The 44,178-nt window shown below is 71.0% G+C and carries 43 protein-coding genes and 1 pseudogene (1 of these 44 only partly in view); 14 read left to right on the forward strand and 30 right to left on the reverse strand.

The genetic code is table 11. The features are described 5' to 3' along the window. The 7 genes from ileS to F8568_RS25040 all read right to left on the reverse strand — a co-directional run. Positions 1–318 carry the beginning of an isoleucine--tRNA ligase gene (gene ileS / locus F8568_RS25010; RefSeq protein WP_160573747.1) on the reverse strand. 2,883 nt of this gene lie to the left of the window's left edge, so only the first 318 of its 3,201 coding nucleotides appear in the window; it begins with the start codon at positions 316–318; its stop codon lies off the left edge, out of view. Beyond that, a complete protein-coding gene (locus F8568_RS48560) occupies positions 308–766 on the reverse strand; it encodes a MarR family winged helix-turn-helix transcriptional regulator (protein WP_160573748.1) in 459 nt (152 codons plus the stop codon). Before F8568_RS48560 ends, ileS begins: the two co-directional genes overlap by 11 nt. Before the next feature lie 32 nt (positions 767–798). Next, positions 799–1,788 carry a LysR family transcriptional regulator gene (locus tag F8568_RS25020; RefSeq protein WP_151596131.1) on the reverse strand — a complete coding sequence of 330 codons (990 nt, stop codon included), beginning with the start codon at positions 1,786–1,788 and terminating at the stop codon, positions 799–801. 52 nt (positions 1,789–1,840) lie between these two features. Then, complete coding sequence (locus tag F8568_RS25025; protein ID WP_151596132.1) at positions 1,841–2,788, reverse strand: zinc-binding dehydrogenase; 948 nt, start codon at positions 2,786–2,788, stop codon at positions 1,841–1,843. Further along, positions 2,785–3,201: a cupin domain-containing protein gene (locus tag F8568_RS48565; protein WP_160573749.1), complete on the reverse strand. Its 417-nt coding sequence runs from the start codon at positions 3,199–3,201 to the stop codon at positions 2,785–2,787. The genes F8568_RS25025 and F8568_RS48565 overlap by 4 nt, the downstream gene beginning before the upstream one ends. Beyond that, on the reverse strand, positions 3,198–4,211 hold the full coding sequence (gene ilvE, locus F8568_RS25035) for a branched-chain-amino-acid transaminase (RefSeq protein ID WP_151596134.1): 1,014 nt from the start codon (positions 4,209–4,211) through the stop codon (positions 3,198–3,200). The genes F8568_RS48565 and ilvE overlap by 4 nt, the downstream gene beginning before the upstream one ends. Positions 4,212–4,517: 306 nt before the next feature. Beyond that, complete coding sequence (locus F8568_RS25040) at positions 4,518–5,222, reverse strand: TetR/AcrR family transcriptional regulator (protein WP_202125310.1); 705 nt, start codon at positions 5,220–5,222, stop codon at positions 4,518–4,520. 119 nt (positions 5,223–5,341) lie between these two features. On the opposite strand from F8568_RS25040, the gene F8568_RS25045 reads away from it, so the two are divergent. Next, positions 5,342–6,409 (forward strand): NAD(P)H-dependent amine dehydrogenase family protein, encoded by a 1,068-nt coding sequence (locus tag F8568_RS25045; protein ID WP_202125311.1) that lies wholly within the window; start codon positions 5,342–5,344, stop codon positions 6,407–6,409. 196 nt (positions 6,410–6,605) lie between these two features. Here the strand turns inward: F8568_RS25045 and F8568_RS25050 are convergent, their stop codons facing one another. Both F8568_RS25050 and F8568_RS25055 read right to left on the reverse strand, forming a co-directional pair. Further along, complete coding sequence (locus F8568_RS25050) at positions 6,606–7,334, reverse strand: nitroreductase family protein (RefSeq protein WP_151596135.1); 729 nt, start codon at positions 7,332–7,334, stop codon at positions 6,606–6,608. A 143-nt stretch (positions 7,335–7,477) separates the two neighbouring features. Then, positions 7,478–8,350, reverse strand: coding sequence for an aldo/keto reductase (locus F8568_RS25055; protein ID WP_151596136.1), 873 nt, complete (start codon positions 8,348–8,350; stop codon positions 7,478–7,480). A gap of 1,106 nt (positions 8,351–9,456) precedes the next feature. On the opposite strand from F8568_RS25055, the gene F8568_RS25060 reads away from it, so the two are divergent. Then, positions 9,457–10,269, forward strand: coding sequence for a FadR/GntR family transcriptional regulator (locus F8568_RS25060; protein ID WP_202125312.1), 813 nt, complete (start codon positions 9,457–9,459; stop codon positions 10,267–10,269). Between the two features lie 22 nt (positions 10,270–10,291). On the opposite strand, the gene F8568_RS25065 is transcribed toward F8568_RS25060, so the two are convergent. The 7 genes from F8568_RS25065 to F8568_RS25095 form a co-directional block, all read right to left on the reverse strand. Then, entirely contained in the window at positions 10,292–11,266 is a 975-nt protein-coding gene (locus F8568_RS25065) for an acyl-CoA dehydrogenase family protein (protein ID WP_151596138.1), read from the reverse strand. After that, positions 11,263–12,396, reverse strand: a complete 1,134-nt coding sequence (locus F8568_RS25070) for an acyl-CoA dehydrogenase family protein (RefSeq protein WP_151596139.1) — start codon at positions 12,394–12,396, stop codon at positions 11,263–11,265. Before F8568_RS25070 ends, F8568_RS25065 begins: the two co-directional genes overlap by 4 nt. Beyond that, complete coding sequence (locus F8568_RS25075) at positions 12,383–13,504, reverse strand: branched-chain amino acid ABC transporter permease (RefSeq protein WP_151596140.1); 1,122 nt, start codon at positions 13,502–13,504, stop codon at positions 12,383–12,385. Before F8568_RS25075 ends, F8568_RS25070 begins: the two co-directional genes overlap by 14 nt. Continuing rightward, on the reverse strand, positions 13,501–14,352 hold the full coding sequence (locus F8568_RS25080; protein ID WP_151596141.1) for a branched-chain amino acid ABC transporter permease: 852 nt from the start codon (positions 14,350–14,352) through the stop codon (positions 13,501–13,503). Before F8568_RS25080 ends, F8568_RS25075 begins: the two co-directional genes overlap by 4 nt. Before the next feature lie 63 nt (positions 14,353–14,415). Next, complete coding sequence (locus F8568_RS25085; RefSeq protein WP_160573750.1) at positions 14,416–15,654, reverse strand: ABC transporter substrate-binding protein; 1,239 nt, start codon at positions 15,652–15,654, stop codon at positions 14,416–14,418. 74 nt (positions 15,655–15,728) lie between these two features. Further along, positions 15,729–16,361 (reverse strand): ABC transporter ATP-binding protein, encoded by a 633-nt coding sequence (locus F8568_RS25090; protein WP_160573751.1) that lies wholly within the window; start codon positions 16,359–16,361, stop codon positions 15,729–15,731. Between the two features lie 43 nt (positions 16,362–16,404). Then, positions 16,405–17,145, reverse strand: coding sequence for an ABC transporter ATP-binding protein (locus tag F8568_RS25095; RefSeq protein WP_151596144.1), 741 nt, complete (start codon positions 17,143–17,145; stop codon positions 16,405–16,407). A 250-nt stretch (positions 17,146–17,395) separates the two neighbouring features. Here F8568_RS25095 and F8568_RS25100 point away from each other — a divergent pair, with 250 nt between their 5' ends. Both F8568_RS25100 and F8568_RS25105 read left to right on the forward strand, forming a co-directional pair. Continuing rightward, a complete protein-coding gene (locus F8568_RS25100) occupies positions 17,396–18,538 on the forward strand; it encodes an acyl-CoA dehydrogenase family protein (protein ID WP_151596145.1) in 1,143 nt (380 codons plus the stop codon). After that, a complete protein-coding gene (locus F8568_RS25105; protein WP_151596146.1) occupies positions 18,538–19,464 on the forward strand; it encodes an acyl-CoA dehydrogenase family protein in 927 nt (308 codons plus the stop codon). The genes F8568_RS25100 and F8568_RS25105 overlap by 1 nt, the downstream gene beginning before the upstream one ends. A gap of 106 nt (positions 19,465–19,570) precedes the next feature. Here the strand turns inward: F8568_RS25105 and F8568_RS25110 are convergent, their stop codons facing one another. From F8568_RS25110 to F8568_RS25120, 3 genes are all read right to left on the reverse strand, one after another. Further along, entirely contained in the window at positions 19,571–20,350 is a 780-nt protein-coding gene (locus F8568_RS25110) for an enoyl-CoA hydratase/isomerase family protein (protein WP_151596147.1), read from the reverse strand. An 84-nt stretch (positions 20,351–20,434) separates the two neighbouring features. Next, positions 20,435–21,922, reverse strand: a complete 1,488-nt coding sequence (locus F8568_RS25115) for a class I adenylate-forming enzyme family protein (protein WP_151596148.1) — start codon at positions 21,920–21,922, stop codon at positions 20,435–20,437. 214 nt (positions 21,923–22,136) lie between these two features. Continuing rightward, positions 22,137–23,594, reverse strand: coding sequence for an MFS transporter (locus F8568_RS25120; RefSeq protein ID WP_151596149.1), 1,458 nt, complete (start codon positions 23,592–23,594; stop codon positions 22,137–22,139). A 127-nt stretch (positions 23,595–23,721) separates the two neighbouring features. Here F8568_RS25120 and F8568_RS25125 point away from each other — a divergent pair, with 127 nt between their 5' ends. Continuing rightward, the gene (locus F8568_RS25125; RefSeq protein ID WP_236009110.1) at positions 23,722–24,249 is read left to right on the forward strand and encodes a MarR family winged helix-turn-helix transcriptional regulator; all 528 of its coding nucleotides are present in this window, start codon (positions 23,722–23,724) and stop codon (positions 24,247–24,249) included. A 92-nt stretch (positions 24,250–24,341) separates the two neighbouring features. Here the strand turns inward: F8568_RS25125 and F8568_RS25130 are convergent, their stop codons facing one another. Further along, on the reverse strand, positions 24,342–25,496 hold the full coding sequence (locus tag F8568_RS25130) for an nSTAND1 domain-containing NTPase (protein WP_151596150.1): 1,155 nt from the start codon (positions 25,494–25,496) through the stop codon (positions 24,342–24,344). On the opposite strand from F8568_RS25130, the gene F8568_RS25135 reads away from it, so the two are divergent. Then, positions 25,485–25,649 (forward strand): hypothetical protein, encoded by a 165-nt coding sequence (locus F8568_RS25135; protein ID WP_160573752.1) that lies wholly within the window; start codon positions 25,485–25,487, stop codon positions 25,647–25,649. The two genes, F8568_RS25130 and F8568_RS25135, sit on opposite strands and share 12 nt — an antisense overlap. Before the next feature lie 367 nt (positions 25,650–26,016). On the opposite strand, the gene F8568_RS25140 is transcribed toward F8568_RS25135, so the two are convergent. Genes F8568_RS25140 through F8568_RS25175 form a run of 9 tightly spaced genes read right to left on the reverse strand, consistent with a single transcriptional unit; the run spans position 26,017 to position 34,804 of the window. Beyond that, the gene (locus tag F8568_RS25140) at positions 26,017–26,925 is read right to left on the reverse strand and encodes a dihydrodipicolinate synthase family protein (protein ID WP_151596151.1); all 909 of its coding nucleotides are present in this window, start codon (positions 26,923–26,925) and stop codon (positions 26,017–26,019) included. Further along, positions 26,922–27,716 carry an ABC transporter ATP-binding protein gene (locus F8568_RS25145; RefSeq protein WP_151596152.1) on the reverse strand — a complete coding sequence of 265 codons (795 nt, stop codon included), beginning with the start codon at positions 27,714–27,716 and terminating at the stop codon, positions 26,922–26,924. Before F8568_RS25145 ends, F8568_RS25140 begins: the two co-directional genes overlap by 4 nt. Further along, positions 27,713–28,717 carry an ABC transporter ATP-binding protein gene (locus F8568_RS25150; RefSeq protein WP_202125314.1) on the reverse strand — a complete coding sequence of 335 codons (1,005 nt, stop codon included), beginning with the start codon at positions 28,715–28,717 and terminating at the stop codon, positions 27,713–27,715. Before F8568_RS25150 ends, F8568_RS25145 begins: the two co-directional genes overlap by 4 nt. After that, positions 28,714–29,037, reverse strand: a complete 324-nt coding sequence (locus F8568_RS47005) for a periplasmic substrate-binding domain-containing protein (RefSeq protein WP_202125315.1) — start codon at positions 29,035–29,037, stop codon at positions 28,714–28,716. The genes F8568_RS25150 and F8568_RS47005 overlap by 4 nt, the downstream gene beginning before the upstream one ends. After that, positions 29,034–30,221, reverse strand: a complete 1,188-nt coding sequence (locus F8568_RS25155; RefSeq protein ID WP_160573754.1) for an ABC transporter substrate-binding protein — start codon at positions 30,219–30,221, stop codon at positions 29,034–29,036. Before F8568_RS25155 ends, F8568_RS47005 begins: the two co-directional genes overlap by 4 nt. A gap of 35 nt (positions 30,222–30,256) precedes the next feature. Beyond that, positions 30,257–31,168, reverse strand: a complete 912-nt coding sequence (locus tag F8568_RS25160) for an ABC transporter permease (RefSeq protein WP_151596155.1) — start codon at positions 31,166–31,168, stop codon at positions 30,257–30,259. Next, positions 31,165–32,094, reverse strand: coding sequence for an ABC transporter permease (locus F8568_RS25165; protein WP_151596156.1), 930 nt, complete (start codon positions 32,092–32,094; stop codon positions 31,165–31,167). Before F8568_RS25165 ends, F8568_RS25160 begins: the two co-directional genes overlap by 4 nt. After that, the gene (locus F8568_RS25170; RefSeq protein ID WP_160573755.1) at positions 32,094–33,710 is read right to left on the reverse strand and encodes an FAD-dependent oxidoreductase; all 1,617 of its coding nucleotides are present in this window, start codon (positions 33,708–33,710) and stop codon (positions 32,094–32,096) included. The genes F8568_RS25165 and F8568_RS25170 overlap by 1 nt, the downstream gene beginning before the upstream one ends. After that, positions 33,707–34,804, reverse strand: coding sequence for a LacI family DNA-binding transcriptional regulator (locus F8568_RS25175; RefSeq protein WP_151596157.1), 1,098 nt, complete (start codon positions 34,802–34,804; stop codon positions 33,707–33,709). Before F8568_RS25175 ends, F8568_RS25170 begins: the two co-directional genes overlap by 4 nt. 380 nt (positions 34,805–35,184) lie before the next feature. On the opposite strand from F8568_RS25175, the gene F8568_RS25180 reads away from it, so the two are divergent. The 7 genes and pseudogenes from F8568_RS25180 (at position 35,185) to F8568_RS25205 (ending at position 42,868) form a co-directional block, all read left to right on the forward strand. Continuing rightward, positions 35,185–36,906 carry an exo-alpha-sialidase gene (locus F8568_RS25180; protein WP_151596158.1) on the forward strand — a complete coding sequence of 574 codons (1,722 nt, stop codon included), beginning with the start codon at positions 35,185–35,187 and terminating at the stop codon, positions 36,904–36,906. Positions 36,907–37,229: 323 nt separating this feature from the next. Further along, positions 37,230–38,159 carry a dihydrodipicolinate synthase family protein gene (locus tag F8568_RS25185; protein WP_151596159.1) on the forward strand — a complete coding sequence of 310 codons (930 nt, stop codon included), beginning with the start codon at positions 37,230–37,232 and terminating at the stop codon, positions 38,157–38,159. Between the two features lie 179 nt (positions 38,160–38,338). Then, positions 38,339–39,166, forward strand: coding sequence for a mycofactocin-coupled SDR family oxidoreductase (locus F8568_RS25190; protein ID WP_151596160.1), 828 nt, complete (start codon positions 38,339–38,341; stop codon positions 39,164–39,166). A gap of 91 nt (positions 39,167–39,257) precedes the next feature. Then, on the forward strand, positions 39,258–40,469 hold the full coding sequence (locus F8568_RS25195; RefSeq protein ID WP_202125316.1) for an NAD(P)/FAD-dependent oxidoreductase: 1,212 nt from the start codon (positions 39,258–39,260) through the stop codon (positions 40,467–40,469). 120 nt (positions 40,470–40,589) lie between these two features. Next, positions 40,590–40,877 (forward strand): annotated as a pseudogene (locus F8568_RS51130) (alcohol dehydrogenase catalytic domain-containing protein); the annotation flags it as partial. Positions 40,878–41,031: 154 nt separating this feature from the next. Beyond that, positions 41,032–41,622: a zinc-binding dehydrogenase gene (locus F8568_RS47015; RefSeq protein WP_202125317.1), complete on the forward strand. Its 591-nt coding sequence runs from the start codon at positions 41,032–41,034 to the stop codon at positions 41,620–41,622. 28 nt (positions 41,623–41,650) lie between these two features. Next, positions 41,651–42,868, forward strand: coding sequence for a cytochrome P450 (locus F8568_RS25205; protein WP_151596161.1), 1,218 nt, complete (start codon positions 41,651–41,653; stop codon positions 42,866–42,868). 294 nt (positions 42,869–43,162) lie between these two features. Here F8568_RS25205 and F8568_RS47020 read toward each other — a convergent pair whose 3' ends face one another. Continuing rightward, entirely contained in the window at positions 43,163–43,861 is a 699-nt protein-coding gene (locus F8568_RS47020; protein ID WP_202125318.1) for an SDR family NAD(P)-dependent oxidoreductase, read from the reverse strand. A 201-nt stretch (positions 43,862–44,062) separates the two neighbouring features. On the opposite strand from F8568_RS47020, the gene F8568_RS25215 reads away from it, so the two are divergent. Next, positions 44,063–44,178: SDR family NAD(P)-dependent oxidoreductase (locus F8568_RS25215; RefSeq protein WP_151596162.1), on the forward strand; the 116-nt coding region annotated here is incomplete at its 3' end.

Consider the following 44,178-nt stretch of genomic DNA (forward strand, 5'->3'; position numbering starts at 1 on the left):
CTTCCGGTCGATGCCGAGTCGTTGCTCGACCTCGGCCTCTATGCCGAGCCCATGGCATCCATGGCCCGTGGCGCGAAGGACGCGCGCACCCTTCATCATTCGGTGGCGCGGGAAGATGTCCCCGAACACCTGCGCCTGGACGTGCTGGAGACCGGGGCTCCCGCCGACGGTGGGGGGTCCGTCGTAGGACGTGAACGGCGGGCCGTCCGCAGTGCGCTCGATCGCCCGCCGGACCACCTGCCGGGCCCGCCAGCGTTCGAGCACGCGCTCCTCGATGGCGGGAAGGTCGGGCTGCCGCTCGACCGCTTCAAAGGGCACATCGACCTCCAAGGACACGTTCGACCGCACCGCTGATCGACGTCATCGCCTCGACGACCCGCCGCCGGTCGCTCTCCGGGAACGCGCTCAGCCGGACCCGCAGCGCCTCCGCCATCCGGTCCTCGATGACCTCGCAGGCGGCCCGGCCGCGCCGGGTCAGCCGAACCGTCTGGAAGCGACGGTTCTCGGGCGACCTGTCTCTGGTGATCAGTCGGTCGGCCTGGAACCGGGCCAGGACGCGGCTGAGGTAACCGGGATCGATGCCGATCCGCCGGCGCAGCTCCATCACCTCGGTGACGTCCCGCTGCGCCAGCTCGGCGATCACCCAGCCCTCGGTCACGGAGTACGGGGTGTCCTCCCAGCTGAGCCGCAGGCTGTCCACCAGAAACCGGTACATCCTGCCGAGCGCCCGCGCATCGCCGACGAGATCGCCGTCACGCGACCGCACGGCGGGTTCCTGCGCGATATTCATTGACCCAGTCAAACATATTCGTCTCCTCTTGTCTCCAGCCGATGGCCCATGCGCACCGCATGCCGCTCGGGCCCCGCGACGGGCCGGCAGTGCGGTCCCAGCCCGGCGGCGACCCGGCGGAGATGCTCGATCATGATCGACGAGGACGGCAGCCGGTACTCGCCGGCCGGCGTGGCCGCCGCCACCGTCCGGGTCAGGGACGGCTCGCTCAGCGGGCGCACCACCAGCCCGGACGGGGTCGCCGGCAGCGTGAGCGACGGGGCGAGGGCGACGCCCAGCCCCGCCGCGACGAGACCGCGCACCGTCATCTGGTCGTCGGTGCGGAAGGCGATCCGCGGCTCGAAACCCGCCTTCCGGCAGGCGCGCGGAAGGACGTCGATGGTCGAGCCGTGGTGCACGCCCTGGATCCAGCGGTCGTCGGCGAGGTCGGTCAGCCGGAGCCGATCGCGGTCCGCGAGCCGGTGCCCGAGCGGAAGCGCGACGTGCAGGGGATCCACGAGAAGCGGGCTGAGCTCCACGTTGGCCGGAACCTCCAGCGGCACCACGGGGAACTCGTAGACCAGGGCGAGGTCGAGCTCGTACATCGCGACCGCGGCCATCGCCTCGTCCCTGTCGATTTCCGTCAGGTCGACCTCCACATCGGGGAAACGCTGCTGGAAGGCGCTCACCGCCCGGGGCATCAGCGTGGCGTTCGCCGTGGTGAACGACCCGAGCCGCAGCCGGCCGCCGGTACCGTGCGCGACGGCGGCCAACGACGTCTCGGCCGCGCGCAGCTCAGCGAGGACCGCCTCGGCGTGCCGCACCAGCACCCGTCCCGCCTCGGTCAGCCGCGCGCCCCGGGCATGCCGCACGAGCAGTTGCGCCCCCGCTTCCCGTTCGAGCACGGCGATCTGCTGGGAAACGGCCGAAATGGTGAAGGAGAGGGCCTCCGCGGCGCGGGTCAAAGAGCCATGCCGCGCCACCTCCCGGAGCACGCGCAGCCGCGTCACGTCGAGCATGGCGCAATGCTAGGTCCGGGGTTCGGGAGAGGACTCTCGGAAACTCGGTCCATCAGCTCTGCTTTTCCTTCGTCACCAGGAGCACCGCTTTGCCCGCCAGACGCCGGTCGCGCAATCGGCACAGAACCGCCCGGGCGTCCCGCCAATCGCTCGTGGCCGCGATGTCCACCACCAGCTCGTTCGTGGCGGCCAGCCCGGCAAGATAGGCCAGGTCGGCCGCGGTACGGGGGCCGTCCAGGTCGTTCAGCACATAGAAGCCGCGCAGAGACGCCTCCTTCGGATAGAAGTCGCTCACCGAGAACGCCGTCGAAGCGCGCGAGGAATTGCCGAACGACACCACGGTGCCGCGTGGCGCGACCAGGCGGAGCGCCTCCCGCAGGGATTCGCCGCCGCCGGTCTCCAGGACGAGGTCGAATTCCGCTTCCAACCCCTCGACGCCGACGACGACCTCCGCGGCGCCGAGCGCGGCGAGCCCGTCGCCGCGGTCGGGCCGGCCGACCACCGCCGTCACCTCGGCCTTGCACCGGCGCGCCAGTTGGACGGCGAACCGCCCGACCCCGCCTGCCGCGCCCGTCACCAGGACGCCGGCCCCAGCGAGGTCACCGTGCATGCGCAACGTCCGCAGCGCGGTCAGCCCGGCGGTCGGCAGCGCCGCCGCCCGCTCGAGGGAGAGCCCGTCCGGGACGACGGCGAGCCGGGCCGCCGGGACCGCGACCCGCTCGGCCCAGCTCCCGCCGTCCGCGATGCCGAACACCCGCGTGCCCGGAGCCGGGAGGCCGGCGGCCGGTGCGTCGCCGGACGTCCCCTGATCCGCGACCACCCCCGCGAAGTCCCAGCCCGGCCGCCAGCCCGCGGCCGCCGCCGTCAGCCGGTGCAGTTCGCCCCGGTTGACCGAGACGGCCCGCACGTCCACCAGCACCTCGCCGGCGCCGGCGGACGGCTCGGGCACCCGGACCGGCTCGACCAGGCCGCCGTCGCCCGTCGCGGACAGGGCTCTCATGATCCGGCCGGCCAGCGCGGAGACGACTCGGGCGCCGGCTCCAGCCCCTCCCAGTCGCTCCGGACGGGGGAGAACGCCTCGACGACCACCGCACCGTCGGCACCTGCATGGACCTCGTGCGGCACGTCGGCGTGGATTCGCCACATGCCGCCAGGGCCGAGCTCGCCCGTCTCCGCACCGATGGTGAACCGCAGGGAGCCCGCCAGGCAGAGCCCGACCTGCTCGTTCGGGTGCCGATGAGCCGGCACCAGGCCGCCGGGCGGGATCTCCACGACCGCCAGCGTGATCAGCTCGCTCTCGATGACCCGGGCGACGACGTCCTGCCAGACGCGCAGGGGCCGGATCGAGCCGAGGTCATCCAGTGCGCTCGGCGTCGCGGACCTCGCCGGTGCCCGCCTGTGCGACTCGTTCACGTCTGCGCCTCCGTGCCGAAAACGGGAGTGGTCCACTCGTGGTGCCGGTCACCGCCGCGCCGGGCGATCGACGACAGTTCGCGCTGCAAAGCCAGCGTCGTCTCCCCCGGCCTCCCGTCGCCCACCCGCCGTCCGTCCACCTCGATGATCGGAGCGACCATGGCGGCCGTGCCGCACAGCAGCGCCTCGTCGCAGGCGTACAGCTCCGAGCGGTGGACACGGCGCTGGACGACGGTGACGCCGAAGTCCTCGGCGAGCAGCTCGGCCACCTGGCGGCGGGTGATCCCCTCGAGGATGTCGTCGGTCGCCGCCGGCGTGGCCCACTCGTCCCCGCGGCGCACCAGGACGTTCGACGTCGTCGCTTCGGCCACATGGCCGTCGGTGGTCAGCAGCAGAGCCTCGTCGAACCCGCGCCGGATCGCCTCCGTCTTGGCCAGCGCGGGGCCGACATAGCTCCCGATCACCTTGGCGCGGTTGGGCACGGCGACATCCGTGCCGCGCCGCCAGGTGCTCACCATGCACCGGATGCCCCGCGGGTCGATGTAGTCGCTCGGCATGGGCGTGGCCGGGATGCACAGCCGGCTGCCCGAGTCGTGCATCCGGACGGCGAGCTGCTCGCCGGCCAGGAACAGCAGGGGGCGGACGTAGCTGTCCGCGCGGACGCCATTGCGGCGCAGCAGTTCACAAGTCACCGCCACCAGATCCGCGGGCGGATACGGCAGCTCGAGGCCGAGGATCCGCGCGGAACGCTCCAGCCGCTCGTAGTGCGCCGGCGCCTCCAGGAGAAAGAGGTCTCCCCGCTCGTGGTTCCACGTAGCCCGGATCCCCTCGAAGGTTCCGGTTCCGTACGAAACGACGTTCGCGAGAACACTCAGTCGCGCCGCATCCGCCGAAACATATTCGCCATCGACGAACACCAGTTCATAGGGCACGCCGAAAACGGCGCGATCCCGTGTTCCGATTTCTTCCTGTACACTCAATCCACTGACCTCACCTTCACCGAGGGCCACCTGTCAGCAGGTTAAGCCGGTCGCCGCGTTAAGCACAATCGAAGGCTTCTTAAGAAAGCCTTCAGCGATCCTGTAGGCGATGCCATGACGCCCGCTCGGGCGCGGCATGAAAGTGCTATTTCGGCACCCACCCTCATAGGCACGCCGCCAGTCCTCGCTGGACACGCGGATCAGAGACGCTGAGAAGCCCAGCCGAATCGGTGGGTTGCCGGCGCCGGCCGAGCGGGCAGAATGGCCTTATCTTTTGAAAGTCCGGCGCATGCCGATGCAAAGCGCCCTCGGCCCGGTGGCCAGGGAGCCGATCGGTCAGGAGCCGGAACGGCGAACCGGTGCGGGTGCCGTTTCCCGAGTTCGGCTGTAGCCGGCGATGAAGGCGTTGATGTCGTGGCCGACGACTTCGGTGAAGCCGAGTTCGCCGTACTCGCCGGCGGCCCAGTGCCGGGTGCCGGTCTCCAGGAGCGTCTGGGCGACGCGGGCCAGGTGCAGAACGTCGAGGCCGGCCGGGAGCTTGCCGTCGGCCTGGGCGCGTTGCAGCAGGCCGAGGAAGAGGAACCTGGTCGCGTGGTGCTCGTGGGGGCGGCGCTCGGCCAGGGCTCGCTGTTCCGCGCGATAGCCCTCCAGAGTGGTGTGGATCAGTAGTTCAGGAGGGTTGCGGCGCATGGTGCGCTCCAGCACCGCCAGCACCTGGACGATCACATCTGGAAGCTCGTAGGGGCCGGCGACCAGTTCGCGCCACTTGTTGCGGGCGTCTCTGGTGGACAGGAGACCGGCCTCCAGGAGCGCGTCCTCCTTGCGGGAGAAGTAGAAGTAGAACAGCGCCTTGGAGACCCCGGCGGCCTGGCAGATGTCGGCGACCGTGGTGTCGGCGAACCCCTTGGTACGCCACAGCGCGATGGCCGCCTGCAGGAGCGCGTGCTTGGTCTCGCGTGAGCGCGCCTGCGCCAGGCTCGCCCTTCGCTGACTTTGGTCAGCATCCTTGTCCGCGCTCTTCTTCATCCGCTCCCCACTCATACTCGGCAATGCTATCGATGCCCGGCACGAGAAAAATGTTGACCACGGTCAACATCGCCGCCTAGGCTCGTCCGCGCCGGGGCTGACGGCCTCGGGTGATCCTTCGCCGGGGAGGCACCGTGGAGCCCACGTCCGAACGGCCCATCCGCGTCGTGCAGTGGACGACCGGCAACGTCGCGCGCCAGTCGCTCGCGGCCGTCGCCGAGCGCCGCGACCTGGAACTCGTCGGCGTGTACGCCCACAGCAAGGACAAGGCGGGCCGGGACGCCGGCGAGCTCGCCGGGCTCGGCCGCACGCTCGGCGTCGCCGCGACCGACGACATCGAGGAGATCATCGCCCTGGCGCCCGACTGCGTCCTGTACATGCCGCTGCACCCCGACATCGAGCATCTGGGGCGGCTGCTGCGGGCGGGCGTCAACGTGCTCACGACCGCGTCCTTCCTCACCGGCCGCGCCTACGGCGAGGCGGCTCGGGCGGCCCTGCAGGAGGCCGCACTGGCGGGGCAGGCCAGCCTGTTCGGCAGCGGCGTCAACCCCGGCTACGCCGACCAGCTGGCCGCGGTCGCCTCGGGCGTCTGCCGCAAGGTCGACCGCATCGAGGTCTTCGAGTCCTTCGACATCGGGCTCTGGGCCGGCGACGCCAACCAGGACGAACTGGGCTGGGGCCGCCCCGCCGGCGACCCCGGCCACGCCGCGGACGTCGAGAAGGCCACCGCCCCCTTCGGCGACGCCGTCGAGGCGATGGCCGAGCTGCTCGACACCGCCGTCGACGACGTCCGCTGCGAGGTCGGCTTCGCCCACGCCACCAAGGACCTGGACCTCCCCGGCCGCCCCGTCAAGGCGGGAACCGTCGCCGGACTGGACGTCAGGTGGATCGGCTCCTCCGGCGGCGCGGACGTCGTCGAGGCCCACGTGCGCTGGACCGTGACCGCCGATCTCGATCCGGCCTGGGAGATCGCCATGGCCTACCTCATCGAGGTCCGCGGCCACCCGCAGGTCAACCTCCGGGTGGAGGTCCTGCCGCAGGACATGACCTCGATGAGCCTGGAGGACATGCTCGCCATCGGCTCGGTCATCACGGCCATGCCCGTGGTCAACGCCATCCCCGCCGTCGTCGCCGCGCGCCCGGGCATCGTCACCTACGCCGACCTGCCCACCCAGGCCTCCCGCCACACCGCCCGCCTCTGACGCGGAACCCGTTCAACGGAATTAGCCGGACCGGGCCTTCGCGGCGTGTCCTCCCACTTCTCGGACGTGATCCGCGAGGAGTCCAGAGCCGAGCTGCAGCGTCACTGCGACGACGCACTGGAAGAAGGGCTCCGGTTCAGCAGGTCCTTGCCCTCACGGGTCATTCGCGGCCCGATTCCGCACGCATCGGGCGGAGTCACTGCGGACGCCGCGGGCCTGCGGCGGTGTGCCGGGCGCCCGGCGGATCCACCGCCCAGTCGGGAGACTCCCCCCACCGGTCGGTGAAGACGAGTTCCTGCAGGGGCCGCCGGCGGACGGGGCCGTGCGCACCGGCCGGACGGCCCAGCGTGATCGTCGCCGCGATCAACGTCTCGTCCGGAATCTCCAGGAGTTCCCGCAGTTCGGGCTCGACCGGCCGGTGGAAGCCGGTCATCACGCCTCCGTAACCGAGCGCCCTGGCGGCCAGGAGCAGGTTCTGGCAGGCCGGATAGACCGAGCCTCCCTCGGTCGGATGCGGCGCGCGGTAGCGGACCAAGCAGGCAAGGACCACAACAGGAACCGACTCGAATCCCTCGACGTACTCGCGCATCGCGCGCGCCATCCGGCTCTTGGGGGAGCCGGCGTCCGTGCCGCTGCCCCTGCCGTACCCGTCCTGCTGCTCCTTGGCCGCCCAGATCCGCCGCGCGCTCTCGCCGATGAGGCGCCTGGCCTCGCGGGCGCGCGGCCCGTCGACCAGCACCAGGAACCGGAACGGCTGCCGGTTGGACCCGCTCGGCGCCCGCGTCGCGGCGAACAGGATGTCCCGCAGCACCTGCGGAGGAACGGCCTCGTCACGGTAGCGCCGGATGGCCCGGGTGCTGGTCAGGCCCTCCAGCAGCCCCACCGTGTCGTCCGCGAGCGGTCGGCCTGACAGATCACTGCTCATGAACCACCTCGGCGACGCTCGCCATGGCATCCGCTACCGGGCCGGCGAGCCCGCATCACTCGTTCCTCCCGGCAGAGTAGTCCGCTCCTCCCCCGCCGCAGCGGACGGTGCCCAGGCAAGGCAGTCCGCGGGCGGCCGCCGGATCACACGGCCTTGGTCAGGGCTTCGTACTGGTCGTCGGTCAATGTGACGGTCGCCGCCTGCACGTTCTCCTCCAGATGCGCGACGCGGGACGTGCCCGGAATGGGCAGCATGACCGGGGACCGCCGCAGCAGCCACGCGAGGGCGAGCTGCGACGCGGTGGCACCGTGCTCTCGTGCGGCCGAATCCAGCGGACCCCCGGGACGTGCGAGTTCGCCGGTCGCGATCGGGAACCACGGGATGAACGCGATGTTCTCGGCCTCGGCATAGTCAAGGACGTCCTCCGCCTTGCGATTGACGAGGTTGTACAGGTTCTGCACCGAGACGATGTCGGCGATGCCGCGCGCTTCCTTCAGCTGGTCGACGGTCACCTCCGACAGCCCGATGTGGCGGATCTTGCCCTCCTTCTGCAGCGCGACCAGCTCGCCCAACTGCTCGGCGAGGGGGACCTTGGGGTCGATCCGGTGCAGCTGGTAAAGGTCGATCCGTTCCAGACCCAGGTGCCGCAGGCTCAGCTCCAACTGCTGCCGCAGGTACTCGGGCCGCCCCAGCGGACGCCAGTCGCCCGGGCCGGATCGGCTCAGCCCCGCCTTCGTGGCGACGACCACGTCATCGCGGTAAGGGTGCAGCGCCTTGCGGATCAGCTGCTCGCTCACGAACGGACCGTAGGAATCGGCCGTGTCGATGAAGGTGACACCCAGCTCAACGGCGCGACGCAGGACGCGCACCGCCTCATCGGGGTCCTTGGGGTCACCCCACACCCCCGGCCCGGTCAGCTGCATCGCCCCGTAACCCAGACGGACGACCGGCAGGTCACCGCCGATCGCGAACGAGCCTGACGCCTCGGCGGGACGGTCACTGGAAAGCGTGCTCATTGAAGCGTTCCTCTCTATCGGCCACTGAGACGGCACACGGTCGTGCACAACAGGCGATGTGCCTTACCCCTGGTGCCGGACGTCTCACACGGAGCCCGAACGCATCGGGTCCAGATGAATCCTGGCACGTCAGGCGTGGAGCGGAAGGCGCGACCTGCACCGGCTCCCTATCAGCCCGTGAAATGGCCCACGACCAGGCAGAGTGGTGAACGGCAGCGGTGCTGTGTTGCTCCGTCACCGGGCCCTCCGGCCGGATCAAGCCGATCGACACCTCCTCGCAGGTCAGAGAACGACGGCGGCGCCCACCGGTGAAACGCGCTCAGCGCAGTGACGTCGGCGCCGGTCGGTGCCCGCTCGCCCTCGACCGCCACCGCCCCGCGCAGAGCCCGATCGCGCGTGGTCACCCGCGAGTTGGCGGGAGCGGTGAGCACGAGGGCCTTGCCGGACGGCACCGGCTCGCCGCCGGCGTGATCGGTGCGCCGGCGGGCTCCACATGCTTGGCCTGCAGTACCGTCCCGATCTCCCGGGCGCACTGGCGCATCCGATCCGATCGCGCCGTGGGCCGCGTCGGCGGCGGCCGGTGAAGATGCGCGACGACAAGGCGTGAAACTCCACCGAACACCGGACCCGCTGCAGCGCCGCGGAATGCGGCGTCCGCGCCGAACTGCAGGTGCAGGCCGCTGACCGGCGGCATGCCCGACCGCTCCGGCGGGATCCACAGGACCGGCGCCGCCTGCGCGGGGCTCGCGCCCGCAAAGGTCCCCAGTCCCGCGACCGTGGCGCCCGCCGCCCCGAACAGGCCGCGCCTGCCGGCATCCGCATTGATTTTAAACTTTTAAGTTTTGTCGATACCATGGACCGGTCGGCCGCGGCGGGTTCGTCCCGACCGCACCGAGCGAGCTCCCGATCGGTGCTCGTCCGTTCGATGTCCGGCCGGGCCGCTCCTCGCCACGAGCCGGTGTGGAGGCTCCCGTGTCCGCCCGCCGGCCCGTTCCCCGAGGCTGCCGGGCCTCCCTATGCTTCTCCGGCGAGCGTACGACGCCGTTCGGCCGCATAGTCGGGCTGGATGGTGCCGTACACGTGCGGGGATCGGAAGAGGTGACGCAGTGACAGGGGCAGACGCGCCCAAGACGCAGCGCGCACAGTTCCGGCAGCCGCGCGTGGCGGAGGTCATCGCCGGGATCATCCGTGACCGCATCATCGACGGTGAGCTGGCCAACGGCGACTCGCTTCCCAAGCAGGAAGACCTGATGGCCGAGTTCGGCATCAGCCGGCCCACCCTGCGGGAGGCGCTGCGCCAGCTCGAGAACGAGGGCCTGCTCACGGTCCGGCGCGGCAGCATCGGCGGATCGATCGTCGAGGTTCCCACGGCCGAGTCGGCGGCCTACACCTTCGGGCTCGTCCTGCAGTCCCGGCGGGCCCCGATCAGCGACCTCGCCAACGCGATCGAGCAGATCGAGCCGATCGCCGCCTCCCTGTGCGCGGCCCGCGACGACCGGGACGAAGAGGTCATCCCACTCCTGCGGGCGAACATCAAGGAGGCCACGGCGGCGATCGGCGACGGCGAGCGGTTCACCACCCTGAGCCGGCGGTTCCACGAGGACCTGGTGGGCGCGTGCGGCAACGAGACGCTGAACGTGATGGTGGGCGCGCTCGAGAGCCTCTGGTCCGAGCAGGAACGGCAGTGGGCCGCCCGCGTCTCCGCCGAAGGGCGCTACCCGGACGAGGGCCGGCGCCACCGCGTCCTGGAGGCGCACTCGTCGCTGGTGGACGCCATCGCGGCCGGCGACGCGAACACGGCCCGCAAGATCGACGCCGGGCATCTCGCCCGCTCGCAGCGCTACGCCCTCGAGGACTCCGAAACACTGGTCATCCGTGCGACGTCACTGCGCAACGGCCTCCGCGACCTCGGCAGCTGACGGCGGCCCCGCCGGGCGCCGCTCACTCGAACTCGTGGCGTGAAGGCGCCATCAGCGGGCGGTGCGCCTGCCGGAGCGGGCCGAAAGCCGCCGCGAGCACGGTGGCTCGTTTCAGGTACAGGTGCGCGTCGTGCTCCCATGAGAAGCCGATGCCGCCGTGGTTCTGGATGTTGTCGGTCGCGCTGCGGACCGCGCCGCGCGCCGCGACGACGTAGGCCGCAGCGGCCTGGAACGCAGCCGCCGGCCGCCGCGCGTCCACGTACAGCGCGGCCTGACCGACCTGCCCCACCACGGCGTACGCGGAAACGGCCATGTCGGCGCAGCGGTGCTTCACGGCCTGGAAGGAGCCGATCGGTCGGCCGAACTGAGTCCGCGACCCGGCATAGGCCACGGACATGTCCCTGACCGCCTCGATGATTCCCAGTAGCTGGGCGGCGGCGAGGACGTGCCCGCGGCTCAGCAGGAGAGCGTCCTCCACGCGCAGCAGAGGCGTCGCGCGGACCAGGCTGGAGACCCGGGTCAGCGGGTCCACCGAGGCGAGCGGGGCGTCCTCGACGATCTCGTCGAGGACGGCGCCGTTCTCATCGAGCGTGAGCAGCAGGTCCCCGGCACGCCCGTCGAGGACCCGGCCGGAGAGGGAGAGGGCGACCCGGCGGCTCCCGTCGGCGATGGCCGCCGCGATGTCGGCTCTGCCGGCCGTCGCCGCGGCGCGGGCACCGAGAACGGACGCGAGGAACGGCCCCGGCGCCAGGCCGCGACCGAGCTCGCGGAACACCATGACCTCTTCCGCGGCTCCGAGTCCGAGGCCGCCGCACGCGTCGGGCAGGCCGAGCCCGAGCCAGCCGAGTTCGGCGCACCGGGTCCAGGTCCCGGCATCGGGCAGTTCCCCGTGACCGGCGGCGAGATCGCGGCTGCGCGCGACGGGCAGTTCCCTCGCGAGCCACTGGCGGGCCGCGGCGGCGAGTTCGTTCTGGAGGTCGGACGGCGCGAGGTTCATCGGGGCAGCCCCAGCACTCGCTCGCCGATGATGTTGCGCTGGATGTCGATCGTGCCGCCGGCGATCGGTTCGCTCAGGTCGAAGAGCCAGCGGCGGGTCCACGCGCTCGTCTCGACGACGTCCGGACCGAGTATCTCCAACGCCGTACGGCTGACCCGGCCGAGGAACTGGACGAAGAAGTTGCGGGCCGCCACGGTCTCGCTGCTCGACGACCCGGGATCGGAGGTCGCGGCCTGGTAGTAGGCCATCGACCGCAGCGCGGCCCCCTCCGCGCGCAGCTCGGCGAGATCGGCGTAGACCTTCTCATCGTCGAGCAGGCCGGTCGAGCGGGCATGGTCGATCATCTCGTCGACGAACAGCACGCTCGACAGCCGCGTGTCGAGGAATGCCGGGCCGCGCTCGGCGGCGAGTGTGGACATGGCGACGCTCCATCCGTTGCCGATCCCGCCGACGACGTTCCCGACCGGGACACGGGCCCCGTCGAAGAAGACCTCGCAGTTGTGCGGCCAGCCGTCGATGCTGACGATGGGCCGGATGTCGACTCCGGGGACGTGCATGTCCATGACCACCCAGCTCAGTCCGTGGTGCCGGTCACCGGCCGGGTCGGTGCGCACCAGGAGCTCGCAGTAGTCGGCGTACTCGGCGTTGGTCATCCAGATCTTGGTACCGGAGATGACCAGTTCGTCCCCGTCCAGCGTCCCGCGGCAGCGCAACGAGGCCAGGTCGGATCCTGATTCCGGCTCGGAGAAGCCCTGGCACCACGGCGTCTCGCCGCGCAGGATCCTGGGCAGGTAGAAGCTCTTCTGCCGCTCGTCACCGCGCGCGATCAGAGTCGGGCCGGCGTGCGCGAAGGCCACGTTGAAGACGCTCGTCTCCGGGGCGCCGGCCCGCACGAGCTCCTCGTACCAGATGATCTGCTGCAGCAGGGACAGCCCACGACCGCCGTATTCCGTGCTCCAGGAGATCCCCGCCCAGCCGCCGTCGTACTGGCACCGCTGCCACTCCTCGTCGAACTGGCGAAGCGCCGGCCCCGGCGTTGTCGGACGGGGTTCGTCAGGGACGTTCGCGGCCAGCCACGTACGGGCCTCTTCCCGGAATGCGGCCAGATCGTCCGCATCATTCAGATCCACGTCGCGCTCCTTCGGTGGTGGCGGCCGCCGACCGGCGATCGTCGACGACGGACTCGTCCGCAGGACCGGTCGGGTTCCGGTCCGGGGACACGTCCGGATTCTCGCCCGGGAAGCGGGCCTGAACGGCGGCCCACGCGCCGGATATCCCGCGCGGCAGGATCAGTGCCATTATCAGGAAGGCTCCGGCGAAGGTCAGCGGGCCGATGCCCGGCCGGCCGCCTGCCGCCTCGCTCAGCCGGTGTGAGATCTCGACCATCAGGACGGCGCCGACGAGCGTCCCCCACGCCCGGTCGACACCACCCACTAGGGCGACGACCAGCACCTGGAACAGCGCGGACGTGCTGAGGAACAGTTCGGTGTTGCTCAGCAGGTTGTACTGCGCGTAGACGACCCCGGGCAGGCTCGCCATCATCGCCGATACCACGAACATCGTGATCCGCACCCGAAGGACGGGAATGCCCGTCGCTCGCGCGGCGGCCTCGGAGTCGCGGATCGCCGTCGTCCATCCGCCCCACTTGCTGCGCGCGAACCACATCAGGCCGGCGATGAACACGACGTTGATGACGAGCAGGATGCGGGCGAAGGGCACGCCGGTCGCGAACTGCATGTCCCACCAGTTGTCGCCGGACTTCACCGGGATGTAGAGGCCGATCGTCCCGCCCAGCGGCTTCACCGCCGAGATGATCGGCGGTGCGGCCTGGGAAAGGATCAGGGTCACCAGGGCGGTCACGATCGTTCCCGAGCGCCGCATGGCGATGAAGCCGATCGGGAGGGCGAGCGCTCCCGCGACGACCATCGCGACGAGCATGCTGATCCACGGGGAGATCTCGTGCCGCGCGAAAAGGTAGGCGGAGGTGTAGCCGCCGACCATGACGAACACCGGCTGGGCCAGGGAGAAGACGCCCAGCGACCCGAACAGCAGGTTGAACGAGCTGCCCGCCGCCGCGTAGTAGAGCACGAGCACCATGACGGTGAGCGTCGCCGATTCCAGTCCGCCGAGGGCGAACCAGGCCACGGCGAAGAAGACGGCGAGGACGATCCAGCGCGTCGAACCGTGATCACGGACACGCCGCAGCGCCGGGCGGTCCATCGCGTGGGCGAGCGTCATACGACCGCTCCTTCGTCAGGCCGCACGAGCAGCACGAGCAGGATGATCAGCAGCGGCGCCAGCGACGTCCAGTACGAGGCCAGGTAGCCGGCGGACAGGGAGTTGACGACGCCGAGCGCCAGGCCCGCGAGCACGGCGCCGAGCGGGTTCCCGATCCTGCCGAGGATCACCACCGCGAAGGCCGAGATCAGGTACGACGTCCCGACCTCCGGCGTCAGGGTGGTGAACGGGCTGATGACGACGCCGGTCGCACCGGCGATCGCGATCGACACGGCGAGCGCCGACCGCCGCGCCATCGGGGTGCGGATGCCGTAGAGGCCGGCCGCCTCGGCGTTCTCGGCGACGGCCCGCATCGCCCTGCCCCACCGCGTGCGCCGCACCACCACGTAGATCAGCAGTGCCGTCGCGAGCGTGAAGGCGACGGCGAAGATCTCCGTGCCGTGCACGGTCAGCCCCGCCACCCGCACATGCCCGAGGGTCGGCCCGTCGATGGTCCGCGGATCGTTCTTGAACAGCACCTCGAGCAGCCCGCCGATCAGCAGGAGCAGGGCCAGGCCGACGAGCAGCTGCCCGATCTCGCCGGCATGGCGCGCCCGCCATTCGAAGAGCTCGCCGATGCCGAACCCGACCACGAGGAAGACCAGCGTCGCCGGTACCAGCGTCTCGTAGGCGTTGAGCCCGAGGTGGTCGTGCGCGAACAGCGCGGTGTAGAGCCCGAGGGCCACGAAACCGCCGTGCGCGAAGTTCGCGACCTTACCGACCCCCAGGACGAGGGTGAAACCGACACCCACCAGGCTGTACACCGCGCCCGTGATGAGTCCGGCGATGAGCAGTTGTTCGAAGAGCATGTCGCTCGGTCGTCCTCACGTCTCACCGGCGCCCGCGGGCGGCCCGCGGGCGCCGGTTGCCGGTCACTTGTACGGCTGGATCTTCGATTCGGCCGCGGAGGCCGGGAAGACGACCTTGGCGGTCCCGCCGACCACCTGGGACACCAGGAACGGCGCCTGCTTCAGCGATCCGTCCGCGGCGAACGACAGGGTGCTCGGCGAGGGGAAGATGTTGCCGGTCGTCTGCGTCAGCGTCACCGACTTCAGCGCCTTCGCCACGTCGGCCGGCGCGGCGGACTTGGCGTTCTCGACGGCGGCGGCGGCGAACCGCACCGAGGCATAGCCGAACATGGCCTGGGAGTTCGGGGCCGCCTTGTACTTCGCCATGTACTGGTCGTAGAAGGTCTTGAACGCCGCCGGGACGGTGGGCGTGCTCGGCGTGACGCTGGCCAGGACCAGCGTCCCGTCGGCCTGTGACTTGAGCTGCTTGACGACGTCCACCGCGTCCGATCCGCCGGCTATGTAGATCTTGGCCTTGACGGAGTACTTCGTCGCGAACAGCTTCGCCAGGTTCAGCCCGTCGGCCGGATAGCCGATGTTGAAGATGATGTCCGCGGGCGTCGAGGCGAGCCGCGCCGCGATCGACGAGAGGTCCGTCGTCCCGATCGGGTAGCCGATCTTCGAGACGACCCTGAATCCGGCGGTCTTGTTGATGGTCTCGAAGGCGTCGAGGAAGTCCTGCCCGTAGGAGGTCTGGCTGTAGGCGATCGCGATCGTCGGGTTGGCGATGCCGAGCTGGGCGGCGGCCTGCTTGGCGGTGTCGGCCCAGCCCTGCGAGTACTGGGTGGAGTTCTTGGCGACCTGGAAGACGGTGTCGTAGCCGCGCTTGTGGATCTGGTCGGCGGTGCCGCCCGAGTCCAGCCACGCGGTGCCGGCCCGGTGGGTGACGTTGATGCCGGCGAGCACGGTGTCGGAGATCTCGCCGCCGAAGACGGCCGAGACCTTGTCGCCCACCGCGGCGGTGGCCTTCGTCGTCCCGTTGTCGGGGCTCGACGCGGTGTCGTACTTCTTGATCACCAGCTTCGCGCCGTCGAGGCTCTTGATGCCCCCCGCCGCGTTGATCTGGTCGACGGCGATCTGCGCGCCCTGACTCTCCGGAATCCCGTAGGACGACGCGACCCCGCTGAGGTCGGTGACCTCGCCGAGGACGACCTTGCCGTCCTTCGTACCGCCGCTCCCGCCGGACGAGCCGCACCCGGCGACCGTGGCGGTCATCGCCAGGGCCGCGAGCCCGGCCGCCGCCTTGTGGGCGCTAATCCTCATCGGCCTCTCCATTCACGCAACGGGCCATGTTCTGTCGTTCCCGGGTGCCTGCCGCGCCGGCGGCCCCGGTCTTGCTAGCCGAAGACCGCATCGGCGATGTCGCCCGCGTTCTTGGGCGCGACCGCGGAGACGGTTCCGTCCTTGAGCACGGCCGACGAGCCGCAGATCTCGGCCGCGCCGGCGTTCTGCTCCGCCAGCAGGATCGCGAGGGATCCCTCGCGCGCCAGCTCGCCGATCACGTCGAACACCTGCTCCACGATCACCGGGGCGAGCCCTTCCGAGGGCTCGTCCAGCATGAGCACCCGCGGCTCGGCCATCAGGCCTCTCGCGATCGCGAGCATCTGCTGCTGGCCGCCGCTGAGCTCGCGGGCCTTCTGGTCGCGCTTGTCGCGCAGGATCGGGAAGTGCCCGTAGGCCGTTTCGATCAGTTCCCTGCGGCGCGCCCCCGACTTCTGGTTGTGCGCGCCGACGAGCAGGTTGTCCAGGACGGTGAGGTCGCCGAACAGCTGGCGTCCGGCCGGGACGAGCACCAGGCCCTGCCGGCACCGGTGCCAGCTCGGCCTGCCGCTGAGGTCGTGGTCGCCCAGCCGGATCGATCCCGTCACCGAGCGCAGCGTGCCGGCGATGCCGGCCAGCAAGGTGCTCTTGCCCGCGCCGTTGAGGCCCAGCAGGCCGACGCACTCGCCCGGCGAGACGGTCAGCGACACGTCGCGGACGATGTCGACGACGCCGCGCCGGACCGTGACGTTCTCAAGGCGCAGTGCTGCTTCGTTTGCCGAGATAGCTGCTCACCACCTCAGGGTCGGCGAAGACGTCGACGGGACGGCCTTCGCGGATGACCGCGCCGGCGCTCAGCGCCAGGACGCGTTCGGAGACGCTGCGGATCGCGGGGAGGTTGTGCTCGATCATCATCACGGTCTGGCCGCGGGCGGGCAGGGCGCGGACGTGGGCGGCGAGGTCGTCGACCTCGTCGGGGCGCAGCCCGCTGAAGATCTCGTCGAGCAGGACCACGACCGGCTCGGCCGACAGCGCGCGCGCCAGTTCCAGGCGCTTGGCCTGCACGGCGTTGATCGCACTCGCCGGCCGCGACGCGATGGGACCCATCTCGAGCAGCTCGACGATCTCATCGGCTCGCGCCCGCGCCCGCCGCTTCGACAGCCCGCTGCCGGTGGCACCGACGACGACGTTCTCGTAGACGGTGAGGGACACGAACGGCTTCATCAGCTGGAACGTGCGGGCGAGCCCGAGCCGCAGCCGCCGGTTCGCGGGCAGCCGCGTGATGTCCCGGCCGCGAAAGGTCACCGTCCCCGACGACGGGCGCATCGCCCCGGCGATGACGTTGAACAGCGTGGTCTTCCCCGCTCCGTTCGGCCCGATGATGCCGAGGATCTCGCCCTCGTCCAGGCGGATCGAGGCGTCCGCGAGCGCCACGACGCCCCGGAAGCGTTTGCTGACCGACGACGTGCGCAGCAGCGGCGTCTCCTCGGCCATGGGCCTCCTTTGGAAAAAGATTCATTCATTTGCGATACGGCGCAGGCTATGAGCACGTCCCGACGCCCGTCAAGACGTGGATGCGTCCGTTCAGCCGCCTGAGGAGGGCGAACACCGCCGCCGGCGTCCGAGCGGGCCTACGGCCCGGCACCCGGAGACGCACCCGCGACGCCGACCGGACTCATTGACAAATCTTTGAATCTTTTCATAGATTGCCCGCTCACTGACGGTGTGAGGGAGCGATGCCCACGTGGACTTCGAGCTGGGAGAGCGAGCCGACGACGTCCGCTCGCAGTTGCGGGAGATGCTGCGGGCCGGAGTGCCCGACGACTTCCTCGGCGCGTTCACCGACGATCCGGCGGATCTCGAGCTGACGATGAGGTTCTGCGCCGAGCTCGCGGAAGCGGGCCTGCTGTGCATCGGCTGGCCCGCCGAGTACGGCGGCGGCGACGGAACCGTCTGGGATCAGACGGTGGTCCGTGAGGAGATGTGGGCCTGGCACGAGCCCCGCGGCCCGCAGTACATGGGCGTCAACTGGGTCGGCCCGGCGATCATGCGGCACGGCACCCCCGAGCAGAAGGCGCGGCACCTCCCGCCCATCGCGGCGGGTTCGGTGATCTGGTGCCAGGGCTTCAGCGAGCCGGAGGCCGGCAGCGACCTGGCGTCCCTGCGCACGACGGCGACCCGCGACGCCGACGGATGGCTCGTCTCGGGGCAGAAAGTGTGGACCTCGTACGCGGCCATGGCGTCCTGGTGCGTGCTCGCCGCCGTCACCGCCCCGTCGGAACCGACCTCACGGCGGTTGACGCTCTTCCTCGTACCGATGGATCGTCCGGGGATCGAAGTGCGCCCGATCGCGTCGATGCTCGGTCCGCATCACCTCAACGAGGTGTTCATCGACGAGCTCCGCGTGACCGACGCCGACGTGCTCGGCACCCCCGGCGACGGCTGGCGGATCATGCGCGACGCCCTGGCCTACGAACGCGTGGGCATCGCCCGGTACGCGCGCTGCGAGGCCCTGCTGGAGCGGGTTCGCGAGTTCCTTCGCGACGGCTGGGACGACCTGCCCGAATCGGTGCGAACCCGCTGGGTGCGGGCTCTCATCGAGATCCGGGTCGCGAAGCTGCTGGCCTACGTCGCGGTGGGCGGCGAAGACGGTGTCGACGACGCCGCCGCCAGCGCCGCGCGGATCGTGACCACGACGCTCGATCAGACCGTCGCCGAACTGCTCTTCGAGGCGTTGGGCAGTGCGGCGCTCGACACCGGTACCGACGCGGCCCTGCACGGCGCCGTCGAAGACCACTGGCGGTATGCGCAGGCCGCCACCGTCGCGTCCGGGACCATCGAAATCCAGCGCGTCATCACGGCGCGCGACATTCTCGGAGGCCGTTGATGGACACACGCCTGCCCGACGACGCCGGCCAGCTCGCCGACGCGGCCACGCGCCGGTTCCGGCGGCTCGGCGGAGTCGACGCCGCCCGGCGGGCCGAGGCCGACCCCGCGACGCGTGAGACCGCCCGGAAAGCCCTGGACGAACTCGGCGTGTTCGATCTCGACGTCCGCGCCGACGCCGACCAGCTGCTGGCCGGCGCGGTGCTGTGCCGCGCCGCCGGCGCCGTCGTCCTGCCCTGGCCGCTGATCCCGCACCTGATGCGCGTGAGCGGCCGCCACCTGGTGCTCATCGATCCGGGCCACGTCCGGGTCGATCACGGTGCGGTGGGACTTTCCTGGCTCGGCGCGAATGTGACCGGCAGCGCGTGGCCGCTCGAGGCCGGCCCGCCGGACGTGGCGGGACGGCTCGGTCCGTTCGTCACCGGCGCGGTCCTCGGCGAAGAGCAGCCAGGGCGGATCGACAGCGACGACATCGCCCGCTACCTCACGCTCCAGTCGTGGACGATCCTCGGTGCGTTGGAGAGCGCACTGGCCGAGGTGACCGGGCACGTACGCACTCGGCACCAGTTCGGGCGGGCGCTCTCCCAGTTCCAAGCCGTCCGGTTCACCATGGCCGACGTCACGATCGCCGTGCGCGGGCTCGAACAGCTGGCGAAGCTCACCATATGGCGGCTCGGACGCGGCGACGCCGACCAGCGCGTAGCCGACGCCATGGCGCTGCGCCTGCATGCGGCGGAGACCGCGGTGACGACTCTGCGGGCGTCGCACCAGATGTACGGCGCTCTCGGTTTCTGCGACGAAACCGACCTGTCGGTCCTGGATCGCCACCTCCAGCCGAGTCTGCGCTATCCGCTCTCCGCCGAGCGGCTCGCCCGCGCCCTTGTGCCGTTCGCCGGCAGCGGCGCGCTGACATCGCGCATCGCCTGATGGCCGCCGCCCGGTTCGTGATCGGGGATGAGGGGGGTCGATGAAGACGAGCCCCGCAGTGATCCACGAGCCGGGCAGGCCGCTGCCCGAGCCTCGTCCGGCCCCGTCACGAGCCACGCTTCTGGAGCGCGGTCAGCCGTGCGCGATGTTCGGGTGACCGCATCGAGGCGGCCTCGGCGGCGAAGCCGGCCTGCACCGGCCCGGCCAGCGCCTGGGACAGGTACATGCCGACGACGCGCTTGGTGCCGCGGACCGCCTCGGCCGGCTGGGCGGCGATGCGGTCGGCGAGGCGGCGCGCCTCGGCGAGCAGCTCGCCGGGCGCGGTGGTCCGGGAGGCGAGCCCCAGCTCGACCGCCTTCGCCGCGGGAATCCGGTCGCCGGTGTAGAGGTACTCACGGGTCCGCAGAATCGGGGTGAGCAACGGCCAGAAGGCGGCGCCGCCGTCGCCGGCCACCAGCCCGACCGCGACGTGCGGATCGGCCAGGTAGGCGTCTCGGGAGATCAGGACGACGTCGCAGAGCAGCGCGATGCTGCATCCGAGGCCGACCGCCGGGCCGTTGACGGCCGCGATCACCGGCAACGGGAAGCGCAGCATCTCCTCGATGATCTGCGCGCCCTCCCTCAGGCTCTCGTCCCGCGCGACGGGATCCTCCAGGAACGAGGTGATCCAGCCGAGGTCGCCGCCCGCGCTGAACGCGCGGCCCGCACCGGTCAGCACCACCACCCGGGCGTCGGGATCTTGGGAGAGGCGCCGCCACACGTTCGCGAGTCCCCAGTGCAGCTCGCGGTTGACGGCGTTCAGCTCGTCCGGCCGGTTGATGACGACCGTGCGAACAGGACCGTCGCACTCGACCGACAGCTCGCCGGGAAGGTCGTCGTACGTCATACCGTCACCTCCGAGGAACGGGCCGCCGGGACGCGCCGCCCGATCCGGCCGAGATGATGGGACGGCCGTCTTCACTACCGCCCATCAATGCTCTTTCAGCGGGGACGCGGTGGGCAGCATGCCGGCCAGGCTGGAGCGATTGACCTTGTGCATCTGGTTGGTGGGCAGGCTCGGAACCTGGCCCCACACCTCGGGCACCTTGTAACGGGCGAGGTGGGTCCTGCACAGCTCGTCGAGCTCGGCTCGCTTGAGCGGTTCACGGGCGACGACGAGCGCTGCGACACGTTCCCCGAGCCGCGCGTCGGGGATCCCGAACACGGCGGTGGCCTCCACGTCGGGGTGCAGGCGGAGGACGCGTTCGACCTCGGCCGGATACACGTTCGCACCACCGCGGACGATGACGAGCTTCTTGCGGTCGACCACGGTGAGCCAACCGTCGGCGTCGATCGCGCCGATATCACCGCTGTGCACTCGCGTCCCCGTTCCCGGAACCAGTGCTCCCTCGCGCCATTCCCCCAATGGCGGCCGCCAGAGCCCGGCCCATGGCCCGGTGGAGGCCGCCTCGATGACGATCTCGCCCTCGACGCCGACGGGCAGCCGCCCGCCGGCATCGTAGGCGGCCACGTCGAGATGCGGCAGGACCATACCCGACGCCCGCGGCACGCTCCGGCCGTCCACCGGATCGATCGCCACCACCGTCGGCGCTTCGGTGAAGCCGTAGGTCGTGTGGGCGGCGATCCCGTGCACCTCGTGCAATGTCCTGCGGAGATCCTGCGGGGTGTCGGCGCCGCCGCTCCACATTTCGCGCAGCGACCCGAAGTCGAGGTCCGGCCGCCGGGCCAGATCGTAGATCTGAGCCGGCACACCGTTCCAGACCGTGACCTCGTGCAAGCGCACCTGTTCGGCGATACCGGCTATGTCGCGACGGTCGATGAGCACGGCGCACCCCTGCGCCTGCGCCGTCGACAGCGTGCCCAGGACCAGCATGTTGAGGATCGTCATCGCCAGGCTGTCGCCCCTGCGCAGCGTGTGATCGTATCCCCGGGTCGCCACGAGCACCGCGCCGGGCACCACCAGGTTGTGCTGGCTGTGCACGATCCCCTTGGGGGTCCCGGTCGTCCCGCTGGTGAACGCGATCGCCGCCGGCGCGAAAGGATCGACCTCGACGGCGGGCGCACCATGACCGGCGGCGACGAGGCGAGCCCATCGAGCGGAATCTATGGCACCGGGATGCTCGCCCTTCCATTTCGCTCCGGCTAGGACGATGACCGGTTCGCTGAGGGCGACCAGCTGGTCCTGCTCGGCCGCCGAGTACGCCTCGGCCACACCTACCCAGACCGCGCCGAGACGCTGCGTCGCGTGGAACGCGACGACGATCGGCAGATCGTTGGGCAGGCAGGCGGCGACACGGTCGCCGGGCCGGACGCCCAATTCCCACAGCGCACCCGCGGCGGCGTCGGCGGCCCGATCGAGCGCGGCGTAACTCAACGTCCCGGACGGACCGATGAGCGCCGGCGCGTCCGGCCGGTCGCGCAGTGCTGGCCCTAGGATCCCGGCGATCGTACCGATCATGAACCCACCGCCCGCAGCGGAGACGGAACGCGCAGCACTACCACAGGGCACCGACACGTTCACTCAGGTCGTTCACGTGGACATCCACTCCCTCCCACGTCCCCTAATGTTTCAATCTTCAAAACTTTTGTCAATGAAGCCCGTTCAGTGGGCTCCAGCCCGGTGACCCGCGTCCCTCCCCCGCCGGGCGCCGGCGGGGAAGAGAGCGCGCGCGTCAGCCATCGATCTCGGCGTGCGAGGCCGCAGCGACCGGCTCAGGCGAGCCGCTCGAGACGACGCTCCGGCGGGCGGCCGGGATGGCGGCCGCGATGACCGCCGAGACCAGGGCGATGCCGCAGCCGATGATCAGGCCGGTACGGAAGCCGTTCTCGGAAATGAGCGTGTAGCCGCCCAGGGTGACGGTCATCTGGGAGAGCACGACGCCGATCACGGCGGAGCCGATCGAGGTGCCCAGCGACCGCATCAAGGTGTTGAAGCCGTTGGCGGCGGCGGTCTCCGACATCGGCACCGAACTCATGATCAGGGCGGGCATCGCCCCGTAGGCCAGGCCGACGCCGCTGTTGACGATCATGGCGGAGAGCATCAGTCCCCACGCGTGCCCCATGAGCGGCAGCGAGGCTCCGTAGCCGACGGCCAGCACCAGGGCACCGGCGATCAGGGTGAACTTCGGACCGCGAGCGTCGGTGAGCCTCCCGCCCAGCGGAGAGACGATCATCATCATGATGCCGCCGGGGGCCATCCACAGGCCGGTGGCCAAGATCGACTGACCCAGGCCGTAGCCGGTCTGCTCGGGGAACTGCAGCAGCTGGGGCATGATCAGCATCGAGGCGTACATGCCGAAACCGACGAACACCGAGGCGACGTTGCTCAGCAGTACCCGAGGGCGGGCCGTGGTGCGCAGGTCGATGATCGGCTGACGGGTGCGCAGCTCCCACAGCCCCCAGGCGAGCAGCACCACCACGGCGGCGGCGAACAGGCCGAGCGTGGTACCCGAGCCCCAGCCCCAGTCGGCGCCCTTGGACACCGCCAGCAGCAGGGCGACCAGGCCCACGCCGAGACCGACCGCGCCGGGCGCGTCGAACCGCTCACCCCTCGCGGCGGCCGGGACGTCCGGGATCGTCAGCCAGAGCAGCACCGCGATCACCACGGCCAGAACCGCCGATCCCCAGAACAACACGCGCCAGCTGGCGTATTCGGCGACAGCCGCGGCGATCGGCAGGCCCAAGCCGCCGCCGATGCCCATGGACGCGCTGACCAGCGCGATGGACGAGCTGAGCCGCTCCTCCGGGACCACGTCGCGCAGGAGCGCGATGCCGAGCGGCACCATGCCCATGCCCATGCCCTGCAGACCCCGGCCGATGATCATCGGCAGTACCGAGGACGAGAGGGCGCACACCACCGAGCCGGCCACCAGCGGCACCGAGCACGCCAGCAGCATCCGGCGCTTGCCGATCAGGTCGCCGAGGCGGCCGGAGACCGGCACGCACACCGCCGCCACCAGCAGAGTGACCGTGATCACCCAAGTCGCATTGGACGTACCGGTGTGCAGGATGCGGGGCAGCTCGCCGATGAGCGGGGTGACCAGAGTCTGCATGATCGCTGCCGTCGTGCCTGCCAGCGCCAGCACCGCGACGACGCCGTTCACGCGGGCCGTGGGCTGTGAAGCTTCCATGTAGGGGGCCTCCTTGACCGTCGCGCCCGAGGGACCGGGCGCTCGTATGCACGATACACACTGATTGTATGATGCACATAGTGTGGGTGATGCACCTCACTGGTGCGAGGATGGAGTGTTCGGTTCGATGGCCCGACGCGGGCAGGACGCAGAGCAGGAGGTGCGCGACCCCATGGTGAGGCCCACGCACGAGATCGAGTACGAGCAGATGCTGCTCAGCCGGCACGAGGTCCTGCGCCACCGGGCGGGTGCGCTGGAACGCAGCGCCTACATCCTGCTCAGCCGCATCCGGGTGCAGGGACCGATGTCGATCGGCGAGCTGAGCGAGGCCTTCGGGCTCGACGCGTCCACCCTCAACCGCCAGACCGCGGCGGCGATGCGCGCGGGACTCGTGGAGCGCATCCCCGATCCCGAGGGCGGCATCGCCCGCAAGTTCCGCATCACCGAGAAGGGCGAGCACCGGCTCGACGAGGAGCGCCGGGGCATCATCGAAGGCCTGAACATGATCACGGCCGACTGGTCCGACGACGACATCGTCGCCTTCGCCGCCTACCTGAGGCGCTTCAACTCCGACATCGAACGGCTCGCCGGGCGGCCGTGGCCCCGCCCCGCCGCTCCCGACACGGACCTACCCAAGACGAAGCAGGCGGGTTGACGACGAGCGGACCGAGCCGATCACCAGGGCTCGCCCGCGCGATGTACCTGGTCCTCGACGACGCCATCGGCCGGCTCTGACACCGGCTGGCATCATCGGCGGGGCGGGGACGGCGATTGGCGTGCCCTTCGGTCTGTGGGTGGCGACGTCCCACAACTGCAGCGCCCCATCCTCGCTATCGTCTCGGCCCCGCTGGGGCCGGGCAGGACCGCTATCTCAGGTCGCGCCGCGGCGGCCAGCATGGCGTGTCTGGCTTCGGCCGTGTGTCCGATCCGCCATGCGGCGACGCTCTCCAGCGCCGCGACGGTGGGGTCGGTGCCGCCCATGGCTTCGCTCTTGGCGGCCAGAAGGTCGGCGATCGCGATGTCTCGCCGGTGATCGGCGATCTGGCCGGCGTGTACGGCCCACGCCGCGACCGCACCGACCCCCAGGAGGAGCACGCAGAGTGTGGCGACGAGACTCTGGCGCACCCGCCTGCGTCGGCGGTGCGCCCGGCCACTGGCCCGGATGAAGGCAAGCTCACTCTGGCTGAGCGGCGGGTGGCAGGCTGGGTCGGCGGCGATCCGGCCGACCGCGGCTCGGGACCGGGAGCGCGCCTCACCGAGAAGGACCTCGACCAGGTCCGCGTCGATGCTGGATCCGATCTGTGCCACGGGCGCCGTGACGGCCATCCGCAACTGCCGCTCGGTCATCGCGGTGACCAGGTAGCGATGCTGAACGGACGCCGCGAGGCCCGGGTATTCGGCGCAGCGCGCCTCGAAGTCCGCGCGCACCACCAGTACCACCAGCGCGGGGGGTTCTTGACCGCCGGTCGCGGTCGCGGCGGAGTGCAGCGCCGCCACGAAGGCTCGTCGCTCTTCCTCGTGTTCGCATTGCGTGAACAGCTGCTCGAACTGATCGACGATCAGCAGGACGCGCTTGCGCCCCTGGAGCGGCTGCGGCGCGTCCGCGTCCTTCGCTGCCGCGGCATGCCGAACGGTGAGGGCGAAGCCTGCCGGATCGGCCGCCAGATCCCGCCGTACGGCGGCGGCGCCGACACCCGCGATGGGCGCGATCCGTACCGCCAGCTCGTCCAACGGTGCCCGCGTGGGAGTGAGCATCAGGCATGGCCATGAAGCCGCTTCCGGCACCGGGGTCAGCCCGGCGCCGCGCAGCCGCGGCAGCACACCCGCGCACAACGAGGACTTGCCCGCACCCGACACCCCGGGCACCACCAGCAGGCCGGAGTTCTCCAGATGCCGGTCCATCCGCTCCAGGACATGGCGGCGGCGATCTCCCGGCCGAAGAAGAAGCTCGCGTCCCTCTCCCCGAACGCGCTCAACCCCCTGTACGGCGACTCGACCTCTCCCGACATTCCGACCAGCGGCGTTGTGGGTCCACTCGTCCAGGTGCGGTTATAGAAATAGTTGATCTGCGTAGAGTGCTCTCCGACCAGTACGCCCTCGGCCGCTCGAGCATCGACCATGTACGCCGCATCGCCCGGGTTGGACTCGGCGTCAGCGGGCACCGTCAAGCCCACGCCTTCACCGCGAGGCCGTCCCGAAGGTGTTGTGCTGGGTCGGTCCGTCGCCGATCTGCACTCCGCCGGCGTTCCGCGCGTCCACAACGTACTTTCCGGCCGAAGACGATGAGTCCGACACCGATTGGTCTGCACTCTCGGTCTCCGCGAGGCGGTCCTGCCGCTCCCCCACGCGTGTGGCAACCCCCAGAAGCACGGCGCCGACACCGGAGAGGCGAGGTGCGCCCGGCCGGCGGCGGGCTATCGCGTCAGAGTGCGAGCGTGTCGGCGGCGGTGTCGAGGACCTCTTGAACGTGGCGGGTCTCTGCGTCCGAGTATGGCCGGAACGGTGCGGATGGCCCCGTTTCAACCAAGCCGAGGACCGCGAGCGCCGCCTTCGTGGCGGCGATGCCCGGCCGGACGCGATGGATGGCGGACAACCGGTCGAGGCCGGCCTGGATCTCCTCCGCGCGGTCGGTGTCGGCGTGCCGAACCGCCTCGAAGAGAGCAACACATGCGCCTGGCGCGAGGTTGCCGAAGCCGGGGGTGATGCCGGCGGCTCCCGCGCGCAGGCCGGCGACAAGGGCGGACTCCGCGCCCTGACTGACGGCGAACGCGGGGGACGTCTTCCCGATCCGGGCGAACGCGGCGAGCAGTTCCAGGTCTCCGCTGCTGTCCTTGATGCCGACGCAATGCGGTAGTGCGGCCATCTCGGCGGCCAAGTCCACCGAGATCGGATTGCCGGTGTATCGGGGGATGTTGTAGGCGACCCAGGGCGCTCCGAGCGCGTCCAGGGCGGCGAAGTGGTCGAGCAGTTCGGCGTCGTCGTGCCGGTAGTAGAACGGCGGGCTGATGACCAGTGCGTCGGCGCCGGCCGCCAGCGCCTCCCGGCCCCGGGCGACCGTCCGCCGGGTCGAGGCGGCGGTGACGGTCACGGTGACCGTCGCGGACGCGCCCGCGAGCCCCTTCCACGTCGTGGCGAGCTCGCGCACGTACTGCCGGATCTCCCCGGTCTCGACCGCGGTGCCCTCGCCGTTGCTGCCGAACAGCATGACGGAGGTGACGCCGGCGGCGGCCAGCCGTTCCATCAGGGTACGGACGCCCCCGGGGTCGGGTGCGCCGTCGCCGGCGAAGGACGTCACGAGCGGGACGGTCACGGTGGCGAGCAGGTGCGTCATGCGGGGTCCTCGTAGGTCGGAGGAGCGGCCAGGTCCAGCACGGAGTCGAGCAGTGCCCTGGTATAGGAGTCCCGGGGGCGTTCGAAGATGTCGTCGGCCGGACCCTGCTCCACGACCCGGGCGCTGTGCATGACGACCACGCGATCGGCGATCTGGCGCACCACTCCGAGGTCATGGGTGATGAACAGCAGCGCCAGGCCGAGTTCGTCGCGGAGCCGGAGCAGCAGGGAGAGGATCTGGGTCTGCACCGAGACGTCCAGGGCGGACACGGCCTCGTCGCAGACCAGGAGGCGCGGGCCGATGGAGATGGCCCGGGCGATGCTGACCCGCTGGGCCTGCCCGCCGGAGAGCTGCTCCGCAGTGCGGTCGAGCAGGCCGGCAGGCAACCCCACCCGGTCCATCAGCTGCACCAGTCCCGCCTCGGGGTCGGCGGGCCGGGCCGACGGGTGCGTCCGCCATCCCTCCGCGACGATCTTCCGGACGGTCAACCGCGGGTTCAGGGACGAGCGCGGGTCCTGGAACACCATCTGGATGTCGCGGCGCTGCGCCGTGGTGCGCCGGCCGGCCAGCACCGTGCCGTCGTGCGAGATCGATCCGCGGTCCGGGCGCAGCAGCCCGACGACCGCTCGGGCCAGCGTGGACTTGCCGGAGCCCGACTCGCCGACGACGGCCACGATCTCACCGCTGCCGATGGACAGGCTGACATCGTCGACGGCGGGCGTCTTCCTACGGGGATAGGTGATGGACACATCACGTACGTCGAGCAACGGCTTGACCGCCGTCGATGTCATGGCCGCACCTCCTCTGCGTAATGGCATGCGCTCCACCGTCCCGTGCCGATCTCCCTCAGCTGCGGCTTGTCCGTAGCGCAGCGGTCCCGCGCCAGAGGGCAGCGCGGATGGAAGGCGCAGCCGCCGGGACGGTCGGACGGTTCCGGCGGCGTGCCGGGCAGCGGCGCCGGCAGGGCGACCCGGGCGCGCGGCGACGGGACGTTGCGCACCAGCGCCGCGGTGTACGGGTGCCGAGGGCTGGACAGCAGATCCCGCACCGGCCCGGTCTCGGCGATCCGTCCCGCGTACATGACGACGAGATCGGTGACGACATGCGAGATGACCCGCAGGTCATGGCTCACCAGCAGGAGCGCGAGACCGGACTCGGCCCGTACCCGGGCCAGCAGGTGGAGGATGTGCTTCTGCACCGTGACGTCGAGCGCCGTGGTCGGCTCGTCGCAGAGAAGCAGTTCCGGCCGGCCGGCGAGCGCCAGCGCGATCATGGCGCGCTGCCGCTGGCCGCCGGACAGCTGGTGCGGGTAGTCGTTCGCGCGCTTCTCCGGGTCCGGCATGTCCACGCGCCGCAGCAGTTCGACGGCCGCGCGCGCCGCCTCGGCCCGGCCCAGCCCGTCGCGCACCCGCAGGATCTCGTCGATCTGGCGGCCGATGCGCTGGCGCGGATTCAGTGCCGCCAGCGGGTCCTGGAAGATCATCGCGACCTTCTTGCCCCGCGTCCCGCGGCGCGCGTCGGCGGACGCGGACAGTTGGTCGACGTCGTCGACCTCGACCGCCCCGGAGACGGCCAGCAGGCCGTCGGGCAGCAGGCCGATGGCTGCCAGGCTGGTCACGCTCTTGCCACTGCCGGACTCTCCGACGAGGCCCACCGCACCGCCGCGCGGCACGGTGAGGCCGACGCCGTCGATCACCGTCGTGCCCGTTTCGGTCCGCACGACCAGGTCTCGCACGGCGAGCACGGGCCCTCCGCGGCCGGTCACGTCGATTCCCGCCTGCTGTGAACTCACGAAACGCTCACTGCGGAGAAGTCGGGCTGATAGTTGGACGAGGGTGTGAAGCCCTTGACCGAGCCGCGCCAGACGTAGGAGATCCGGACGTCCATCGGGTACATGCCGACCGCGTCGTTCCAAATGATCTGCTCCGCCTGGGCGTACAGGCCGGCGCGCTGTTTCGGGTCGGTCTTCGCGGCGGCGTCGGCGAGCAGGCCGTCCAGCTTCGGGTTGCAGTACCCGGTGCGCTCGGCCTTGCAGGTGTAGAGCCGGCCGAGGACGTAGTCCGCGTCTCCGGTCGCGTCGCCGAGCGACTGCAGGTTGATGTCCCACTTCATGCCGAGCAGGTCGGACAGGTAGACCGACTTCTCCTTGATGGTCGGCGAGACCTTGACCCCGATCTTGGCGAAGTCGGCTGCGACGGCCTGCGCGAAGGGGGTGAACTCGGGGCCGCTGTAGGCCAGCTCGTAGTCCGGCCGAAGTCGAACCCGGCGGCCGAGAGCGCGGCCTTGGCGGCGTTCGGGTCATAGGCGACCGGCGACTGCGCGGCGAAGCCCGCGATCGTCGAGGGGACGGGCGCCTGCGCCGCCGTCCCGGTGGTCGGGTACAGCGACTTGATGATGGTCGCGTAGTCGACCGCCTGCCACAGCGCCCTGCGGACGCCGGCCTTGGCGAAGGCGGGGCGGCCGCTGTTGAACCACATGGTGTACTGGGCGTCGCTGGGAACGGTCTTGATGACGAGACCGTCCTGGCCCCCCAGTTCGGACACCTGGTCGTCGGGAAGTGACCAGGTGGCCTGGATCTCGCCGGTCTTCAGCGCGGTGACCCGCGCCGCGGTGTTGGCGATGTAGCGGATCACCACCTTCTTCAGCCCGGGCTTCGGGCCGTAGTAGTTCGGGTTCGGCACGAGCGTCAGGGACTGCCCCGGAGCGAACGCGGCGACCTCGAACGGGCCGGTGCCGGCCGGCTTGTTGAAGAAGTCCGGCTTGCCGGACTCCGCGGCGGGCAGGATCGACAGCGTGCTCAGCTTGCTGAGCATCGCGCCCTGGGGGGTGGAGGCGGTGAACGTCACCGAGTCGCCGCCCGGTGTGACGGTGACGCCGGCCCATACCGCGGCGAGCGGCCCCTTGAGGTCGACCACGCGGGCGACGCTGGCCTTCACGTCGGACGCGGAGAACGCCGTGCCGTCGGAGTACTTGACCCCCGGGCGCAGCTGGAACTTCCACGATCTGCCGTCGGCGCTCGGCGTCCAGCTCGTCGCGAGCCCGGGCTTGAACCCGGTTCCGTCCCGGACCACGAGGCTGGAGAAAATCTGCTTGGCCGCCAGCTGGGTTCCGTTGTCGGCCGACAGCTTGCCCTGCGGGTCGAGGCCGGTGATCTGGTACGGCCCCGCCACGGTCAGCTGGCCCGGCTTACCGCCGCCCGTGCCGCTGGTGCCCGAAGCGCACGCGGACAGCGCGGCGGCGGCGAGGGCGATGCCGCTCGTCAGCGCGGCGGCTCTTGCGAGATTGGACGAACTCACGATGGACTCCCGTCTCGGGGGTGAGGAGTGCACTGCTACGGCCGGGAGCGGTTGCCGGCCGGATCGGTGATCCGGTCGCCGACGATGCCGATGGCCACGACCAGCACGGCCAGCAGGACGCCGGGGAGGGTGGATATCCACCAGGCGGTGTTGAGGTGGTCCTGACCGCTCGCGATGGTCTGGCCCCAGGACGCGGTCGACGGCGGCAGCCCGACGCCGAGGAAGCTGAGCCCGGCCTCGCTCACGATGATCAGGGAGAACTCGATGGTGGTGATCGCGACCGCCGGCCCGAGCACGAAGGGCAGCACGTGCCGGCCGATGATCCGCCACCACGGCACGCCGAGCACGCGCGCGGCCAGCACCCAGTCGCGTTCGCGCAGCGACAGCGCCGAGGCGCGGGCCACCCGGGCGAACGGGATCCAGCGGGTCACCGCGAGCGCGAAGACCACGTTGGTCAGCGTGTGCCCGAACAGCCCGGCGATGACGATGGCGAGCAGGATCGGCGGGAACGCCAGCTGGACGTCGATCACGCGCATGATCACCGCGTCGGCGGCGCCGCGGACGTATCCGCTGGCCAGGCCGACGACGACCCCGAAGACGCCGGCCGCCAGCACGGCGCACAGCCCGACGATCATCGACGTGCGGGCTCCGGCGATGAGCTGCGCGACCATGTCGCGGCCGAGGCCGTCGGTGCCCAGCCACGCGGTTCCGCCCGCGGCGGTGCGGGCGCCGGGGGCCAGCAGCCGGTCCTTGAGGTTCGAACTCACCGGGTCGTAGGGGTCGAGCACCGGCCCGAGCGCCGCGATCAGCACGTACCCGGCGATGATCGCCAGAGCCAGCCACCGGCCGGCGCGGCCCGTCCCGTTGCGGATCCGTCCGAGGACGGCGGCGTAGCCGCGCGGGCCCGCCGCGTCCGCGGCCGCCTTGTCGGTCAGGGTGGTGGTCATGCTCGGCCTCCCGTCCGGATGCGCGGGTCCAGCCGCAGGTAGAGAAGGTCGACGCACAGGTTGAGCACGACGACGATGCCGGCGATGAGCAGCGCCGCCGCCTGCACCACGTTGTAGTCGCGGTTGTTGACGGCGGTGACGAGCAGCGACCCGATGCCGGGCCAGGAGTAGACGTTCTCGACCACGACATCGCCGCCGATGAGCGCGCCGATCTGCAGGCCCACCACGGTCACGACGGGCAGCAGCGAGTTGCCGAGGATGTGCCCGAACAGGACCCGGCGCTCCGGAATTCCCTTGGAACGGGCCGTCCGCACGTACGCCTCGGCGGTGGACGCGGCCACCGCGCTGCGGGTCAGCCTCGCCACGATCGCGGTGAAGGGCATGGCCAGCGACACCGCGGGCAGCACGAGATGGTCGATGCCGCCTGCGCCGGAACTCGGCAGCAGTCCCCATGTCCCGGCGAACAGCAGGATGAACATGATGCCGACCCAGAAGTTGGGGATCGCCTGCAGACCGAGCGTCGCCGCCGAGATGAGGCGGTCACGGAAGCGGCCGGGCCGCTGCCCGGCGTACGCGCCCAGTGGAAGCCCGACGACGAGGGCGAGCACGGTGGCCGCCAGGATCAGCTGCAGCGTCGCCGCCGTCTCGTGGAGCACGGCCGTCATGGCGGGCTGGGACAGGGTGGTGGAGTCGCCGAAGTCCAGCCGCGCCGCGTCGCCGAGGTAGTGCCAGTACTGCACGAAGAGCGGATCGTTGAGGCCCATCGACTGGCGCACGGCGGCGAGCTGCTCATGCGTCGCCGTGGCGCCGACCAGCACCGTGGCCGGGTCACCGGGAGCCACGCGCACGAGCAGGAACATCAGGGTGACCGCGCCCCAGAGCACGAGCACGCCGATGCCGATCCGCTTGGCGATGAGGCGGCCCATCAGAAGCCCCTGACCTCGGGCCAATGCAGTTCGACACCGTCGGCCGCGAGTTCGGCCTGCAGGGCGGCGACGCGCCGCGGATCGGCGGCGACCGCGTGCGGCGTCGTGCGGCCGGCCAGGCAGTGGGCGGCCAGCGACCCGGCGGCCTCGCCGATGTTCCACTCCACCGGGTGCAGGCGGTAGCAGCCGTTGGTGATGTGGGTCGTGCCGATGTTCTTCCCGGCCGGCAGCAGGTTCGTCATCCGCTGCGGCACCAGGGCGCGCAGCGGGATCTGGAAGGGGCTGGAGCCCACGTCGATGTAGGTGTCACCGCCGGTCGAGGGATGCAGGTCGATCCGGTACATGCCGATGCCGACCGAGTCCGGATAGCGCACCGCCCCGGCGTCTCCGCGCACGGCGAGCGAGAGGTCCTGCTCGACGATCGTGTACTGGGCGCGGATGCGGCGGGCCTCCCGCACGTACGGGCGCTTGGCCATCCCGTCCGCGGTGCCCAGCACGTCGCCGCGCGGCTTCAGGCCCGGCCACCCGGTCCCGCCGTCCAGCCGCGGCGCCTCGGTCTGCAGCCAGTAGAGCATGCTCAGGCTCAGCTGCCGGGCCGCCTCCAGATGCTGCTCGACCTGCTCGGCGGGCGGCCCGATGATCGGCGCGTCGAAGTAGTCGATCATCGGCCAGTTGATCAGGCTGATGTCGGAGTCGGCGAATCCGGCCGGGTACAGGCGGCGGGAGAAGATGCGGCGGAAGGCCCACAGCTCGCGGTCGCCCGGGTCCTTGCTCTGATCGGCGGTGACCGGAGCGTCGGTGATGGGGGCGTCGGGCTGGAACAGCCGGGTGGAGGTCTCCAGCGTCCGCGGCTCGGGCGCCGTCAGGCTGAGCAGCGGCGCGGGCCACACCGGCGGGTGGTACGAACGCCAGTACCCGTACTGCTCGGGCTTGTCGATGACGTGGTCCTCGCCGGCGCGGTACTCGACCGCGAGGCAGTGCGAGATGGCTTGCATGTTGTCCGGCTGCGCGGCCTCGGGCGCGTGGGGTTCGCCGGTCTCGGCCGCCGACTCGAAGCCGGTCACGTGCTCGACGCCGGCCATCGGCAGCAGGTCGCCGAGTTCCGTGGCGTCCAGCACGTAGTCGGCGGTCACGTGCACGTCGTCCCCGTCCGCACCGCGGAGGGTCGCGCCGTGCACCCGGTCGCCGTCGGTGTCGACCGCGACCGGCGTGTGCTCCAGCAGCAGCACCAGCCGCCCGCTCGACCGGTAGGGAGCGATCATCGCTTCCAGCACCGCGACCGCGACGCGCGGCTCGTGGCACAACGCCGACACGCGTCCTTCGCCGGGGTTCAGATACCGCTGGCCACGGGCCTTCTCGGTCAGCGGGTAGTGCGAGCGGTAGTAGTCGCGGATGCCGTCGCGCAGGCGCCGGTAGCTCGCCGTGGCGCCGAACTGCTCGATCCACGGGTGCTCGTCCGGCGGTACACCCTGGGTGGTGAGCTGCCCGCCGATCCAGTCGGTCTCCTCGGTGAGCACCGCGCGCAAGCCGCGCCGCAGCACCGCCAGCGCGGCCGCGACGCCGCCCAGGCCGCCGCCGACGATGAGGACGTCGGTGCGCAGGTTGTGCTCGCTCATTCGGTGATGCTCCGGTTTCTGCGTGGTTCGGGGACGGCCGCGCCGCCGGCGAGAGGGGTCTTGACAGGGCCGATGCTGGAGCCCTCGACCGGCCGGCACGCGATGCTCTCGACGTGCGGACGGGAGACGCGCTCCTCCAACTGGTCGATCAGCAACCGGGTGGCCGCGGCGCCCATCTCCCGCTTCGGCACCTGGAATCCGGACCAGTCCGTCTCGGAGCCGCGCACGCCGATGGTGTCGCCCAGCACGGCCACGCTGATGTCGGCCGGTATGGACACCGACCGCGCGGCGCACGCGGCGGCCAGCGCCTCCGCCAGGATTTGCTGCTCGACCAGGAGCGCGGTGATTCCGTGGTCCAGCGCGTCGCCGAGAACCGCACCGGCCTCGTCCACGCCCGACACGTCCCACAGCGGCGTCGCCGCCGGTCCCAGCCGCGCGGAACGGGCGGCGAGCTGGTAGCCGGCGACGCGGTCGGCGCCCGGCTGCCCCCCGCCCGCGTCCAGTCGCAGGTAGGCCAGCCGGCGGTGCCCGAGTTCCAGCAGGCGCCTGGTCACCGCGGCCGTCGCGTCGGTGTAGTCGGCGGCCACGTAGGAGAGGGCCTGCCCGGGGATCTCCCGGTGCCCGATGAAGACGAAGGGGTAGCCGAGGCGCGCCAGTTCGGCGACCTCGGCCATGTCCGGTGTGCGGCCGAGCAGCAGCGCGCCATCGGCCAGGTTGAGCCGGGACCGGCCGTCGACGAAGATCCGGCGCTGCTCCCCCGAGCTGGTGAACATCAGCAGGTCGTATCCGAGGCTCTCGGCCTCCTCCTCGATGCCGAGGAGGAACGGGAAGTAGAAGTCGTCACCGTTGAGCGGGAACACCTTCTCGAAGGTGTGGACGCCGAGCAGTTTGTTGCGCCCGCCGGCCAGCACCCGCGCGATCGGGTTGGCGACATAGCCGGTGCGCTCGATGGCGGCGCGCACCCGCTCGCGGGTGTCGTCGGTCAGCGCCTCGTCTCGCCCGTTCACGACGAGCGAGACGGTGGCCTGGCTGACGCCCGCGATGCGCGCTATCTCCGCCTGGGTCAGGCGCCCGCCGCGCGGATTGGCCGTCACTCACCCTCCACAAATGCGTATCAGCGGGCCGCATCCTGCGACCCGGTCGGGTCATCCTGAACGTGATGATCAGCCCATGTCAAGGCCCGATGGAGATCAGCTCCAGAAAATCCCTGTACTTATAGGCATTAATAGATCATCAACTTCCGATTCACACCCATTGAAGTCGACCGACGACACTACGTGATCACCGGTTTGCCTGACTCTCATGCAGCCAAACTTCGCCATCATCGCACTCCTACCTGCACTAATAGAGATTTTGCGACCGCCGAGCGAAATCGAAGGTCCACCAGCCCCTTGACACGGCTCGTTCCTCAGGAGCACAGTCGGCCAGCGCACTGTCGGCGTCACTTATTGGCATTAGCCATCGGAGAGATCGCATGGCCTCGGACCAGTCGAAGACCGCCCCGAACCTGATGAACCGCCGGTCCCTGCTCGGGCTCGCGGCCGCGGCAACGGCCGCCGCCGTCGCCGCTCCGTTCCAAGGCGCCCTGCCCGCACTCGGCTCGGCCCGGCCGCCGGCGGGCGGCTTCGCGGAGGGCCTCGTCTGGGCGCACGGCGAGAACGGTGTCCAGCTTCACCACGTGTTCGGACTGGCCGTGACGAACGCCGACACCGTGCTGGCGTTCACCGAGGCGCGCATCGACGCCCCCGACACGGGCGCGCACCACCTGGTCTACAAGCGCAGCACCGACGGCGGCGCGACATGGTCGCCCACCGCCTACATCGAGCAGAGCGCAGGCGGCCAGTCCTGGACCAACCCCGCGCCGGTCGTCGACCGCTCGACCAACGAGATCTTCTTCTTCTACGCGCTCAACGACGGCACCAACACCTCGACGCGCGTGTTCTACAGGAGCAGCGTCGACGACGGCGTGACCTTCGGCGACCGCGTCGAGATCACCTCGATGTTCGCCGGCAACCCGGCGGGATGGACCTTCCACATGCCCGGCCCGGGGCACGGTCTCCAGCTCGACGGCGGGCGCCTCATCCTGCAGGTCTGGCACCGCAAGGCCGTCAGCCTCCCGGTCGACCAGCGGACCTACGGCGTCTCGGTGATCTACAGCGACGACCACGGCGCCGGCTGGCATCTCGGCGGCACCATCCCGGTCGACCCGGCCTACCCGGTGAACGAGTCCCGGCTCCTCCAGCGCGATGACGGAGCCATCGTGATGAACGGCCGCTACGCGACTTCGGGAACCCACTCCCGCATCAGCTCGGTCTCCACCGACGGGGGCGCCAGCTGGTCCGGGCCGGTGCTCGACAAGTCGGTGCCGGCGTACTCGGCGGTCGACTCCGGCTTCGCCCGGTTCACCGGCGGCCCGTCGTCCGGCGACCGCAACCGGGTCCTGTTCAGCCGTCCCGACGACCCGTCAGCGCGGGTCAACATGACCGTCAGCGTCAGCTACGACGAGGGATACAGCTACCCGTACAGCCGGGTCGTCTACACCGGCCCCTCCTACTACTCCGATCTCGCCCGTCTGAGCGACGGGACGATCCTGCTGCTCTACGGGAAGGACGCCTACAGCACCTCTTTCCCCGACACCGTCGCAATGGCCCGGTTCACCATCGACTGGCTCACCGGCGGCGCCGACTCGCTCAAGTCCGGGCCGGGCTTCACCGAACACCGGTACGAGTGCGAGGCCATGACGATCAACGCGTCGGGCGGTGCGGCCGGCGGCGTCGTCGGCGACGCCAACGCCTCGTCCGGCGCGCTGCTGAAGTACCTCGCCACGGGCGCCGGCGACTTCGTCGAGCTGCGGTTCGACCTGCCCGCGTCCGGCACGTATCAGGTCTACGCGCGGTGGAAGCAGGCGGCTGACCGAGCGACCGTCCAAGCCTCCATCGACGGCGCCGACACCGGAGCGGCGTTCGACCCGTACGCGGGCACGGCCGAGGCCTATACGGAGTATCCGCTCGGCTCGCACACCTTCACCGCGGCGGGCGGCCATCTGATCCGCTTCACCGCCACCGGCAAGAACGCGGCGTCCACCGGCTACGGCATCTTCCCCGACTACGTGCGACTCGTCGCACCGCGAAAGCACCGGGGTGCGGCCGGCCGCCACCACCACCACCCGCATCATCGAGGCCACTCTTCGCGGTAACGGCGGTCCGATCCCCGCAGAGCACGCCGCGCGCTACCGCCATTCGGTAGCTACCGGTGCCGAGGTCGACGCAGCCTTCACCCCCCACGCTTTACACCGGCGCGCGGCCCTCAATCGAACGCTTCCCGCCGCGCAGGCACACCGGTCGGCCCTTGCCGGATCGGAGCTGTACGGCCGCACCGCCGTTGTTGCCGGGTACGGGAGCGTCGGACGGTTGCTGCACGCGGTCGGCGCCACCCTGCACGTGGCGATGCCGAACCCAACGCCGGACGCTTCGAGCGCGGCCTGCCCCTTTTCAATCTCATACTCCGGACGGACTCGCCATGAAACCGCTGCGACGCGACACCCTTCAGGGCGTATGGTGTACCGCCCTGCTGCCCATCGACGCCGACGAGGCGATCGATTACGGGCGGCTCACCGACGACCTCGACCACCTCGTGGAACTCCGGCCCCACGGCGTCTACGTCAACGGCTCCGCCGGCGAGTTCGTCACCCTGGCCGAGGACGAGTTCGACCGCATCGCCTCCCTGACGGCCGAGCGGTGCGAAGCCGCGGGGATCCCGTTCCAGATCGGCGCGAGCCATCCAAGCGGGCAGACCGCGCTGCGGTTGATAGAGCGAGCGAATACCTACGCGCCGAGCGCCATCCAGATCACGCTGCCCGATTGGCTGCCGCTGTCCGGCCACGAGACCGTGGCGGCGGTGACCCGGATGCACGACCTGGCCGCCCCCACGCCGATCGTGCTCTACAACCCCCCGCACGCCAAGACGCAGATCAGCCCGTCGCTGTACGGGACCCTCGCCGGCCGGCTGCCGCGGCTCATCGGCATCAAGGTCGCGGGCGGCGACGCCGATTGGCACGCACGGATGCGGGCGGCCGCCCCCGGTCCCGCCATCTTCGTGGCCGGTCACCGGCTCGCCCGCGAGGCGCCGCTGGGCGCCCGCGGCGCCTATTCGAACGTGGCCTGCCTCTCGCCCGCCGGGGCGCTGCGGTGGTACGACGCGATCATCGAAGACCCCGCCGCCTCGGCCGACCTGGACGTCCGCGTGCAGCGCTTCTTCACCGAAATCGTCAGACCGCTCCAGGCGCGCGGGCTCGGTGTCTCCGCCGTCGACAAGCTGCTGGCCGCCGCGGGAGGCTGGAGCAAGGCCGGGACGCGCGTGCGCTGGCCGCACGACTCCGCACCGGACGAATCGGTCCGCAAGGTCCGTACCTACGTCGCCGAGCACCTGCCCGAACTGCGGGCCGGCTAGCCGGCGACCGGACGTCCACGAAACGATGGCTCGGCTCGCGGCGGCTCTGTGGTCGCGCGGGCGGGCGGCGTATCGGATGCGAGGCGCCCGCCGCACCCCTGGACTTCAGGCACCCCTGGACTTAAGGCACCGCGCGCCATAACCTGCCCGCATCCGCTGAACTTGGTCGGGAGCTGGTCATGGGCAAGCTGGACGGCAAGGTCGCCTTCATCACCGGAGCGGCGCGGGGCCAGGGCCGCAGCCACGCGGTGGCCCTGGCGCGGGAAGGCGCCGACATCATCGCCATCGACACCACCGCGAAGGTCGGCACCGTCCCCTACCCGCTGGCCACCGCCGACGACCTGGCCGAGACGGTCCGGCTCGTCGAGGCCGCCGGGCGCAGGATCCGCGCCCAGGACGCCGACGTCCGCGACTCCCGGGCACTCGCCCGGGCCGTCGAGGCGGGCGTCAACGCGTTCGGCCGCCTGGACATCGTCCTGGCCAACGCGGGCGTCTTCACCCGTGCCCCGACGCTGGAGATGAGCGACGACACCTGGCAGGACATGATCGACATCAACCTGACCGGCGTGTGGAAGTCCCTCAAGGCGTCCGTCCCGCACATCATCGCCGGCGGGCGCGGCGGCGCCGTCGTCATCACCAGCTCCCTGGCCGCCGTCCACGCCAACGAGAGCATCGCCCACTACTCCGCCGCCAAGGCCGGGCTCGTCATGCTCATGAAGGTCATGGCCAAGGAACTCGCCCCGCACGGCATCCGGGTCAACACCGTCCACCCGACCACGGTCGCGACCGACATGGTCCTCAACGACGCCACCTACCGCCTGTTCCGGCCCGACCTGGAGAACCCGACCCGCGCCGACTTCGAGGAGGCGGCGCGCACCCTCAACCGGCTCCCGGTCGTCGCCCTCGAACCCGAGGACATCTCCAACGCCGTCCTGCACCTGGTCTCCGACGACGCCAAGTACGTCACCGGCACCACCCACGTCATCGACGCCGGCGGAGCGCTGTAAGAACGTTCGCGCCGGGCGCCCGTCCGCAACGCCCCGGGTAACGCGGGCTCTGCCAGGCTTCCCGCCCTGACCGGGTGCGGGGAGGTTCGCGATGGAAGCCGGGCGGATCATGATCGTCGGCGCGGTGCTGGGCGGGTTGCGCACCGCTGAGCGGCTGCGCCGGCTGGGGTACGACGGGCCGCTCACCTTGATCGGCGCGGAGGCCCATGAACCTTATGACCGGCCCCCGCTGTCCAAGTCGCTGCTCGTCCAGGAGGACGATCCGGAACGGGGCGTGCCGCTGCGTACCGCTCCCTATGCGGATCTCGCACTGGACATGCGGCTCGGTGTGCGGGTCACCGGCCTGGACACCGCACGTAAGACGGTCGTCCTGGACGGCGGGCGCACGCTCGATTACGGGCGACTGGTGATCGCCACCGGTCTGCGTGCCCGTACGCTGCCGGCACTGGCGGGCGCGCATGTGCTGCGGTCGCTGGACGACTGCATGGCCTTGCGGGCCGGGATGCGTGGGGCGCGGCACGTCACGGTGGTCGGCGGAGGCGTGCTCGGGTGCGAGATCGCCGCTGCCGCTCGTGCCGGTGGAACCGAGGTGACGCTGGTCGAACTGCTCGACCGGCCGATGGCGCAGGCGCTCGGTCCCCATGCGGGCGAGGTGGTCGCGGCGCTGCACCGGGATCGTGGTGTGGTCGTGCGGTGCGGCCGACGCGTCGCCGGAGCCGCCGGTGGCCGGGTGCGTTTGGACGACGGGAGTGTGCTGCCACCCGGGCCTGTGGTGGCCGCCGTGGGCGCCGTCCCCGACACCGGCTGGTTGGACGGGTCGGGCGTACGGCTGGCCGACGGGGTCGTCTGCGACCGCACGGGACGCACGTCCGCGCCTGATGCGTGGGCCGTCGGCGATGTCGCCCGCATACCTGATCCCCGGCACGGCACCGTACGGCTGGAGCATTGGACGAACGCCGCCGACACGGCCGCACTGGTGGCGCACAACCTGCTCGCACCTCCTGGTGAGAGGCGCGAGCCCGCCGGGGCGCCCTACTTCTGGAGCGACCAGTACGACGTCAAGATCCAGTGCCTCGGCCTGCCGCGTCCGGACGACGATTTCACCATCGCCGCCGGAGACCCGGGCGAGTTCAGGTTCCTGGGCCTGTACTCCGATCGCGGGACGGTCACCGGTGCCGTGGCGTTCGGCATGCCCGGTCCCCTCGCACGCTGCCGGGCCGCGGTCGCAGCGGGCGCCTCGGTCACCGACCTGCTCTCCAGCGCCCCCTGGAACCGAGCCCCTGTCAGGCCGGCGGTCCGCTAACGGGGCGGGTAACGAGGCGCGGGCGACGTTGGGCGTCCATCCCACCTCGGACGACCGGGAGCGGCCGTGGAGATCAGAGCCGGAGTGACCGCAGGGCCGGGCGCGGGCTTCGCGCCGCGTATGCTGGAGCTGGACGGCCCCCGCGAAGGCGAGGTCGTCGTCAAGGTGAAGGCGGCCGGGATATGCCACACCGACCTGCTGTGCGCGGACAGCGCCCACCCCGCGCCCGCGCCCGCGCCCGCGCCGAGCGTCTTCGGCCACGAGGGCGCGGGCGTCGTCGAGCAGGTCGGTGCCGGAGTGCGGGGGTTCGCACCGGGCGACCGCGTGCTCATGTCGTTCGACTCGTGCGGCGCGTGCGGGCGATGCCGCGGCGGTGTCCCCGCGTACTGCGACGAGTTCCAGGCGCTCAACGTCGGTGGCGGCCGCTCGGACGGCACCACCTCGCTGTCGGGGACCGACGGGCCCGTCCACTCGCACTTCTTCGGGCAGTCGTCGCCGGCCGCGCGGGCCCGGACGCTGGTGCGGCTCCCCGACGACGTCCACGTCCGAGGTCGCGGCACCGATGGCGTGCGGCGTCCAGACGGGGGCGGGGGCGGTGATCAACGTGCTGCGGGTGCGTCCCGGGGCGACCGTGGCCGTCACCGGAGCGGGCGGTGTCGGTCTCGGCGCCGTCATGGCGGCCCGCCTGGCCGGGGCCGGGCTCGTCGTGGCGGTCGACCCGGTCGCCGCCCGGCGGGCGCTCGCCCTGGAGCTGGGCGCCGACCTGGCGCTGGACCCGTCGGCCGACGACCTCGCCGGCCGGCTGGCCGCGCTGGGCGGGCTCGACCACGCGATCGACACCTCCGGGCGGCCCGAGGTGATCGCCCCCTGCTTCGAGTCGCTGCGGCCGAAGGGCGGCCTCTCGCTGATCGGCGGGCCCGCGACGCCGGCGTTCTCCTTCGACGCCTACAAGTTCTTCGACGGCCGGTACGTCTGCGGGCTCAGCATGGGCGAGGCCGTCCCGCAGGAGTTCGTGCGGACACTCATCGCCCATTGGCGCGCGGGACGGTTCCCGGTCGAACGGATCGTCTCCGCCTTCCCGCGGGACGAGATCGGCAAGGCCGTCGATGCTATGCGGCACCACCGGGTCGTCAAGCCCGTCCTGATTCCCTGACCCACTCCCCCGAAGGAGCAGGCGCATCATGGCAAGACACGTCGAGGAACTGGCACAGGAGTTCGACTACACCGACCCCGAGACCGTCGAGCGGCTGTACGAGGTGTACGCGGCGATGCGCGCCCGCTCGGGCGCCGTCCGCAGCCCGAAGTTCGGCGGCCACTGGGCCGTCACCCGGTACGACGACATCGTGGAGATCGTCAAGGACACCGACGGGTACACCAGCACCGAGGGCGCGACGATCCCCGACGTCGGCAACGTCGTCCGGTCGATCCCGCTGGAGGTCGACCCGCCCGAGCACACGCTGTACCGCCGGTTCCTGGGCCCGCGGTTCCGCAAGGCCGAGATCGACCGGATGGAGCCGAGCGTCCGGCGGATCGTCCGCGGCTGCATCGACCGGTTCCGCGCGGACGGCGAGTGCGACCTCGTCCCGGCGCTGGCCGAGCGCGTCCCGTCCATCGTGATCGCCGACCTGCTCGGCCTGCCCGAGCAGGACTGGGACGCCTTCCGCGGCTGGACGACCGATATGCAGCGCGCCGCCTACTCCGGGGACGCCGAGGCCAACGCCAAGGCGTCCCAGGCGCTGGCCGGGTACCTCAGCGACGCCATCGAGGCCCGGCGCGGCGGCGAGGACGACGGAGGGGTCCTGTACCAGCTCGCCAACGGACGCGTCGGCGATCAGCCGATCCCGCACGAGCGGGCGCTCGGCATGTCGCTGCTCATCCTGATGGCCGGCCACGAGACCACGGCGGGCGCCGCCGCGAGCATCCTGTACTACCTCGCCGACAAGCCGGACCTGCGCGACCGGCTGCGGGACGACCCCGGGCTGATCACTCCGTTCGTCAACGAGAGCCTGCGTTACGAGGCGCCCGTCACCGGGATGGCGCGGACCGCGACGTGCCCGCACATGATCGACGGCAACGAGATCCAGCCGGGCGACAAGATGCTGCTGCTGTTCACCGCGGCCAACCACGACGAGCGCGTCTACACCGACCCCGACGAGTTCAAGCTGGACCGCGCGGAACGTTCGCACCTGGCGTTCGGGTACGGCGCGCACCGCTGCCTCGGCGAGCAGCTCGCGATCCTGGAGCTGAAGGTCATCGTCTCCGAGGTGCTCGACGCGATCCCCGACTACGCGCTCGAGCCCGGGACCCGCGTCACGCACACGCCCTGGGTCGCGCGCGGCCCGGCGTCGCTGCCCGTCACGTTCACGCCGAGCCGGGTGAAGCCGGAGGAGGCACGATGAGCGATGCGTTCGTCCAGACGATCAACGGCGCGGCGGCGCCGGCCGAGCAGTTCCCGACCTCGAGCAGACCACCGAGTTCTTCCGGACGATCTGCCGGATGGGGTGTCCGAGCGCCGCGACGGCACCGTGTCCCCGACCGCCGACCACCGACCACCGGCACGCCTGGATCCGGCTCGAACGGCGTCCGCAGCCGGAGCTGATCCGCCTCGGGCCCCGGGCCCCCGGCTCAGAGCCCGAGGGAGACGTACTTGGTCTCCAGGTACTCCCCCATCACGGAGCATCGCCGCGTCGAGTTCACGCTGGGTGCCGAGGCGCCGGAGCGAGCCCGTCCCGAGGAACCGGTCCAGCGTCTCCGGCGCGAGCTCCGCGTTCATCTCGGTCGCGACGAAGCCGGGAGCGAGCGCGTTTGACGCGGATTCCGCGGCGCTCGGACCACTGGTGCGCCAGGTCGCGGGTAAGGCCGATCAGCCCGGCCTTGCTCGCGGCATAGGCGGCCCGGGGCAGGACCGACTTGACCAGCCCGAGGACGCTCGACACGTTGACGATGCTCGAGCCGCGGCCCATCTCCCGCGCGCACGCGGTCGCCATCAGGTAGGCCGCGGTGAGGTTCACATCGAGCACGCGCTGGAAATCACCGGGGAGCTCGCGCAGCGCGGGCGTGACCGAGGTGATCCCCGCGTTGTTGACCAGGGCGTCGAGTCGTCCGAACTCGTCCACGGCCGCGGCGACCGCGGCGCCGCAGGCGTCCGCGTCGGTCACGTCGGCGGGCACAACGAGGGCGCGGCGTCCGCGTTCCCGGACGCCGGCCGCCGTCTTCTCCAGTCCCTCCCGCCGCCGCGCGACGAGGGCGACGTCGGCGCCGGCCTCGGCCAGCGCCAGGGCGAAACCGGCGCCCAGGCCGCTGCTCGCGCCCGTGACGAGGGCCGCCCGGCCGTCGAGCCGGAACAGGTCGAGAACGTTCGCCGGAGCGGAGCCGGCCGATGGATCGCTCATGTCTCCTCCTTGCCGGCCGCGATTGACCGCCATGCCAGAAAACTATAGATTATAGATAAATCTGGATGGACCGAAACTTCTTCCACCCATCCAGACCCCCCACTTCCATCCGGTCGGCGGCGCATTTCCTAAAACACGGTCACGGCGTCGGCGGCCTCCGCAAAGCCGTCATCTCGGCGGCGGTTCCCATGAGGACGTGGCATGGCGAGACTCGAGAACAAGGTCGCGATCATCACCGGTGCGGGTTCGGGGCTGGGACGTGAGGCGGCCCGGCTGTTCGCCGCGGAAGGCGCCGAGGTCGTCGTGATGGACGTGCT

The sequence above is a fragment of the Actinomadura physcomitrii genome (assembly GCF_008923205.2).
Classification (GTDB): Bacteria; Actinomycetota; Actinomycetes; order Streptosporangiales; family Streptosporangiaceae; genus Spirillospora; species Spirillospora physcomitrii.

What these genes read in the sequence shown, in the direction of transcription:
- F8568_RS25165 (WP_151596156.1), bottom strand. Translation starts at nt 32,094, where the DNA reads ATGGGCCGCCTCATCGCCAAGCGGATCGGCATCGGCGTGCTCGTGCTC.
- F8568_RS25105 (WP_151596146.1), top strand. Translation starts at nt 18,538, where the DNA reads ATGGACACACGCCTGCCCGACGACGCCGGCCAGCTCGCCGACGCGGCC.
- F8568_RS25185 (WP_151596159.1), top strand. Translation starts at nt 37,230, where the DNA reads ATGAAACCGCTGCGACGCGACACCCTTCAGGGCGTATGGTGTACCGCC.
- F8568_RS25140 (WP_151596151.1), bottom strand. Translation starts at nt 26,925, where the DNA reads ATGACGCACCTGCTCGCCACCGTGACCGTCCCGCTCGTGACGTCCTTC.
- F8568_RS25195 (WP_202125316.1), top strand. Translation starts at nt 39,258, where the DNA reads ATGGAAGCCGGGCGGATCATGATCGTCGGCGCGGTGCTGGGCGGGTTG.
- F8568_RS25050 (WP_151596135.1), bottom strand. Translation starts at nt 7,334, where the DNA reads ATGAGCAGTGATCTGTCAGGCCGACCGCTCGCGGACGACACGGTGGGG.
- F8568_RS25095 (WP_151596144.1), bottom strand. Translation starts at nt 17,145, where the DNA reads ATGGCCGAGGAGACGCCGCTGCTGCGCACGTCGTCGGTCAGCAAACGC.
- F8568_RS25130 (WP_151596150.1), bottom strand. Translation starts at nt 25,496, where the DNA reads ATGGACCGGCATCTGGAGAACTCCGGCCTGCTGGTGGTGCCCGGGGTG.
- F8568_RS25020 (WP_151596131.1), bottom strand. Translation starts at nt 1,788, where the DNA reads ATGCTCGACGTGACGCGGCTGCGCGTGCTCCGGGAGGTGGCGCGGCAT.
- F8568_RS25110 (WP_151596147.1), bottom strand. Translation starts at nt 20,350, where the DNA reads ATGACGTACGACGACCTTCCCGGCGAGCTGTCGGTCGAGTGCGACGGT.
- F8568_RS25115 (WP_151596148.1), bottom strand. Translation starts at nt 21,922, where the DNA reads ATGATCGGTACGATCGCCGGGATCCTAGGGCCAGCACTGCGCGACCGG.
- F8568_RS25055 (WP_151596136.1), bottom strand. Translation starts at nt 8,350, where the DNA reads ATGAGCACGCTTTCCAGTGACCGTCCCGCCGAGGCGTCAGGCTCGTTC.
- F8568_RS25120 (WP_151596149.1), bottom strand. Translation starts at nt 23,594, where the DNA reads ATGGAAGCTTCACAGCCCACGGCCCGCGTGAACGGCGTCGTCGCGGTG.
- F8568_RS25180 (WP_151596158.1), top strand. Translation starts at nt 35,185, where the DNA reads ATGGCCTCGGACCAGTCGAAGACCGCCCCGAACCTGATGAACCGCCGG.
- F8568_RS25135 (WP_160573752.1), top strand. Translation starts at nt 25,485, where the DNA reads ATGCCGGTCCATCCGCTCCAGGACATGGCGGCGGCGATCTCCCGGCCG.
- F8568_RS47015 (WP_202125317.1), top strand. Translation starts at nt 41,032, where the DNA reads ATGGCGTGCGGCGTCCAGACGGGGGCGGGGGCGGTGATCAACGTGCTG.
- F8568_RS25025 (WP_151596132.1), bottom strand. Translation starts at nt 2,788, where the DNA reads ATGAGAGCCCTGTCCGCGACGGGCGACGGCGGCCTGGTCGAGCCGGTC.
- F8568_RS47020 (WP_202125318.1), bottom strand. Translation starts at nt 43,861, where the DNA reads ATGAGCGATCCATCGGCCGGCTCCGCTCCGGCGAACGTTCTCGACCTG.
- F8568_RS25145 (WP_151596152.1), bottom strand. Translation starts at nt 27,716, where the DNA reads ATGACATCGACGGCGGTCAAGCCGTTGCTCGACGTACGTGATGTGTCC.
- F8568_RS25190 (WP_151596160.1), top strand. Translation starts at nt 38,339, where the DNA reads ATGGGCAAGCTGGACGGCAAGGTCGCCTTCATCACCGGAGCGGCGCGG.
- F8568_RS25075 (WP_151596140.1), bottom strand. Translation starts at nt 13,504, where the DNA reads ATGACGCTCGCCCACGCGATGGACCGCCCGGCGCTGCGGCGTGTCCGT.
- F8568_RS25080 (WP_151596141.1), bottom strand. Translation starts at nt 14,352, where the DNA reads ATGCTCTTCGAACAACTGCTCATCGCCGGACTCATCACGGGCGCGGTG.
- F8568_RS25205 (WP_151596161.1), top strand. Translation starts at nt 41,651, where the DNA reads ATGGCAAGACACGTCGAGGAACTGGCACAGGAGTTCGACTACACCGAC.
- F8568_RS25065 (WP_151596138.1), bottom strand. Translation starts at nt 11,266, where the DNA reads ATGAACCTCGCGCCGTCCGACCTCCAGAACGAACTCGCCGCCGCGGCC.
- F8568_RS25125 (WP_236009110.1), top strand. Translation starts at nt 23,722, where the DNA reads ATGGCCCGACGCGGGCAGGACGCAGAGCAGGAGGTGCGCGACCCCATG.
- F8568_RS25170 (WP_160573755.1), bottom strand. Translation starts at nt 33,710, where the DNA reads ATGAGCGAGCACAACCTGCGCACCGACGTCCTCATCGTCGGCGGCGGC.
- F8568_RS25040 (WP_202125310.1), bottom strand. Translation starts at nt 5,222, where the DNA reads ATGAGTGGGGAGCGGATGAAGAAGAGCGCGGACAAGGATGCTGACCAA.
- F8568_RS25085 (WP_160573750.1), bottom strand. Translation starts at nt 15,654, where the DNA reads ATGAGGATTAGCGCCCACAAGGCGGCGGCCGGGCTCGCGGCCCTGGCG.
- F8568_RS47005 (WP_202125315.1), bottom strand. Translation starts at nt 29,037, where the DNA reads ATGAAGTGGGACATCAACCTGCAGTCGCTCGGCGACGCGACCGGAGAC.
- F8568_RS25160 (WP_151596155.1), bottom strand. Translation starts at nt 31,168, where the DNA reads ATGACCACCACCCTGACCGACAAGGCGGCCGCGGACGCGGCGGGCCCG.